This is a genomic window from Enterococcus hulanensis, from assembly GCF_005405485.1.
Taxonomy (GTDB): Bacteria; Bacillota; Bacilli; order Lactobacillales; family Enterococcaceae; genus Enterococcus_A; species Enterococcus_A hulanensis.
This window is the reverse complement of sequence record NZ_BJED01000009.1, coordinates 114,792-172,269: the sequence shown is the minus strand read 5'-3', so window position 1 is coordinate 172,269 and position 57,478 is coordinate 114,792. Positions and strand designations below refer to the sequence as shown.

The 57,478-nt window shown below is 39.6% G+C and carries 60 protein-coding genes, 4 tRNA genes and 1 other annotated feature (2 of these 65 only partly in view); of the genes, 55 read left to right on the top strand and 9 right to left on the bottom strand.

Annotation, left to right across the window (positions count from 1 at the left end; genetic code table 11):
* The 4 genes from FFR60_RS11930 to FFR60_RS11915 form a co-directional block, all read left to right on the top strand.
* A protein-coding gene (locus FFR60_RS11930) for a PTS sugar transporter subunit IIA (RefSeq protein ID WP_137664315.1) crosses the window boundary here: on the top strand, positions 1-53 show its 3' portion. The gene continues 349 nt to the left of window position 1, outside the view; only the last 53 of its 402 coding nucleotides appear in the window; the start codon falls outside the window, past its left edge; it ends in the stop codon at positions 51-53.
* A 127-nt stretch (positions 54-180) separates the two neighbouring features.
* A complete protein-coding gene (locus FFR60_RS11925) occupies positions 181-774 on the top strand; it encodes a helix-turn-helix domain-containing protein (protein WP_137664314.1) in 594 nt (197 codons plus the stop codon).
* Positions 775-882: 108 nt separating this feature from the next.
* Positions 883-1,533, top strand: a complete 651-nt coding sequence (locus FFR60_RS11920) for a phosphatase PAP2 family protein (RefSeq protein ID WP_137664313.1) — start codon at positions 883-885, stop codon at positions 1,531-1,533.
* 863 nt (positions 1,534-2,396) lie between these two features.
* Positions 2,397-3,122, top strand: coding sequence for a helix-turn-helix domain-containing protein (locus FFR60_RS11915; protein WP_137664312.1), 726 nt, complete (start codon positions 2,397-2,399; stop codon positions 3,120-3,122).
* A 405-nt stretch (positions 3,123-3,527) separates the two neighbouring features.
* On the opposite strand, the gene FFR60_RS11910 is transcribed toward FFR60_RS11915, so the two are convergent.
* Together FFR60_RS11910 and FFR60_RS11905 are read right to left on the bottom strand one after the other, a co-directional pair.
* Positions 3,528-3,600, bottom strand: a tRNA-Thr gene (locus FFR60_RS11910).
* Positions 3,601-3,715: 115 nt separating this feature from the next.
* Positions 3,716-4,876, bottom strand: a complete 1,161-nt coding sequence (locus FFR60_RS11905; RefSeq protein WP_137664311.1) for a serine hydrolase domain-containing protein — start codon at positions 4,874-4,876, stop codon at positions 3,716-3,718.
* A 110-nt stretch (positions 4,877-4,986) separates the two neighbouring features.
* Here FFR60_RS11905 and FFR60_RS11900 point away from each other — a divergent pair.
* The 6 genes from FFR60_RS11900 to FFR60_RS11875 all read left to right on the top strand — a co-directional run bounded on the left by FFR60_RS11900 (position 4,987) and on the right by FFR60_RS11875 (position 10,156).
* Positions 4,987-5,060, top strand: a tRNA-Asn gene (locus tag FFR60_RS11900).
* 181 nt (positions 5,061-5,241) lie between these two features.
* Positions 5,242-6,213 carry an acyltransferase family protein gene (locus tag FFR60_RS11895; protein WP_137664310.1) on the top strand — a complete coding sequence of 324 codons (972 nt, stop codon included), beginning with the start codon at positions 5,242-5,244 and terminating at the stop codon, positions 6,211-6,213.
* 57 nt (positions 6,214-6,270) lie between these two features.
* Positions 6,271-7,599 (top strand): C1 family peptidase, encoded by a 1,329-nt coding sequence (locus FFR60_RS11890; protein WP_137664309.1) that lies wholly within the window; start codon positions 6,271-6,273, stop codon positions 7,597-7,599.
* A gap of 187 nt (positions 7,600-7,786) precedes the next feature.
* A complete protein-coding gene (locus tag FFR60_RS11885) occupies positions 7,787-8,572 on the top strand; it encodes a tyrosine-protein phosphatase (protein WP_137664308.1) in 786 nt (261 codons plus the stop codon).
* 12 nt (positions 8,573-8,584) lie between these two features.
* Positions 8,585-9,418: a fructosamine kinase family protein gene (locus FFR60_RS11880; RefSeq protein WP_137664307.1), complete on the top strand. Its 834-nt coding sequence runs from the start codon at positions 8,585-8,587 to the stop codon at positions 9,416-9,418.
* Positions 9,419-10,156 (top strand): acyl-[acyl-carrier-protein] thioesterase, encoded by a 738-nt coding sequence (locus FFR60_RS11875; protein ID WP_137664306.1) that lies wholly within the window; start codon positions 9,419-9,421, stop codon positions 10,154-10,156.
* Positions 10,157-10,200: 44 nt separating this feature from the next.
* Here FFR60_RS11875 and FFR60_RS11870 read toward each other — a convergent pair whose 3' ends face one another.
* Positions 10,201-11,175 carry an asparaginase gene (locus FFR60_RS11870; protein WP_088931739.1) on the bottom strand — a complete coding sequence of 325 codons (975 nt, stop codon included), beginning with the start codon at positions 11,173-11,175 and terminating at the stop codon, positions 10,201-10,203.
* Between the two features lie 89 nt (positions 11,176-11,264).
* Between FFR60_RS11870 and FFR60_RS11865 the strand changes: the two genes are divergently transcribed.
* The 3 genes from FFR60_RS11865 to FFR60_RS11855 all read left to right on the top strand — a co-directional run bounded on the left by FFR60_RS11865 (position 11,265) and on the right by FFR60_RS11855 (position 13,553).
* A complete protein-coding gene (locus tag FFR60_RS11865) occupies positions 11,265-12,095 on the top strand; it encodes a DUF72 domain-containing protein (RefSeq protein WP_137664305.1) in 831 nt (276 codons plus the stop codon).
* A gap of 13 nt (positions 12,096-12,108) precedes the next feature.
* Positions 12,109-12,945, top strand: coding sequence for a Cof-type HAD-IIB family hydrolase (locus FFR60_RS11860; protein ID WP_137664304.1), 837 nt, complete (start codon positions 12,109-12,111; stop codon positions 12,943-12,945).
* A gap of 98 nt (positions 12,946-13,043) precedes the next feature.
* Positions 13,044-13,553 (top strand): pyrophosphohydrolase domain-containing protein, encoded by a 510-nt coding sequence (locus FFR60_RS11855; protein WP_088931742.1) that lies wholly within the window; start codon positions 13,044-13,046, stop codon positions 13,551-13,553.
* Between the two features lie 49 nt (positions 13,554-13,602).
* On the opposite strand, the gene FFR60_RS11850 is transcribed toward FFR60_RS11855, so the two are convergent.
* Positions 13,603-14,955, bottom strand: coding sequence for an aspartate kinase (locus FFR60_RS11850; RefSeq protein ID WP_137664303.1), 1,353 nt, complete (start codon positions 14,953-14,955; stop codon positions 13,603-13,605).
* 316 nt (positions 14,956-15,271) lie between these two features.
* Here FFR60_RS11850 and FFR60_RS11845 point away from each other — a divergent pair, with 316 nt between their 5' ends.
* From FFR60_RS11845 to FFR60_RS11805, 9 genes are all read left to right on the top strand, one after another.
* The gene (locus FFR60_RS11845; protein ID WP_137664302.1) at positions 15,272-16,993 is read left to right on the top strand and encodes a septation ring formation regulator EzrA; all 1,722 of its coding nucleotides are present in this window, start codon (positions 15,272-15,274) and stop codon (positions 16,991-16,993) included.
* A gap of 178 nt (positions 16,994-17,171) precedes the next feature.
* Positions 17,172-18,314 (top strand): cysteine desulfurase family protein, encoded by a 1,143-nt coding sequence (locus FFR60_RS11840; protein ID WP_137664301.1) that lies wholly within the window; start codon positions 17,172-17,174, stop codon positions 18,312-18,314.
* Positions 18,315-18,353: 39 nt separating this feature from the next.
* Positions 18,354-19,562 (top strand): tRNA uracil 4-sulfurtransferase ThiI, encoded by a 1,209-nt coding sequence (gene thiI, locus FFR60_RS11835; RefSeq protein ID WP_137664300.1) that lies wholly within the window; start codon positions 18,354-18,356, stop codon positions 19,560-19,562.
* A gap of 188 nt (positions 19,563-19,750) precedes the next feature.
* Entirely contained in the window at positions 19,751-20,386 is a 636-nt protein-coding gene (locus FFR60_RS11830; RefSeq protein ID WP_088931747.1) for a redox-sensing transcriptional repressor Rex, read from the top strand.
* A gap of 33 nt (positions 20,387-20,419) precedes the next feature.
* Positions 20,420-20,632 (top strand) — a binding site (T-box leader).
* 92 nt (positions 20,633-20,724) lie between these two features.
* A complete protein-coding gene (locus tag FFR60_RS11825; RefSeq protein ID WP_137664299.1) occupies positions 20,725-23,364 on the top strand; it encodes a valine--tRNA ligase in 2,640 nt (879 codons plus the stop codon).
* Positions 23,365-23,532: 168 nt separating this feature from the next.
* Positions 23,533-24,861: a bifunctional folylpolyglutamate synthase/dihydrofolate synthase gene (locus FFR60_RS11820; RefSeq protein ID WP_171004922.1), complete on the top strand. Its 1,329-nt coding sequence runs from the start codon at positions 23,533-23,535 to the stop codon at positions 24,859-24,861.
* Positions 24,848-25,507: an HAD family hydrolase gene (locus tag FFR60_RS11815; protein ID WP_137664297.1), complete on the top strand. Its 660-nt coding sequence runs from the start codon at positions 24,848-24,850 to the stop codon at positions 25,505-25,507. Before FFR60_RS11820 ends, FFR60_RS11815 begins: the two co-directional genes overlap by 14 nt.
* Positions 25,508-25,555: 48 nt before the next feature.
* On the top strand, positions 25,556-26,245 hold the full coding sequence (gene radC / locus FFR60_RS11810; RefSeq protein ID WP_088931751.1) for a RadC family protein: 690 nt from the start codon (positions 25,556-25,558) through the stop codon (positions 26,243-26,245).
* Between the two features lie 151 nt (positions 26,246-26,396).
* A complete protein-coding gene (locus tag FFR60_RS11805) occupies positions 26,397-26,597 on the top strand; it encodes a cold-shock protein (protein ID WP_010781607.1) in 201 nt (66 codons plus the stop codon).
* Between the two features lie 90 nt (positions 26,598-26,687).
* Here the strand turns inward: FFR60_RS11805 and FFR60_RS11800 are convergent, their stop codons facing one another.
* From FFR60_RS11800 to FFR60_RS11790, 3 genes are all read right to left on the bottom strand, one after another.
* A complete protein-coding gene (locus FFR60_RS11800; RefSeq protein WP_088931752.1) occupies positions 26,688-27,191 on the bottom strand; it encodes a TetR/AcrR family transcriptional regulator in 504 nt (167 codons plus the stop codon).
* Between the two features lie 427 nt (positions 27,192-27,618).
* Positions 27,619-29,295, bottom strand: coding sequence for a ribonuclease J1 (gene rnjA, locus FFR60_RS11795; RefSeq protein WP_088931753.1), 1,677 nt, complete (start codon positions 29,293-29,295; stop codon positions 27,619-27,621).
* A 1-nt stretch (position 29,296) separates the two neighbouring features.
* A complete protein-coding gene (locus FFR60_RS11790; protein ID WP_088931754.1) occupies positions 29,297-29,509 on the bottom strand; it encodes a DNA-directed RNA polymerase subunit epsilon in 213 nt (70 codons plus the stop codon).
* Positions 29,510-29,869: 360 nt separating this feature from the next.
* Here FFR60_RS11790 and FFR60_RS11785 point away from each other — a divergent pair, with 360 nt between their 5' ends.
* From FFR60_RS11785 to FFR60_RS11635, 31 genes are all read left to right on the top strand, one after another.
* Positions 29,870-31,600, top strand: a complete 1,731-nt coding sequence (locus FFR60_RS11785) for an ABC transporter ATP-binding protein (RefSeq protein WP_137664296.1) — start codon at positions 29,870-29,872, stop codon at positions 31,598-31,600.
* Positions 31,597-33,357, top strand: coding sequence for an ABC transporter ATP-binding protein (locus FFR60_RS11780; protein ID WP_088931756.1), 1,761 nt, complete (start codon positions 31,597-31,599; stop codon positions 33,355-33,357). Before FFR60_RS11785 ends, FFR60_RS11780 begins: the two co-directional genes overlap by 4 nt.
* 156 nt (positions 33,358-33,513) lie before the next feature.
* Entirely contained in the window at positions 33,514-34,026 is a 513-nt protein-coding gene (locus FFR60_RS11775; protein ID WP_137664295.1) for a gamma carbonic anhydrase family protein, read from the top strand.
* A complete protein-coding gene (locus tag FFR60_RS11770; protein WP_137664294.1) occupies positions 34,013-34,351 on the top strand; it encodes a hypothetical protein in 339 nt (112 codons plus the stop codon). The genes FFR60_RS11775 and FFR60_RS11770 overlap by 14 nt, the downstream gene beginning before the upstream one ends.
* Positions 34,352-34,416: 65 nt before the next feature.
* Positions 34,417-34,683 (top strand): (4Fe-4S)-binding protein, encoded by a 267-nt coding sequence (locus tag FFR60_RS11765; protein WP_088931758.1) that lies wholly within the window; start codon positions 34,417-34,419, stop codon positions 34,681-34,683.
* Between the two features lie 25 nt (positions 34,684-34,708).
* On the top strand, positions 34,709-34,984 hold the full coding sequence (locus FFR60_RS11760) for a GNAT family N-acetyltransferase (protein WP_010746759.1): 276 nt from the start codon (positions 34,709-34,711) through the stop codon (positions 34,982-34,984).
* 79 nt (positions 34,985-35,063) lie between these two features.
* The gene (secG, locus tag FFR60_RS11755) at positions 35,064-35,300 is read left to right on the top strand and encodes a preprotein translocase subunit SecG (RefSeq protein WP_010746758.1); all 237 of its coding nucleotides are present in this window, start codon (positions 35,064-35,066) and stop codon (positions 35,298-35,300) included.
* A 223-nt stretch (positions 35,301-35,523) separates the two neighbouring features.
* The gene (locus FFR60_RS11750) at positions 35,524-36,288 is read left to right on the top strand and encodes an alpha/beta hydrolase (RefSeq protein ID WP_137664293.1); all 765 of its coding nucleotides are present in this window, start codon (positions 35,524-35,526) and stop codon (positions 36,286-36,288) included.
* Entirely contained in the window at positions 36,269-38,638 is a 2,370-nt protein-coding gene (rnr, locus tag FFR60_RS11745) for a ribonuclease R (RefSeq protein ID WP_137664292.1), read from the top strand. Before FFR60_RS11750 ends, rnr begins: the two co-directional genes overlap by 20 nt.
* Before the next feature lies 1 nt (position 38,639).
* Complete coding sequence (gene smpB / locus FFR60_RS11740) at positions 38,640-39,104, top strand: SsrA-binding protein SmpB (protein WP_088931761.1); 465 nt, start codon at positions 38,640-38,642, stop codon at positions 39,102-39,104.
* A 288-nt stretch (positions 39,105-39,392) separates the two neighbouring features.
* Positions 39,393-40,106 carry a F0F1 ATP synthase subunit A gene (gene atpB, locus FFR60_RS11735; protein ID WP_137664291.1) on the top strand — a complete coding sequence of 238 codons (714 nt, stop codon included), beginning with the start codon at positions 39,393-39,395 and terminating at the stop codon, positions 40,104-40,106.
* Positions 40,107-40,139: 33 nt separating this feature from the next.
* Positions 40,140-40,352, top strand: a complete 213-nt coding sequence (gene atpE / locus FFR60_RS11730; RefSeq protein WP_010743272.1) for an ATP synthase F0 subunit C — start codon at positions 40,140-40,142, stop codon at positions 40,350-40,352.
* Positions 40,353-40,448: 96 nt separating this feature from the next.
* Complete coding sequence (gene atpF, locus FFR60_RS11725; RefSeq protein ID WP_088931763.1) at positions 40,449-40,970, top strand: F0F1 ATP synthase subunit B; 522 nt, start codon at positions 40,449-40,451, stop codon at positions 40,968-40,970.
* Positions 40,960-41,505: an ATP synthase F1 subunit delta gene (gene atpH, locus FFR60_RS11720; RefSeq protein WP_088931764.1), complete on the top strand. Its 546-nt coding sequence runs from the start codon at positions 40,960-40,962 to the stop codon at positions 41,503-41,505. Before atpF ends, atpH begins: the two co-directional genes overlap by 11 nt.
* Before the next feature lie 19 nt (positions 41,506-41,524).
* Entirely contained in the window at positions 41,525-43,051 is a 1,527-nt protein-coding gene (gene atpA, locus FFR60_RS11715; RefSeq protein WP_088931765.1) for a F0F1 ATP synthase subunit alpha, read from the top strand.
* Positions 43,052-43,066: 15 nt separating this feature from the next.
* Positions 43,067-43,972 (top strand): F0F1 ATP synthase subunit gamma, encoded by a 906-nt coding sequence (locus tag FFR60_RS11710; RefSeq protein ID WP_088931766.1) that lies wholly within the window; start codon positions 43,067-43,069, stop codon positions 43,970-43,972.
* 22 nt (positions 43,973-43,994) lie between these two features.
* On the top strand, positions 43,995-45,395 hold the full coding sequence (atpD, locus tag FFR60_RS11705) for a F0F1 ATP synthase subunit beta (protein ID WP_088931767.1): 1,401 nt from the start codon (positions 43,995-43,997) through the stop codon (positions 45,393-45,395).
* Between the two features lie 13 nt (positions 45,396-45,408).
* Positions 45,409-45,843, top strand: coding sequence for a F0F1 ATP synthase subunit epsilon (locus tag FFR60_RS11700; protein WP_088931768.1), 435 nt, complete (start codon positions 45,409-45,411; stop codon positions 45,841-45,843).
* A 351-nt stretch (positions 45,844-46,194) separates the two neighbouring features.
* Positions 46,195-46,428: a DUF1146 family protein gene (locus FFR60_RS11695; protein ID WP_088931769.1), complete on the top strand. Its 234-nt coding sequence runs from the start codon at positions 46,195-46,197 to the stop codon at positions 46,426-46,428.
* A 44-nt stretch (positions 46,429-46,472) separates the two neighbouring features.
* A complete protein-coding gene (murA, locus tag FFR60_RS11690) occupies positions 46,473-47,771 on the top strand; it encodes a UDP-N-acetylglucosamine 1-carboxyvinyltransferase (protein WP_137664290.1) in 1,299 nt (432 codons plus the stop codon).
* Between the two features lie 11 nt (positions 47,772-47,782).
* Positions 47,783-47,959, top strand: a complete 177-nt coding sequence (locus tag FFR60_RS11685; RefSeq protein WP_010746744.1) for a DNA-directed RNA polymerase subunit beta — start codon at positions 47,783-47,785, stop codon at positions 47,957-47,959.
* 267 nt (positions 47,960-48,226) lie between these two features.
* Positions 48,227-48,505, top strand: a complete 279-nt coding sequence (yidD, locus tag FFR60_RS11680; protein WP_137664329.1) for a membrane protein insertion efficiency factor YidD — start codon at positions 48,227-48,229, stop codon at positions 48,503-48,505.
* Positions 48,506-49,002: 497 nt separating this feature from the next.
* Positions 49,003-50,166, top strand: coding sequence for an ABC transporter substrate-binding protein (locus tag FFR60_RS11675; RefSeq protein ID WP_088931771.1), 1,164 nt, complete (start codon positions 49,003-49,005; stop codon positions 50,164-50,166).
* Positions 50,167-50,282: 116 nt separating this feature from the next.
* Complete coding sequence (locus tag FFR60_RS11670; protein WP_088931772.1) at positions 50,283-51,161, top strand: branched-chain amino acid ABC transporter permease; 879 nt, start codon at positions 50,283-50,285, stop codon at positions 51,159-51,161.
* A 9-nt stretch (positions 51,162-51,170) separates the two neighbouring features.
* Complete coding sequence (locus FFR60_RS11665) at positions 51,171-52,145, top strand: branched-chain amino acid ABC transporter permease (RefSeq protein WP_137664289.1); 975 nt, start codon at positions 51,171-51,173, stop codon at positions 52,143-52,145.
* Entirely contained in the window at positions 52,126-52,902 is a 777-nt protein-coding gene (locus tag FFR60_RS11660) for an ABC transporter ATP-binding protein (protein WP_088931773.1), read from the top strand. The genes FFR60_RS11665 and FFR60_RS11660 overlap by 20 nt, the downstream gene beginning before the upstream one ends.
* Complete coding sequence (locus FFR60_RS11655) at positions 52,902-53,603, top strand: ABC transporter ATP-binding protein (RefSeq protein ID WP_088931774.1); 702 nt, start codon at positions 52,902-52,904, stop codon at positions 53,601-53,603. The genes FFR60_RS11660 and FFR60_RS11655 overlap by 1 nt, the downstream gene beginning before the upstream one ends.
* A gap of 3 nt (positions 53,604-53,606) precedes the next feature.
* Positions 53,607-54,251 (top strand): CBS and ACT domain-containing protein, encoded by a 645-nt coding sequence (locus FFR60_RS11650; RefSeq protein WP_137664288.1) that lies wholly within the window; start codon positions 53,607-53,609, stop codon positions 54,249-54,251.
* Between the two features lie 75 nt (positions 54,252-54,326).
* Positions 54,327-54,557 carry a DUF2969 family protein gene (locus tag FFR60_RS11645; RefSeq protein ID WP_088931776.1) on the top strand — a complete coding sequence of 77 codons (231 nt, stop codon included), beginning with the start codon at positions 54,327-54,329 and terminating at the stop codon, positions 54,555-54,557.
* An 82-nt stretch (positions 54,558-54,639) separates the two neighbouring features.
* Positions 54,640-54,723, top strand: a tRNA-Tyr gene (locus FFR60_RS11640).
* 1 nt (position 54,724) lies between these two features.
* Positions 54,725-54,796, top strand: a tRNA-Gln gene (locus FFR60_RS11635).
* A gap of 98 nt (positions 54,797-54,894) precedes the next feature.
* Here FFR60_RS11635 and FFR60_RS11630 read toward each other — a convergent pair.
* Positions 54,895-55,770 (bottom strand): helix-turn-helix domain-containing protein, encoded by an 876-nt coding sequence (locus FFR60_RS11630; RefSeq protein WP_137664287.1) that lies wholly within the window; start codon positions 55,768-55,770, stop codon positions 54,895-54,897.
* Positions 55,771-56,098: 328 nt separating this feature from the next.
* On the opposite strand from FFR60_RS11630, the gene FFR60_RS11625 reads away from it, so the two are divergent.
* Positions 56,099-56,269: a hypothetical protein gene (locus FFR60_RS11625; protein WP_171004921.1), complete on the top strand. Its 171-nt coding sequence runs from the start codon at positions 56,099-56,101 to the stop codon at positions 56,267-56,269.
* 40 nt (positions 56,270-56,309) lie between these two features.
* Here FFR60_RS11625 and FFR60_RS11620 read toward each other — a convergent pair whose 3' ends face one another.
* Positions 56,310-56,918 (bottom strand): TetR/AcrR family transcriptional regulator, encoded by a 609-nt coding sequence (locus tag FFR60_RS11620; protein WP_088931778.1) that lies wholly within the window; start codon positions 56,916-56,918, stop codon positions 56,310-56,312.
* A 177-nt stretch (positions 56,919-57,095) separates the two neighbouring features.
* On the opposite strand from FFR60_RS11620, the gene FFR60_RS11615 reads away from it, so the two are divergent.
* On the top strand, positions 57,096-57,478 hold the 5' end (the start) of the coding sequence (locus FFR60_RS11615) for a 2-hydroxyacyl-CoA dehydratase (RefSeq protein WP_137664286.1). It continues 3,859 nt past the right edge of the window; the window shows 383 of its 4,242 coding nt (coding positions 1-383); it begins with the start codon at positions 57,096-57,098; the stop codon falls past the right edge of the window.

The following is a 57,478-nucleotide window of genomic DNA, read 5'->3' as shown; positions in this document are numbered from 1 at the left end:
ATATTTGCCATGTCAACGAACGAATCAATAGTGATGATGACGAAGATGAATAAACCAAGAAATTGATGCTTTTGAATGAGCCGGGGAGAAATTCTCTCGGGCTTTTTCTGATTATAAAAGCTGCTTTTTAATATGGTATGATTTGTATAAAGCAAAAAATATTAGATGGGGAGAACGGAAGTGGATTTTAACGAAAAACTGAAGCAATTGCGTCACAATAAAGAATGGACCCAAGAAGAGTTAGCTGAAAAGCTGTTCATCTCAAGAACCGCCATCTCCAAATGGGAATCAGGAAGGGGCTTTCCCAGCATCGAGTCTTTAAAAGCCGTTTCTCAAGTTTTCGATGTATCGATCGATGAGCTACTTTCTAATAGCGAACTGATCTCCATCGCGGAAAACGATAAGAAAAAGCAGCAGCAAAAATTTCAACATCTACTGTTAGGAATTTTGGATTGTATGGCAGGTTTATTACTCTTTTTACCTATTTTCGGTCAAACTCAAGGAAAGGATATTGCCTTTGTTTCGATGTGGCAACTGTCTTCTGAAACGGCTGCTTTGAAATCTGTTTCCTTGGTGTTCGTTATTTTAATTGTACTGTATGGCATTTTTGAAATTATTTTTGCACATAAAGAACAGATAGCAGTGATAAGAATTTCCCTGATTTTGACATTGTTGGGCGTACTGCTTTTCATCATGACCAGACACCCATATCCTTCGACGTATCTCTTAATTATTCTGGCAATCAAAGGATTATTCCTATTAGAAAGGCATTGATACGCATCGTCACAGGTCAGTGACGATGCGATTCTTTTTTTACATAGACAATTTTGATACTTTTTGTTTGGGCAGCTTCCAAATAAAAAAGATTAGGAGAAAAAGTCTATGAATACGAAACAAAAGCAATTAAAAACAGGATTGGGATTATTTTTACTTTTTATTTTATATACGATCAGTTTGAAAGTAATCGATGTACAAAAAGTAGGACCGCAACATTCTGAGGTGGGCTATGCAACAATCAATGAGTATTTTTTTGATAAAATCGGAACCAGTCATTTTTGGTATCAAGTAACGGAGATCATAGGAGTTTTTCCATTATTGATCATGGGATATTTCGCAGCTTGCGGATTATATCAGCTATGTGCTCGCAAGAAACTTTCGCTGGTGGATAAAGAGATCCTCAATCTGGGCTTTCTTTATTTTGGGATAGTGGTTGTTTATGTTCTTTTTGAAAAAGTGATCATCAATTATCGGCCGATTTTGGTAGATGGACATTTAGAAGCTTCGTATCCTTCGAGTCATACATTTCTTGCAGTTGCCGTTTTGCTTTCCGCTTTTTATCTATTTAAGAAAAAAAAGGGAATCAAAAAAATCATGTCTTTTCTTTGCTTACTCGTGATGAGCATTATTGTGATCGGCAGAATTTTATCAGGCGTTCACTGGATTACGGATATTTTGGGCGGGATTCTTTTAGGGTTATCGTTCGTTTCATTTTATATTGCAATGACAAATAAATCTGAAGGGACACAAAGTTAAGAAGTCATTTATACCAACGATTTATCCTACTGTTTTTTTTCATAAAATCCAAAATTGCTATTTCAAATATAAGCGAGATTGGAACCAATAGAATTACGAGAATACCGCTACAAATCGAATAATGTAAAAGAAAAGTTGGATACCTATTTTCGACTGTGTGTGAAACAAGATGCGAGTGATGATTGATTATTTAAGAGGTCATTCTTTGATGTTACCTCTGAAGAAATCAGTATTTGTGTTTTGGGCATGGAAGAGGAAACTTTAAAACAAGACTCATAGTATAATTAAGAGAGTTTATTTGTAAAATGGGAGGATTATCCTAAAAGACAAGCTATTTCAGCTGCTTGAAAAAAGAGACGGCAAGAAGCAAGGGCTGAAGGGATCGCTGCTGCAACCGTTCCACGTTTAGTTGATTGTTGAATGTAAATTCGAGACTGGCTAATTACATGGAAGCTCTATTATATTGATGAAGGGAAATAGATGATGCCCCCCACTTATGATAGATCTATAGATTCTATTGCTAATAGTTCAGAATTAAAGAATCGCTGGGGAAAATATCAAGGAGATAATATTTTTGCGAAGGATATTCTACATTTTATGTACTCAAAAACGGTTTAGTCTGGCTTGGAGAAAGTTGAAATAGAGGATGAACTTACTACAATACGATTTTCTTTATTGTTAAACTAGAGGGAAAAGAGCTAAATTTTAAGTGTTTATTTTTACTTCCTGCTTTCAAGAATCCATGTATGCTGCATTTTTATAGGGTCTAAAAGTGTGTAAATTTGTTGATTTGGCGGGATGCTACAATATGTAGCTAGGCTTTTTTCGCCTTTTTTATTAGGCTTAGATTAAAGGAGGACATTATGGACATCGGTTCAAAATTAAAAAAGCATCGAATACAACATCAGCTGACTCAAGAAGCGGTGGCTGAAAAATTACATGTTTCTCGTGGGACGATTTCCAGTTGGGAAACTGGACGAACGTTTCCAGATATTGAGAAATTGATTTATCTTAGCGAACTTTATGAGCTTTCTTTGGATCAGCTACTGAAGGAGGACCCTATAATTATGGAAACAATCGTTACAGAACGGAAAAAATTGAAGCGATATAAAGGACTTAAGATCATTGGTACTTGTTTGCTTGGATTATTCTTGGTATACAATCTTTACTGGTTTACGATGGTTTATCCCCGCAATGCAAAATTGAAAGATTGGACACAGACAGATAGTAATAACTATTTAGAAAAAAACGGCTACACCTTCCAAGCTCACGATCTCAAGTATCCAATGTTTTTACCAAATGGTAATATTTCGGTGGCTAATTATAAATGTGGTCTTTTTTGGATCAGTATTGACGGAGACAAAGTTTTTGTATCGGTTAATACAAGTGATCCTGCGCTTAAAGGAGCAAAGGATAAAGAGGACTTTGGGATGATTCGAATGAAGAGAAATGATTTGAATAGCTCTGAGTATGAATCATTGGGAGACGGAAATGGAGAGTTAACAAGGCAATTGGTGATAAAACATTCTACTGAGTTCAACAAAACATACGAAGCGATTGAGCGCGTATGGAAAGAGATCAATGGATAAAGAGTGGATTTGAACTATTATCATAAGAAGTTTAAATCCATTTATGAAGACTGAAGAATCCTGAATATCAGAATAAAGTGCAACACTCAGCAACTGATACGCTACTCCTAACTAGGATAACGAAAATTAAAGATATTGACACTGATAGAATTTCATAACCGATAATACGAGGCGGGCTAATCACTTGCGCTCTTTGAAAACAAAAAACTACTCTCTAAATATGAAAGAATAGTTCTAAAAATCATTCATTTAAATACATCGAGATTCGGCAGAACGTTTTTCTAATTTTTTTGATGCTAGTTAATTTATGAAAAGTCGTCACTGTTTCGTCACTGCGAAGAGGTTGAATCAGCTCATTAGTCTTGAAAGCAAAAAAAGAACGTTGATATATCAACGTTCCGAAGAAGCCACCTGTCGGACTTGAACCGACGACCCCCACCTTACCATGGTGGTGCTCTACCAGCTGAGCTAAGGCGGCATAGTTATTTAACACAAGATATAGAATAGCGAAGTAAAGGCTGTTTGTCAACTGCTTGGATAGAAAAATTCTGATGGAAAAAGACTTGAGATATTTATTTATAAGAAAGTCGCTGCTATGATTTAGCGGCGACTTTCTTATATAGTTGGCTAGCAAGGTCATTGTAGCCTTTTGGCTGATTCCAAACATTTGAGAGTAAGATGATACCGCTTTGTCCATCCTTAGAAAAATCAACAACACTTTCAAAGCGGGCTTTTACACCGCGGGTATGGTAACTATTCGTCATATTATAGATTCCGCTGGCATATTTTTCGCCTGGATAAGATTGCCAGAGTTCCGTCCGTTCTTGGTTTGTCAAAAAGTCTTCATTAAAGAGCGTCTGGAAATAGGTATATAAATCCTTTGCGGACATAAAAACATTTCCTGTACCTAGTTCATCAGCATATGAAGAAGCAGTTGTTGGAGCATATTCTGGGCCAGCAGCGCCTTGAGAGTAGGAGAGCGCCTGTTCTTTATTTGTTTCTGAATAAAAACTGGTTTCGTTTAGTTTCATCGGTTCCTTCAATTCTTTATCAAACAAAGAATTGTAATCGGTTTGGTAAAGCTTTTCTAAAATGCCCGCCAATAGAACATAATTAACCGGCTGGTAAGAATATCCAGCATTTTGTGCTGCGGTGGTTTGGCGAAGCGTTTCAGCAAGTATTTCATTTGAATCAGTCGTATTTAAGGCGCTGATCTTCTTTTCATCGATTCGCAAGCCCGAACTCATATTCAACATATCTTTAATAGAAATATTTTTACTGTTGGGTACTTGCGGAAAGAAGGTGCTGAGTTTTTGATCTAGGGACAATTTTCCTGATTTGACTGCTTGCATGATCAGGTAAGCCGTTTGTCCTTTTTGGACAGAGCCGATACAGTATTGTGTATCGATTGTATTATGGATTCTTTTTGCTTGATCCTTCCACCCATAGGCTTTGTTCAAAATTATTTGACCCTGTCGAAAGACTAGGGCAGTTCCGCTGAAATTTCTCGCTACTAATGCCTGTTCGATGCTGGCTGATACAGTGTTTTTTGGTTCTATTGTTTGTAAGGTAGTTGAATCAGCAGATGTTTTTGGCAAACTGGATTCCGCGATTTTTTCTTTTTCTGCTGCAATATGTTGACTGCGAGCATGTCCAATATAAAGGCCGCTTAGCGTTAGAATAATGATTAGTAGAAGGGATAATCTGATTGTTAATCTATGTTTTTTTCTTTTCCGTTGAAGTCGTCTTGGCATAAAAATTCCTCTAGTTCGTTTTAAAATAAATTGATCATGCCGGTCATGATATTTTTGAAAATTTATGATTGCATGATGAAATAAAAATTGATATTATATTAGAGTATTCTTCCGGCATAGCTCAGTTGGTAGTAGCGCATGACTGTTAATCATGATGTCGTAGGTTCGAGTCCTACTGCCGGAGTTGTTAGAGGCGATCATTGGATCGTCTCTATTTTTTTACACCCAAAAAGTGAATTTTTTATGAAAAAAGGACATTAAATATGAGGGAAATATTGAGAAAACCATGACCTTTTTTTAAAACTAGTAGAATTGCTTTGAACCTGTTATCCTACCTCGTTATACTAGAGATAAGGAGGTGCGGAATGGAAAAACGCGATGCCTATTTTGACAACGCAAAACTTTTCTTGATGATCTTAGTCGTGTTCGGTCATTTTTTACAACCGTTCGCCAATGACCATCCTTTATATAATGATCTGTACTATTTCATTTTTACATTTCATATGCCAGCCTTCATTCTGATTTCAGGGTATTTCGCTAAAAGCGGCCCTAAACCGATCCTGAGTCTAATAAAAAAATTAGTCTTGCCCTACATATTTTTTCAAGTCCTTTATTCAGGCTATTACACACTGATTGGCTTGCAGGACTCCTTTAGTTTAAATCTGGGAATCCCTCAATGGTCGCTTTGGTTTTTATTGAGCTTATTCGGTTGGAATGTTTTGCTGCATTTAACTAAATACTTTACTGTGAAGCAAGTGTTGATCGCAAGTGTGCTCGTGGCGCTGTTAGTCGGTTATTTTCCGATTTTTGACCGTTATTTGGCTATTCAACGGACGTTGACTTTTTTTCCTTATTTTATGGTGGGATATGTGATTCCAAAAAGCTGGGTCGAAAAACTGAAAACTTATCCTAAGAAATGGATCGCGCTTCTTTTATTTAGTGGCTTGTTTCTATTTATTCAAGGAAATGATTTGATCAATAAATATTGGGTCTTTGGATCTAAACCTTACGAGGACTATTTGACGCAACCGCTGCTTGGCGGACCGCAACGTTTAGTATTCTTTGCGGCAGGTTTGGTTGGGATCATCGCTTTTTTATTGTTGGTTCCAAAAGAACGTCATTTTTTCTCTAATTGGGGAAAAAATACATTGACGGTTTATTTGCTCCATGGTTTTTTAGTCAAAGGACTGCGCGCACTGGAGCTTGATTTTGAAATCAGTTCACTAGAGCTGTTCTTATTATTTATCGGCAGCATGCTGTTGACTGCCACTTTATCCAGTAAACGAGTCGGTCAATGGATAGAAAAAGGGAAACAAGTTTTACAGCCGAGTTTGTAAATTAATTGTCTCTTTGCCTCATTAAGCGTAAAATGAGGGGCAAGGAGGCGTTTTTTTATGTCAAAAATTACTAATGAACGAACCCAAGCTTTTCGTGAAGCTTTTGCAAAAAATTCAAAACAAGTTGCACTTCAACGAGGCGTAGTGAAAAATGGTATCCGAGCTTCAGCAGAGAACATGCAGGCGCATGTTGAGAATACGCCGGTTTTTTCAATTGATCTTGCAACGGGAAAAGTTGCGAATCAAAAACAATCTGGGCGTTGCTGGATGTTTGCAGCCCTGAATACATTTCGTCATAGACTATTGACGACATTTCAGCTGAAGGATTTTGAACTTTCACAAAACTATACCTTCTTTTGGGATAAATATGAAAAAGCGAATTATTTCTATGAAAATATTTTAAATACAGCAGAACAGTCCGTGACGAGTCGTGAAGTAGCCTTTCTATTGCAAACGCCACAGCAAGACGGCGGACAATGGGATATGATCGTCTCACTTTTTCAAAAATATGGTGTTGTACCAAAAAGCGTAATGCCAGAAAGCAGCAATAGTTCAAATTCACGTGATTTAAATAATTATTTAAACAAACTATTACGCAAACACGCAGTATTATTACGACAAATGGTGGCAGAGGATGCAACTGCAGAAGAAATTCAAGCTAATCGTGAAGCGATGCTGCAGGAAGTCTATAACCTTTTGGCAATTTCGTTAGGTACACCGCCAGATGTTTTTGATTTTGAATATCGAGACGACGAAAAAAACTATCATTTAGATCAAGGCTTAACACCGCAAAGTTTCTATGAAAAATATGTGGGTATAGATCTAGATGAGTATGTCAGCATCATTAATGCTCCTACTGATGATAAACCTTTTATGAAGTCATATACTGTTGACATGCTGGGTAACGTAGTTGACGGCAAGCAAGTGAAGTATTTGAATCTCGAAATGGATGAATTCAAAACACTAGCAATCAAGCAGTTAGAGCAAGGTGAGTCTGTGTGGTTTGGCTGTGATGTTGGTCAATCTTCTACTCGCGACAGCGGTATTATGGCATTAGATGCTTATGATGTAGAAGACTTGTTTGATGTCGATTTGACGATGACTAAAGCAGAGCGTTTAGACTACGGCGAAAGCATGATGACTCATGCTATGGTTTTAACAGGCGTTGACCTGATTGATAATCAAGCCAAAAAATGGAAAGTTGAAAATAGCTGGGGCGAAAAAGTCGGTGAAAAAGGCTTCTTTGTAATGAGTGACGAATGGATGGATGAATATACGTACCAAATCGTGGTTCGTAAAGAATTTTTGACACCCGAACAGTTAGCGGCTTTTGAAGCAGAACCGACCGTTTTAGCACCATGGGACCCAATGGGTGCATTAGCTTAATTAAGTGAAGACTTGAAGCAAATTTATTTGTTTCAGGTCTTTTTTTTGGTGATAAAAAGAAAAGATATTTTATTGGGAAATTTCGCGAGCTGCGGAGGAAGCCTTTTTTGACAGAAGTTTGTTTCTATCAAGAAAAGCGTTTTCTTTTGCAATGTGCTATACTTTTAGCAAAAAGGAGGTTGGTTGGATGTCTAAACACTTAGCTGTTCGACATGCTGAAAATATACGAGAATTGGGTGGCTATGAAACAAAGGACGGAAGAAAAGTTGCTCATCGCAAATTGATCCGTTCTGCAAACATCAATCACTTAGATACAAAAGATAAACAATACTTAAGTGATTACGGTATAAAAAAAGTTGTCGATTTCCGTTCACTTGAGGAGCGGACCGCCCAACCTGATCAGGAGATTCCGGAAGCGGCGAACATCTTTTTGCCGATTTTCCCACTTAAAGAAACCGAAACTGCGTCGGCTTCGCCCAAAAAAATGATGCAGCGAATGCAGGATGGAGAAAATGCGCTGCAACAAATGGTTGAAGTGTATAAGCACTTTGTAACCGATCAGCATGTTCGCGGCCAATATCGGAAATTTTTTGATTTAGTATTGGATAATCATGAAGCAGACGAAAGCTTGCTATTTCATTGTACAGCTGGGAAGGACCGGACAGGCTTTGCAGCAATCCTGTTATTAGATTGCTTAGGAGTAGACAGTGAAACAATCGTGGAAGATTATATGGCTACGAACCGGTATTTGAAAAAAGTCGTCCAAGAGATGTATAAAAAGGCCGAACTTGCGGGTGTACCAGCAGAGGCATTGCATGGAATCGAAGACATGATGTCTGCAAAAGAAATCTATTTACAAACTAGCTATGAACAAATCAAAGAGAATTATGGAACAGTAGAACAGTTTATTCATGAGGGGATTGGCATATCAACCCACGAAATCAAAGATCTGCAAAAAATCTATTTGTTATAAGGAGTTGGCGAAATGGATGAATTGCTGAATTATCTTAATCTGCAAACAAAAGCAATACCAATCAGCGGCGGTGATATCAATCAGGCTTATCGGGTTACTGATGGAAAAAAAGATTATTTTTTGAAATACCATCCCAAAATGTCGGCGGATTTTTTTCAAGCGGAGGTTGATGGATTAGCTGAATTAGGAAATGCAGTGCGAGTGCCTGAAGTTTATCAACATGGAAGTTATATGGATGCGGCATATCTTTTGATGGAGTGGATCGAACCTGGAGAAGGGGATCAAAAAGATTTGGCCCGTGAACTTGGCAAGCTTCATGAAATCAAGGCAATCAAGTTTGGCTATAAAAGAAATAATTTTATGGGGCTGTTGCCTCAGATCAACACACATTCAGATAACTGGTGGGATTTTTACTTTACCAATCGCTTAGAGATCCAAATCGAAATTGCTAACGGTCGAAATCACTGGACGGCACGGCGAGAAAAAAATTATCAGTTATTTAAAGAGTGGGTTTACCAAAAATGGGGTACAATGTCTTTTGAACCAACTTTATTGCATGGTGATTTTTGGAGCGGCAATACTTTTTTTGATATGCAGGGCCGACCTGTCTTTGTGGACCCGGCGGTTTCTTACGGACATCGAGAAATGGATCTTGCAATGTCACAACTTTTTGGCGGCTTTCGCCAAGAATTTATCGACAGCTACCAAGAAAATATGCCGATGCGAGAAGGCTGGCAAGATCGACTGGCAATCTACCAATTCTATTATCTGCTCGTTCACCTGAATATTTTTGGGGAGACTTACGGCGATGCGGTAGATCGTGTCTTAGCTTTAGGAGGAAAGTAATTGGGAAAAAGATACACCATTAATCATGAAGTCGCCTATTATGAGTGCGACATCAATCAAAATATGACGTTTCCTGCTTTATTGAGTGTCGCTATCAAGGCGTCATCTGACCAAAGTGATGAACTGGAGCGGGGAACGGATTATATTAATACGTTAGGGATTACTTGGGTAATCACACAAACAGAAATAACGATCAAACGATTGCCGCAGGTTGGTGAAAAGATTACGATCGTGACCGAGCCGACAGAATTCAATCGCTATTTCTGTTATCGAAGCTACTGGGTTTATGATGCGGATGGAACCGAGCTGCTGAAAATCGATATGTCCTTTGTATTGATGGATATCGAAAATCGCAAGATGAGCAGTGTTGATGCACAACTTATGGCGCCATATGAGTCGCCGCAGGTCAAGAAGATTCGTCGCTGGCCCAAGATCGAAAAAGTCGAAGGAGATCAAAAGCAGTTGTATCATGTGCGTTATTACGACCTTGATAGTAACCATCATGTAAATAATGCGATGTACTTTAACTGGTTAATCGATGTGTTGGGTTATGACTTTATGACACGGCATGAGCCATCATATGTGAATGTTAAATTTGATAAAGAAGTTTTATATGGCAATGACATTGAGAGTTTTTATGAAATTATTGAAGCTGAAGAAGTGAAAACTCGTCACGAGATCCGACTTGGAGATCAGCTTGCTTGTGAAGCGAATATATTATGGCAAAAAAGAAGTTAAATCGAATTACTCGATTTAACTTCTTTTTTGGTCTTTTTTAAGATTTACTCTTCCATAAATTGTTTTAATTCTTCTTTTGATAAATGAGCATTTAACGCGATCAATAATTTCAAGCGAGCTTTTTGACTATTGATACCGTTGCAGAAGATCACACCATGCTGTGCTAATTCCACACCGCCGCCATGATAATCATAAACGGGTTCAGCAATTCCGTTGAAGCAGCGTGAAACTAGAACGATTGGCAGCCCTTTTTCTAATAAATGATAGAAAGGCGGCAAAGTTTGCGGCGGTAAATTTCCAGCACCTAAGGCTTCGACTACGAGACCATCGACTGTAATTGCTTGATCCAAAATCTTAAAGAAGTCTCCTTCCATCCCGGCAAAAACTTTAACAATCGGGATCATAGCATCGAAACTGTCGATATCATAGCGGGTCGTCTTAGGTAATTCCTGTTTAAAAAGAATTTTTGATTTAGTAACTAGGCCGATTGGTCCTAAAGTCGGTGTTCTAAAAGTTGCCACATTTGTTGTATGTGTTTTCGTTACATAACGGGCGCTGTGAACTTCATCGTTCATGACAACGAGCACCCCTTTGCCGACAGCATTGTCAGAGGCAGCTACGCGAATCGCACATTCAAAATTATAAAGACCATCACTGCCTAATTCATTGATAGAACGCATCGCACCCGTCAAAATAATCGGCATCAAATCCCCGATGGTTATTTCTAGAAAATAAGCAGTTTCCTCCAGAGTATCAGTCCCGTGAGTGATAACGACACTGTCGAGCCCTTCTTGTTTTGCGGCTTTAATTCTTTCTTTTAAATCAAACATTGTTTCAACAGTGATGTGGGGAGAAGGCAGGTTAGAAAAATCTTCCACGATCAATTCAATATCAGCCGGCAGGCGTAATTCTTGTCCAGCCGCTAGTAAAGGATTTTTTTTATCTGGACGTACAGCACCATCGGCATCTTGACTCATTGAGATCGTTCCGCCTGTATGTAAAATTAAAATCCGTTTCATCTTCATTACTCCATTCGTTATTAGCGCGTTGTTGCTAATTTTTTGCTATGTTTATTGTATACTATGAAACAAAGGGAGGCTAGGATACTATGATTCGAATTGGATTAACTTCTTTTAATGAACACAGCAGTTTGACTGGTAAGAAGACCTCTTCTTTGTATGAGTATGCCGGTTACCTGCCATTAGTAGAGTTAGATACGAACTATTACGGGATCACCAAAAAAAGTTCGGTTGAGAATTGGTTGACGCAAGTTCCGGAAGATTTCCGCTTTGTAGTCAAACTATATGCAGGATTCACGGGACAGGCAAAGTGGCAAGATAATTATTCTTCCATGTCCGAAATGCAGGAGCATTTTCTAGAAACCATGAAGCCGATGATCGAAAGCGGAAAGTTATTTTGCTTTTTAGCGCAATTTCCGGCACAATTTAAGTGTACCAAAGAAAACGTTGCTTATTTAGAAATACTGCGAGGGTTATTTCCTAAACTCCCTGTAGCGGTGGAACTGCGAGATTATAGTTGGTACGCAAAAGAGTTTGTAGAAAAAACCAGACAGCTGATGAGAACATTGGATTTTAGTTTGGTAATGGTCGATGAACCGCAACTACCAGATACCGTTCCATTAGATCCTACGGTAACAAATAAAAATTTCAGCCTATTTCGTTTTCACGGCAGGAATCAGGCCTATTGGAATGATCGAACTGGTGATTGGCGCAAGAAGCGCACATTGTATCGTTACAATGAAACTGAGCTGAAGGAGTTAGGAAATAAAGTTCGGCAAGCGGCCGAAGAATCCGCTGAAGTTGGTGTCATTTTTAATAATAATTCCGGCGGCGATGCTGCCGATAATGCTATGCAACTGAAAAAAATTCTTCAATTGGATTATGAAGGATTGAATCCAAGTCAAATCGATTTATTTTAAACGAGGGAGTGCCATGATAAAAGCCATTTTTTTTGATATTGACGGAACCTTGATTACCAGTGATTCAAAGGTGTTAGACAGCACCCGCGAAGCAATCAGGTTAGCTCAAAAGCAGGGAATCTTTTGCGGAATCGCAACTGGTCGAGGTCCCGTAAAAATCGAGGATCGGATTGAACAGCTGCCGTTAGATGTATATGTGATGTACAATGGACAGTTGGTTTATACAAAAGAAAAAGATATTTACCAGCGGCCATTTTCTGCTGAAACATTACAACGGATCGTGAATTTTGCTGATGAGGAGCATCGTCAAATTATTTTCGGCGGACGTTATCGTTTAGATGGCAGTCATCTGATGAAATGGTCGCAAAACTCGCTGCTTAAAAAAATTGCCGGCTGGATGCCTAAGTGGTTTCCAGTAAGATCGACACGAAGATTATTGCAGTCTTTCAGTCCGAATCGAGAAAAGGGCAGATACAAAAAGTTATCGATTTTAAAAGAGCCGATCTATCAATGTGTACTCTTCAGTGCAGAAACGGAAGCACAACGTTTGCAAGAGCTGTTGCCGGATTGTTCCTTCCAGCGTTCAAATCCTTATTCGGTGGATATCGTTCCAAAGAACGGCTCGAAGTATCATGGGATTTTGGAATTTACCAAAGCAGCAGGAATCGAGTTGGAAGAAGTAATGGCTTTTGGTGATCACTATAATGACATCGAAATGATCCAAAAAGTTGGTATCGGGGTGGCGATGGGAAACGGGTTGTCTGAGGTCAAAGAACAAGCCGATTATGTTACTGCGACGAATGAAAAAGATGGGATTTACCAGGCGCTAAAACATTTTGAAGTTATTTAATAGTCACAGTAATTTAAGCTTAGCACGCAAATCAGGTATCTAAATTCACTTAATAATAACAATCACTACACTTAGTTGAGAGCAGGGAGTATCAATAAATGAACGAACCGTATCAAATGGCGCGCGAGTTTCACGAGACCTTCGCACCGACACCACCGAATAAACCTAAAGCCTTCACCAAAGAACGAGGGAGTTTTCGTGCGGGATTTAAAGCCGAAGAAATCGTTGAATTTTTATATGGTGTAGCAGAAGGCGATGAAGCTGAGTTTGCTGAATTAGTTAAAGAGCTTCATGAAAGTGTCGATCAAGCCAAAGAAAAAGTTTTGACAAAAGCCGAAGCAGTTGATGATCCGCTAATTGCGGAAGTCGATGCTTTGACGGACTTGCTCTACTTTACTTATGGCTCGTTTGCCTTGATTGGCGTTGATCCAAAACCGATTTTTGAAATCGTTCATCGTGCGAATATGGGGAAACTTTTTCCTGATGGCAAACCTCGCTATCATCCGGTAACAAATAAAGTGATGAAGCCGGATGATTGGCAAGAAAAATATGCACCAGAACCGTTGATCAAAAAAGAGCTGGACAGACAAAAAGGAAAAGCCGAATAACAAAGGCTTTTCCTTTTTTTGTGTTTTTGCTGTTAAGCATATAAAGTTCTTAATCAAAAAATGTGTAGTAAAGCGATCGGATAGCTAATCGTTCTTGTTCACTGCGGATTGCGAAGATGATACTGCGTTCATCAGCTCCCTGAGAAATCATTCGCAGGTTAACATTTTTACGTGCCAATGCAGCAGTGCTGTCAGAGGTAGTGCCAGGTCGTTCGCGCATCCCTTCGCCAACAAGTGCGACAACCGAAAGACCATGTTCGATTGATAATTGATCAGGCTGAATCTTTTCTTCAATCTGCTTCATTAGTTCAGCTTCAATATCGCGAGTTAATTGACGTTCGCGTAAAATGATTGAAATATCATCAATTCCAGATGGCATATGTTCAAAACAAATGTTTAAATCCTCTAAAATTTGTAAAACTCTTCGTACAATCCCGACTTCTCGGTTTAACAAATATTTTCCGATCGTGATTCCGCAGAACCCGCCATCGCTGGCAACACCTACGACTTCATTGCGATTCTCATTTTCGAAGGTCTTTTTGATCAAGGTTCCTTGGCAATCCGGATTATTCGTATTTTTAATCACCACGGGAATCTGTGCTTTAAAGGCCGGCATCAAGGCTTCATCATGAAAGACTGTGAAGCCTGCATAAGTCAATTCGCGAATTTCGCGATAAGTTGCGTATTCAATTAATTCTGGATCATGGATGTATTTTGGACTGGCAGCAAAAATACCATCTACATCAGTAAAATTCTCATACATATCCACCTTTAAACCAGCTGCAACGATGGAGCCAGTGATGTCGGAGCCGCCTCGCGAAAATGTACAGAGGTGTCCATCTTTGGTGTAACCAAAGAATCCTGGGATAATCAATATTTCCTCTGAATCTCGCCACTGATAAATTTTATCGTAGGATTCATCTAAGATTCGGGCATTTTGTGGTTCATTAGAAACCGTGATCCCTAACTCTTTTGGATTGATGTAGCGTGCGTTGACACCGTTCTTTTGGAAACAGGCAGCAACTAACTGGGCATTTAAGTTTTCCCCACTAGCTAAAAAGCTGTCTAGGGCATAAGCGTTTGTTTCGTCATAGTTCTCTTGAAGTTGACGTAATTCAGCGCTGAATTTTTTTTCAATATCATCATCGACGTGGAACGCGGCAGCAATTTCTGTATAGCGAGCGACGATCTCACGAATCAATTCTTCAGTATCATGTTTGTATACAACAGCATTATAAAATTGAATCAATAAGTCGGTGACTTTTTTGTCTTTGTTGGTTCGCTTTCCTGGAGCAGAAACCACGACGAAACGACGGCTAGGGTCGTCTGTAACGATCGCTAAGACTTTTTTTAGTTGTTCAGCTGAAGCTACGGAGCTTCCGCCAAATTTGATCACTTTCACTTTAATCACCTCTTATTTTAATGTGGATTTAATATTATCTGAAAAGTGGCATAATTTCAAGGGGCTTTGGCGCTTTAACAAATAGAAATTTTTATAAAATTACACTTTTCTTAAATTTATAACAATTGAAGCGGATTCTAAAAAATGCTAATATGAAGAGTGACTGTGCGATAAACATTTCAAAACGAATTCTAAACTAGCTAGTGAAGAGAAAAGTCTTTTGTGTTATAATCTACGTTAGATGTTTTCGCCAAAAAACAGAAAAATATGAACCATTAAATAAACTGAATCTTGTTAGTTGAAAGGAAAATCATACATGGGAAGTAATGTAATCATAGGGATCGTTATCGGCTTAGTCATTTTGGCTGCCGCTTTATACTTGATTGGTTATCTGATGAAGAAAAAGAATCAAGATCGCTTGAAAGAACTTGATAAAAGGAAAGAAGCGTTATTCGATCTTCCTGTCGTAGAAGAGGTCGATGAAGTGAAAAAAATGCACCTTGTCGGTCAAAGTCAGAATACTTTCCGTGAGTGGAATCAAAAATGGACAGATGTTTCGACAAAATCTTTTGCTGAATTAGAAAGTCAGATTTTTGAAGTTGAGAGTCAAAATGAAACATTCCGTTTCATGAAGGGCAAATCAGCGATTGAAAGTGCAGAACGTACAATGACAGAGATGGAAGAAGAAGTCGAAGGCATTCGTACAGGATTAAAAGAATTAAGAGAAACTGAAGAGCGCAACTCCTTGGCTGTACAACAGGCCTTGGATGTTTTTGAAGAATTGAAGAAGGATTTGAAAGAAAAGAAAGACAGCTTTGGTCCTGCTTTGCCGGAAATTCAAAAGCAAGTGAAAAATGTTGAAATCGAGTTTACTCAATTCGTAACCTTGAATACTTCAGGCGATCCGATTGAAGCTCGGGAAGTCTTAGATGATGCTGAAAAACATACTTATGAAGTTCAAGCAACCATGCAAAAAGTTCCAACCATCTATGAAGATTTAGAAAAAACATTCCCAAGTCAAATTGATGAGTTAGAAAAAACATATAAGAAGATGATGGCAGACAATTTTGTCTTGCCAGAAGATGATTTCGAAGCTCGTTTAGAAAAAGTGAAGAAACACGTAGAACGTTCATTAGAAGATTTAGAAAAAATCGAATTGAGCACTGTTGAAACAGCTAATAAAGAGACAGCAGAATTGATCGATGACCTTTACGATGTATTGGAAAAAGAATTTGAAGCGAAAAAATATGTTATGACCAATCGCAAAACGATCGGTGAATATATCGCGCATGCTTCTCGCAACAATCATCAGTTAATGGTAGAATTAGATCATACTTCTCAAAGCTATGCTTTGAATAATAATGAATTGGGCCGTGCCCGCGGATTCCAAACAGAGATCGAAGAATTGGAACGTCGCAATCGCAATATGGATCCGCAGATCGATAAGCATGAACTGCCATATTCGGAAGTCCAAGTATTTTATAAAGATGCATTTAAAGTCTTAGACGATATCGAAACAAAACAAGTTGAGATCGACGACGACCTGCATGATTTACGCAAAGGCGAAAAAGAAGCTTCTGCTAAAATCGAGAAATATGAATTCCGCTTGCGCAATTTGAAACGTTATGTAGAACAGCAACGTTTGCCTGGATTGCCAGGTGATTACTTAGAATTCTTCTTTGTAGCAACTGATCGCGTAGAAGAATTGAGTAAATCATTGAACAAGATTCGGATTAACATGCAAGACATCAATAAATTAGTCAGTCTTTGCGATGAAGACATGGAAATGTTGGATCAAAAGACTTACGACTTAGTTGATGCCGCAGCATTGACGGAGCAAATGATGCAATATGCAAATCGCTATCGTCACACGCACCCTGAAATCAAAAGTGCAATTGAAAATAGTTTAGAACTATTTAACAAAGAATACCGTTATCAAGATGCCTTAGATGAAATCGGTACAGCACTTGAACGTGTTGAACCAGGGGCATTCAAACGAATTGAAGACTTTTATTTTAACAACCGAGATTTAGTATAAGCTGAGCGATATGCTCGGCTTTTTTTGTGCAAATTAATTCTTGTTCGTTTAAATAAATTCGTTGTATCAAAAGTTATGTTAGGATAGTTTAGGAAACTCTTCTTATTTATAAGGAATACTTGAAGACTTGTGGCATTCTCGCTATAATAGGAAAGAATTTTTGAAGGAAGGTCAGAGAATGATTTATTTTGATAATAGTGCAACGACTGCAATTTATCCGTTAGCACTTGATACATATGTAAAAACGAGTCAACGCATTATGGGAAATCCATCCAGCTTGCATGATTTAGGAACACAGGCGAATCGCTTGCTGCAACAAGCGCGGAAGCAGATCGCAGAGCTTTTGGATGTTCAAGCAGGTGAAATATTTTTTACTAGTGGAGGCACTGAGGGTGATAACTGGGTATTGAAGGGGACTGCGATCGCTAAGCGAGGATACGGAAACCACATTATTATTTCTAGCGTAGAGCATCCGGCGGTTGGCCGTACTGCCGAACAATTGAAAGAACTTGGGTATGATGTGAGTGTCGCTCCTGTTGATCAAAATGGTTTTGTCCAAGTAGAAAAATTGGCAGAATTAATTCGGCCTGAAACGATTTTGGTTTCAGTAATGGGTGTTAATAATGAGATGGGCGCGATCCAGCCAATTGAAGCTATCAGTGATATTTTGGAAAATTATCCAACGATCCATTTTCATGTGGATGCCGTACAGGCTATCGGAAAAGTTGATCAAGCTAAATGGCTAACACCGCGGGTTGATTTTGCGACTTTCTCTGCTCACAAATTCCACGGACCACGTGGTGTCGGCTTTATTTATTGGAAAGCTGGGAAAAAGTTAGCTCCTTTACTTAATGGCGGCGGTCAGGAAAATGGGCAACGGGCAACGACGGAAAATCTTCCAGCTATCGTAGCTATGAGCCGTGCGTTGCGAATGCATCTTGAAAAAAGAGCCGAACGCCCTAATCATACAGCTGTAATTCGTCAGTATTTGAAAGAGGCGTTAGCCAGCTATGACAAAGTAAGGATTTTTTCAGGGGATGAAAACTTTGCTCCTCACATTTTGACCTTCGGAATTAAAGGAATTCGTGGTGAGGTTTTAGTTCATGCCTTAGAAGAAAAACAAATCTTCGTCTCGACCACGAGTGCTTGCTCTAGTCGTAAAAAAGTGGATAGTTCAACTCTCCATGCGATGAATGTTCCCCATGATATTGCCACAACGGCCGTACGTGTTAGTTTGGATGAGGCCAGTACGATGGCAGAGGCAGAACAATTTATGGTGGTGTTCAACCATCTATACGATAAATTTTCAAAGATCAATTAAAGAAAAGCGATATTTAAATAGTAAATAAGGAGAATGATCGTGCAATATACTGAAATTATGGTGCGTTATGGCGAGTTGTCGACCAAGGGAAAGAATCGTCGAAGCTTCATCATGCGACTAGCACAAAATGTACGGGGAGCATTGGCTGAATTTCCTGATTTGAAGATTCACGCGGATCGTGATCGGATGCATATTTTATTAAATGGCGAAGATAGCCGCCTCGTTTTACCTAAGTTAGAAAAAGTCTTTGGAATTCAAAATTTTTCCCCTAGTATTCGCGTTGAAAAAAGTTTGGATGCGTTAAAGCAAATGGCACAACAGATTATGAAAGAAGTCTACACTGGAAGGGAAACCTTTAAAATCACAGCTAAACGCAGTGATCATCATTTTGAATTAGATAGTCAAGAACTGCAGCAGTTTTTAGGAGATGCTGTGATGGATGTTTGTCCGGATATTAAGGCGCAGATGAAGCGGCCGGATATCAATCTGCGGGTGGAGATTCGTCGTGATGGCGCGTATCTTTCATATGAAACGATCAAAGGAGCTGGCGGCTTGCCAGTGGGGACTAGCGGTCGGGGTATGTTGATGTTGTCTGGCGGGATCGATTCACCTGTTGCCGGTTACTTAGCAATGAAGCGCGGCGTTGAGATCGAAGCAGTTCATTTCGCAAGTCCGCCGTATACGAGTGAGCAAGCATTGCAAAAGGCGAAAGACCTAACGGAAAAATTAACTCCATATGTCGGCAATATTCAGTTTATTGAAGTGCCCTTCACTGAGATTCAAGAAGAAATCAAGCAGCATAGTCCGCAAGGCTATTGGATGACATTAACCAGACGAATGATGCTGCGTTTAACTGATGCGATTCGTGAAATGCGCCATGGCTTAGTGATCATTAATGGGGAATCTTTGGGACAGGTTGCCTCACAAACGTTACACAGCATGGTAGCTATCAATGAAGTTACGACTACACCGATTATTCGTCCAGTCGTGACGATGGACAAAACAGAGATTATCGAGCTGGCAGAAAAAATCGATACCTTTGAACTGGCGATCCAACCGTTTGAGGACTGTTGTACGATTTTTGCACCGCCACAGCCGAAAACGCGGCCAAAATTGGACAAGGTTCTAGAATTAGAAGAACGCTTCGATATTGAAGGGTTGATGGCTCGTTGTTTAGCGGGACTGAAGTTTGAAGAAATCGCTCCTGCTCAGGCAGAAAAAAACGAAGAGTTTGCAGAGTTCTTATAATTATTTTGAGCAAGAAAGGATACTTTCTTGCTCTTTTTTTGGCAAACGATTGTTATTGCTTTTTCTACATGTTAAAATCATTTATGTGAAGTGTTTAACAAACAAATTTTTTTCTATCTTAAACGGTAGATTTGCAGATGACATGAAAAGCAAAAAATAATTCATTAAGATAAACAAGGAGAACGACCATGGAGCGGATCATTCAAAAACCACAACTATCAAAAGCGACAACGAAAAGGCTGTCTTTGTACCTGCGTTGCTTAAAAGGCTTGGAAAAAAATGGTATTACCCGCGTTAAATCTTCTGAGCTGAGTAAAATGACTCAAGTCGGTTCTGCAACGATTCGTCGAGACTTTTCTCATTTTGGCGAGTTAGGCAGAAGCGGTTATGGCTATGATGTCAGCGACTTGATCAAAGTTTTCAGCGATATGCTGGAAACCAAGGAAGAAAAGCGAATTGCACTGATTGGCTGTGGAAATCTAGGCCAAGCGCTTTTAAATAATAATTTTCGGCGCAATGAGAATTTAAATATCGTTTGCGCATTTGATAATGATCCTGAAAAAGTTGGTAAAGAAATTTGCGGCTATTATATCCATTCAATTGATGAAATGGATGATGTATTGGCAAAAGAAAAAATTACCGTTGCGATCTCAACGGTTCCCAGCCAAAATGCCCAAAGAGCGATCAATCAAGTGGTTGCTAACGGTGTCACAGCGATCTTGAATTTTGCTCCAGATCCGTTGAAAGTACCGGATAATGTTCATGTGCACTATATTGATTTAACCTCTGAGCTGCAGACGTTGATTTATTTTGATGGTCAGTAGGACTTTACAAGTTTCTGACTTCATTGTAGAATGATTCAGACGATGAACAAGAGGAGTACGTGAGAAGCGAAGTTTAAGAGAGAAGATGCATGGCTGAGACATCTTTACTTTGGCTCATGGAAGGTAGCTTGGGAGTTTGCGATCTGAAGCAAGTAAGAGCGCACGGCACATGACCGTTAGAGCATGTTTGAGCGGCAGAAGTTTTTTCTGCAATTTAGGTGGTACCGCGTAATTTACGTCCTAGAACACATTTGTGTTCTAGGACTTTTTTATTCGTTCAGAATTTCTGAACTAGGAAACATAAATTACCCACAAAACAATCATTAGGAGGAACTTATATGACTGAAAATTTACCAACAAAATTCAATCCGCAAGAAATTGAAGCGGGTCGCTACCAAAAATGGTTAGATCAGGATTTATTCAAACCATCAGAAGATAAACAAGCAAACCCCTATTCAATCGTAATCCCACCGCCAAATGTAACTGGAAAGCTGCACTTAGGACACGCTTGGGACACGACTTTACAAGACATGATCATTCGTCAAAAACGGATGCAGGGTTTTGATACGTTATGGCTGCCGGGAATGGACCATGCAGGTATCGCTACTCAAGCAAAGGTTGAAGAAAAATTAAGAGAACAAGGGATTTCTCGTTATGATCTTGGCCGCGAAAAGTTCGTCGATCAAGTTTGGGAATGGAAAGATGAATATGCCGGACATATTCGGGAACAATGGGCAAAACTAGGCTTATCACTTGATTATGGACGTGAACGTTTCACCTTGGATGACGGACTGTCTGATGCAGTTCGTAAAGTCTTTGTTTCTTTATATGAAAAGGATTTGATTTACCGCGGCGAGTACATTATCAATTGGGATCCGCAAGCTAAGACGGCTTTATCTGATATTGAAGTTATTCATAAGGATCTAGAGGGTGCTTTCTATCATGTATCTTATCCGCTTGCTGACGGCAGCGGTGTATTGGAAATCGCGACAACTCGGCCTGAAACAATGTTGGGAGATACGGCGATCGCGGTTCACCCTGAAGATGAGCGCTATCAAGACTTGATCGGTAAGAAAGCCATTTTACCGTTAGTTAATAAGGAAATTCCGATTATTGCAGATAGTTACGTGGAACGTGAATTTGGAACTGGGGCTGTGAAGATTACCCCGGCTCATGATCCTAATGACTTTGAAGTTGGTAACCGCCATGATTTGCCGCGTGTTAATGTAATGAATGCAGACGGCAGCATGAACAACCTAGCTGGTAAATATGCCGGTATGGATCGTTTCGAAGCTCGCAAAGCGATTGTTGCTGATCTTAAAGAAATCGGTCGTTTAATTAAAGTTGAAAAAATGGTTCATAGCGTGGGACATTCAGAAAGAACCGGTGTGGTTGTTGAGCCGCGGTTATCTACCCAATGGTTTGTTAAGATGGGACCGTTGGCAGATCAAGCAGTGAAAAATCAAAGCACCGACAATGCAGTAGAATTCTTCCCGCCTCGTTTTAATAATACCTTTATGACCTGGATGGAAAATGTTCATGATTGGGTAATTTCTCGTCAGTTATGGTGGGGCCACCGTATTCCGGCTTGGTATCACAAAGAAACTGGAGAAATGTATGTTGGCATGGAAGCACCAGCAGATAGTGAAAACTGGGAACAAGATCCGGACGTATTGGATACTTGGTTCAGTTCAGCATTATGGCCGTTTTCTACGATGGGCTGGCCTGATGAGGAAAGCGAAGACTACAAACGCTACTTCCCAACCAGCACATTAGTGACTGGCTACGATATCATTTTCTTCTGGGTTAGCCGGATGATCTTCCAAAGTTTAGAGTTCACTGATGAACGTCCATTTAAAAATGTTCTGATCCATGGATTAATTCGTGATGAGCAAGGACGCAAGATGAGCAAGTCGCTAGGCAACGGGATCGATCCAATGGACGTCATTGAAAAATATGGTGCCGATGCACTGCGCTGGTTCCTATCAACTGGTTCAGCACCGGGTCAAGATGTTCGTTTCAGCTATGAGAAAATGGATGCAGCTTGGAACTTCATTAATAAAATCTGGAACGCCTCTCGTTTTGTAATCATGAATGTTGAAGGCTTTACTGCAGAAGATATTGACTTTTCTGGAGAAAAAACCGTTGCGGATCGTTGGATATTGACGCGTTTGAACGAAACGATTGAAAAAGTAACGAATTTATTTGATCAATTTGAATTTGGTGAAGCGGGTCGTCAATTATACAATTTCATGTGGGATGATTTCTGTGACTGGTACATTGAAATGAGTAAAGAGATTCTTTACGGTGAAGATGAAGCAGCCAAGCAAACGACGAAGAGTATTTTAGTGTATGTCTTAGACCAAACATTACGTCTATTGCACCCAATCATGCCGTTTGTAACAGAAGAAATTTGGGCGAAGATTCCTCATACCGGCGAATCCTTAGTTGTAGCTGACTATCCAGTCGTTCATCCAGAAAACAACGATGAATCAGCGGCTAAAGGAATGGAAGTTTTGAAGGAGCTGATTCGTTCTGTTCGGAATATTCGTGCTGAAGTGAATACGCCGCTGTCAAAACCAATCACCTTGCTGATTAAAACAAGTGATCCAAAGGTGGATGAATTCTTGATCGAAAACACCAGCTACATCGAACGCTTCTGTAATCCAGAAGAATTAGTGATTGCCAGTGATATTACGGCGCCTGATTTAGCGATGTCTGCGGTATTGACTGGTGCGGAAATTTATCTTCCATTAGCCGGCTTGATCAACATCGAAGAAGAAATCAAACGTTTGGAAAAAGAATTAGCAAAATGGACTGGTGAAGTGAAACGTGTTCAAGGAAAATTAGCCAACGAACGCTTTGTAGCAAATGCACCGGAAAATGTCGTTGCTGAAGAACGTGAGAAAGAAAAAGATTATTTAGAAAAACAAGCCGCTGTTCAAGAGCGTATCGAAAGCTTGCGGACGATTTCTTAAAAAGAATAATTGATTAAATGGGTGCAGCTTTGTTAAGGCTGCACTTATTTTTTTGTTAAATGGAATGAATTATTAAAAATTTCTCTTCTTTTAAAAGAATTCATCTGCGCAGCGCAATCTTTCTTTGATAATCTTTGCTATACTAGAGGCATGCAAAAATTGATGTAAATGAGGCGAATAATTTTGACGATAGAAGAAGCGATTGCTTGGATTCATAGTCGGAAAAAATTTGGGTCGCGCCCAGGTTTAGATCGTATCCAAGCTTTATTGAATAAAGTAGAAAATCCTGAAAAAAAAGTACCTGTGATCCATATCGCCGGTACGAATGGTAAAGGGTCAACGGTTGCCTATTTACGCAGCATTTTGATGGAAGCAGGAGTAACAGTAGGCAGCTTCACATCACCTTATATTGAAGAGTTCAATGAACGGATCGCGATTGATGCGAAACCAATCCCTGACGCTGTACTGATTCAATATGTTGAGAAGTACCAACCAATCGTGGCTGAGTTGGATCAAGATCCGGCGATCAACGGTATCACGGAATTTGAAATTTTAACCGCGATCATGCTGGATTATTTTGCCGCTGAAAAGATCGATGTTGCCATCGTCGAGGTTGGCTTAGGCGGATTGCTTGATTCAACGAATGTAGTGGAACCGATTTTGACTGCGATCACTACGATTGGTTATGATCATATGGAGGTTTTAGGAGACACGTTAAATGAGATCGCACAGCAAAAGGCAGGGATCATCAAGAAAAATACACCAGTAGTCACAGGAAAAATCACGACAGGTCCCTTAATTGAGATCGTTGAAAAAGCTGTGACTGAAACGGCAAAGGTCTATCGCTATGGTGAAGAATATCAGGTAGATTATTTACGACCAGATGCTGCATGGGGGGAACTGTTCAGTTTTACTGATCGCGCAGGGAAACTTTCTTCTCTTAAAGTTCCATTATTAGGACGGCATCAAGTCGAAAACGCTGGAGTTGCCATTGAGCTCTTTCATTTATATTGCGACCAGCAAGGTCTGCCATTTGAGGAAAAGACGATCCAAAAAGGTTTGGCAAAGGCGCAATGGCCCGCACGGATGGAAAAGATCAGTGAAGAGCCCTTGATCGTCATGGATGGGGCTCACAATGGTCATGCTATCAAACGTTTAGTAGAGAATGTAAAACGTGAATTTCGCGATTACAACATTAAAATTCTTTTTTCAGCATTAGAAACAAAAGACATCGATCAAATGCTGACGCTGCTTTTAGAAATTCCCAACGCCCGTATTTATTTAACGACATTTGAATATCCTAAAGCGTTGAATCTTAGCCGATTTGATAAATTGGACAGCCGCTTCGAAGTTGTTTCACTGTGGCAGTTTGGCTTAGGTGAGTTGTTAGAAGATATGGGGGACGATGATTTACTATTAATTACAGGATCACTGTACTTCGTTTCTGAAGTACGTCAATTATTATTAACCTTAGGAGGTACGAATGAAAAAAGTTAAGGGAATTATTTTCGACATGGATGGTCTGTTGTTTGATACAGAGTCGATTTATTGTGAAGCGAACTTAGTCGTGGCGGATAAATACGACATTCCTTTCACGAAGGATACCTATGCTCGTTTTATCGGTATTTCGGATGAAGAAGTATGGGCAGAATTGCACAAAATGTATGCGGACCATGGTGAAGAGACCGTGCAAAAATTTATCGATGAGAGCTGGGGAATGGCACATGACCGTTTCAAAACAGGTGAGGTTGATTTGAAGCCCGGTGTTCATGAGCTGCTGGCTTATTTAGAAGAAAAAGAAATCCCGCGGGTGTTGGCTTCAAGTAATGTCCGACCTGTCATTGAAATTTTATTGGAGCATGCAGGCATCCGAGATAAATTTTCAGATATTATTTCTGCAGAAGACGTGAAATTTGCCAAACCAGATCCAGAAATTTTTGTGATCGCTGCCGAACGCTTGGGCATGAGCGGCGCAGATTGCTTAGTGCTGGAGGATTCAAAAAATGGTATTTTAGCGGCAGAGGGTGCGGGTGTTCCGGTTGTGATGGTACCGGATATTGTACCTCCGACGGCTGAACTAAGAGAAAAGACAGAAGCAGTTTTTACATCGCTGCATGATGTGATTGAATTTTTAGAAGATTAATCAAAACTCCTTTGCGTACTTTATTGAAAGTAGGTAAAGGAGTTTTTTATGGAGAAGAGTTTATTATTACAAGAGCTGCCAGAAAGTTCTTGGCCGCGAGAACGTTTGCTGCGAGAAGGGGAAAAGCATTTATCGGATCAAGAATTATTGGCGATCATTTTGCGGAATGGTTCGCGTCAGCAAAATGTCATGGAGTTGGCGGGGAGCATTTTGCGAAAATATCCAGCGCTATACGATTTGAAACATGCCACGCTGCAGGAACTCCAACAATTTAAAGGAATTGGTGAGACTCGGGCAATCGAGCTCAAGGCGATGATGGAATTCGGTTATCGGATCAATCGAGCGTTGCAGCCTAAGATGGGGAAGGTTCAGTCCAGCTTTTCATTAGGGCAGCTTCTGATCTCTGAGTTGAAAGACTGTCAGCAGGAACATTTGGTGGCCTTCTTTTTAAATACTAAAAATGAGATCATTTTACAAAAGACGATCTTCATCGGATCACTCAATCAAAGCATTGCTCACCCAAGAGAGATATTTCGTGAAGCTGTCCGAATCAGTGCGGCACGGGTCGCTTTAGGGCATAACCATCCTTCAGGAAATCCCACCCCCTCGCAGAATGATTTGGATTTCACGGAACGAGTCAAGGAGTGTGGAGCGATGATGGGAATCGAGCTATTAGACCACATTATTGTCGGAGAAACCAAATATTTCAGTTTACGTGAAGAAAATTACTTAAAGTAGCGATTGAAAACCCTTGCGCCTAGGCTAAAACCAGTGTTAAACTATTATTGTAATTTTGTTTGAGTTGCGAGTTGGTACACATATGTTTCCCTTTTCGTAAGCCAGCAATGTTACAATCAATAAGTGCTTAGGCACGAGGAGGATTTTATTCATGGAAAACGGAACAGTAAAATGGTTTAACGCAGAAAAAGGTTTTGGCTTCATCACTCGTGAAGATGGCAGCGATGTATTCGTACATTTCTCAGCTATCCAAGGCGACGGCTTCAAAACATTAGAAGAAGGACAAGCAGTAACTTTCGATGTTGAAGAAAGCGATCGCGGACCTCAAGCAGCTAACGTTAACAAGCAATAAAACCACAAAGCCTTAGAGAAATTTCTCTAAGGCTTTTTTTCTGCTAAAAAAGGTTTATGGAAATCCTACAACTCTGATTCACTAAAGAGTTTAGCTTTCAAAAGAGAATTGAAAGAGCCGATCTTCTTCTAAATCATCAGTATGATTGGCATCATTGATGGCCAACGCGGCCTTACCAATACAATACTGCCAGAAAAAATCAAAAAAGACGGGATTACACTTTTCAGGCTGAATTGTACTAAAAACATCACTTGTTACTTGTTTGACTAGTTGGATCGTTTCAGAATCCTGTAAGAAAAAGCGGTGAAACTCATCTGGATAATCTGTTGCGTAATTTGTGATAGCTGTTGATAGGGCTTGCAATGATTTTGGTTCTTGATCTTCTATGAAATCTTGGTATTTAACTATGATGCGATTGGTTAAAACCGATTTCAACTCAGCTAAATTGGCAAATTCACGATAGATCGGTTGAGTCGAGCAGGCAATATGTTTTGCGATATTGCGAGCATGAAATTTTTTAAACCCTTCATTGATGATTAATTGGTAGGCGCCATCAATGATATGGCTCCGTTGCACGCGTTGTGTTCTTACCATAGTTTATCTTCCTTTATTCTAAATTCAAGAAACTTTAAAATAACTAGTGTTAGTTATTTATTCTTTCTAGCTAACTTTCATTGTGCAAATAATCCAATTGTTTGTCAATTGATTTTGTTGTATTTTCATGAAAATAATATTCTTTTTTGCATAAAAAGGGCTGTTTAAAGAAATGAAGAAGTAGTTGTTCATTTTGATAATAAAATAAAAAAATATCTATCTGATTTATCAGATAGATGCTTTTGTTAACATTAAAGGAAGTATAAATTTTTCACATGAATAAATCGCTTTGTAGCGGGTATATCCATGTCTGGCTTCACGAACTAGCTTTATCGGCAATAAGCAAAAATATTTCGAAATTTGAGAAGCAATTTAGAAATATTTTGGTCTTATTGCTCAAAAGCTGAGCGAGTTCGCGAAGCCTTTCTTAGTTATCAGGTGTCATGATCATCGGTAAGATCATCGGATGACGTTCTGTTTGATCAAATAGGAATGGCTGCAAAGCTGCGACCATTGCATTTTTTAGTTTTGTTTCGGTACATCCCGCTTCATTCAAAGCTTCGCGTAATGCATGGAATAAAATTCGTTGGCCTTCATTGATCATTTCACCAGATTCTCTCATGTAAACAAATCCACGAGATAAAATATCTGGACCAGCTAGAATTTCTTTCTTTTCGATATCTACGGTAGCAACCGCTAAAACTAATCCTTCTTCAGAAAGAATTCGGCGATCACGTAACACGACATTACCAATATCGCCGATACCGCTGCCGTCAACGTACACATCACTGGCATTGAAGTGACCTGCGCGGCGAGCGCTGTCTGCTGTTAATGCTAGCATGTCGCCGTTTTCCATAATGAAACAATTTTCTTCTGGAACACCAGTGTCCTGAGCTAAGCCCGTATGGATTTTCAACATGCGGAATTCACCATGGATCGGAACAAAATACTTTGGTTTCATTAAACGCAACATCAATTTTTGTTCTTGCTGACTGCCGTGACCGGAAGTATGAATGTTGTTCACTTTACCATGAATAACTTCAGCACCAGCTTCGGAAAGCAAGTTGATCAAATGATTGACACTCGTCGTATTGCCAGGAATCGGTGAACTTGAAAAAATCACGGTATCATCTGGTTGAATTTGTATCTGACGGTGTGTCCCATTAGCGATTCGAGAAAGAGCCGCCATTGGTTCACCTTGAGACCCCGTACATAGGATCATTAATTCATTGGCAGGTAAATGATTGATTTCATGGGCGTCAACGAATGTGCCATCGGGAACGGTAATGTAACCCAATTTTTGCCCATTAACAATCGCATTTTCCATACTACGTCCGAAGACCGCTATTTTACGTCCAGTTGCGACAGCGGCATTAGCAGCTTGTTGCAGACGTGAAATATTGGAAGCGAAGGTAGCGAAGATGATCCGGCCTTCGATTTTTTCCATGATCCGTAAGATCGATTGCCCAATTGTCTGTTCGGATTTAGTAAAAGTAGGGACTTCTGCATTGGTACTATCAGAAAGCAGACACAAGACGCCTTCTTCGCCAAGCTTAGCCATACGATGTAGGTTGGCCGGCTGACCTACCGGAGTAAAGTCAAATTTGAAGTCGCCGGTTTCCACAATGTTGCCAGAAGGCGTTTTAACTACGACACCTAATGGATCGGGAATACTGTGAGTGGTACGGAAAAAACTGACTGACGTTTTTCGGAAACGAATCACGGAATCTTCTTCGATTTCATGTAATTCGGCGTCACGTAATAATCCGTGCTCATCTAATTTATTTTTGATCAAAGCCAAAGCTAATGCGCCCGCATAGATTGGAATATTAGCCTGCTTCAATAGATAAGGCACACCACCGATATGGTCCTCGTGACCATGTGTGATAACGAGTGCTTTTACCTTATTAATATTTTGGACTACATAACTAAAATCGGGAATGACATAATCAATTCCTAATAGGTCATCTTCTGGAAACTTTATTCCAGCATCAATGATGATAATCTCATCTTGGAATTGAACCCCATACATATTTTTTCCGATTTCGCCCAATCCACCAATGGCAAAGACACCAGTCTCATTGTTTTTTAGCGAAAGTTTCATGCTAGAACTCCGTTAACTTGAAGTCGGCATTTTCTTTTTCGTATTCTAAATGATTGCCTTCTAAAAGTTGAATGTATTCCACGTTATATGGGGTGTTCTCGCGTAATAAATTGTGTACTACTTCTTCATTTTCTGCTTCCAAATAGAGTGATTGTGTCTGCTCACGTTTTGGGTTGCGGTCTTTGGTTTCTTGATAATAAACTTTGTAAATCATGAATCTATCTCCTTTATTTGCTTAATAGCAATTTTTTCCACGACAAAATGAGGGGCGATTGCCACCTATTTTTTTATGCTCGACATCTTAGCTCCTGCTAAAACATTGAGAAGAAGCCTCGTCTTTGCTTCTTGCTTGAAAAAACAATTTCACCGTTCATTGGGTTGTTCTTACAACAATTACTTGTAGTTTATCACAGAATAAATAAGAAGTATAGAAACTAGGAAGTGAAATGAGGATTACTTAGAAATTTTCAGAAAGTCCAAAAAACAAAAATAAAAAAGCAAATTACTGAGCAGACAGAAGTCTTTTATTTATGCTATATTGGAGTCATTACGGTATAGAAAGAGGCGAGAAAAAATGAAGTTGATGTTGCGGTATACCTTGCGCTACAAAAAGCTATTATTGTTTGATTTCATCAGTGTTTTCGGATTTATCTTGATTGAGTTGGGGTTGCCGACGATTTTGGCTATGATGATCGATAAGGGAATTGGGAATAACGATTTTAATTATGTACAGAAGATGGGTATCATAATGATTGCGATTACGGTCGTTGGGATAGTCATGAGCATTTCATTACGATACTTCAGTTCTCAGATTACCTCTAGAATGGTTGCAGCTATTCGTGATGATCTTTTTGAAAAAGTTCAAACCTTCTCCCATTCAGAGTATGAGCAAATTGGTGTACCATCTTTAATTACTAGAGCGACAAATGATGCCTATCAGATTATGTTGTTCATGCAAAATATTTTAACTACCGGGTTTATGACTCCAATGATGTTTGGAATGAGTTTGTATTTGATCATGCGGACGAGTCCCGGTTTAGGAATTTATGTGCTGTTATCACTGCCGATTTTATTATTAGCAGTTATCTTAATAGCGAAATATTCTGAACCGTTATCGACCAAGCAGCAAAAGAACTTGGACAATATTAACGGAATCTTACGGGAAAACCTTTCAGGCCTGCGAGTAATCCGTGCTTTCGTCAATGAAAAATTCGAAGAAATGCGTTTCCGGCTAGTTAACGATGCCTATACAAATAGCTCAAAAAGCTTATTTCATTTGATGGCAGTGGCCCAGCCGGGATTTTTCTTCCTATTTAATATAGTAATGGTTCTAATTATTTGGAATGGGACGGTTCAGATTAGTGATGGCTCTTTAGCAGTTGGAACATTGATTGCCTTCATTGAATACATCTTCCATGCATTGTTCTCGTTTATGCTCTTTGCGACGGTCTTCATGATGTATCCGCGAGCGAATGTTTCGGCTCAACGGATTCAAGAAGTTTTTGATATGGACCCGATCATTAAAGACAATCCTGAAAAAGTAATAGAGCCGACTGAAAAAAGTACCCTAGAATTTCGTGATGTAACCTTTGCTTATCCAGGACACTCGGAAAGTCCTGTAATTCGCAATGTTAGCTTTACAGCCAAACCCGGTGAGACAGTCGCTTTTATCGGAAGCACGGGTTCTGGAAAATCAACCTTGATTCAATTGATCCCGCGTTTCTATGATGTGACAGAGGGACAAGTCTTAGTTGACGGGCGAGATGTACGCGAGTATCGTCTGAAAGACCTGCGAGAAAAAATCGGCTATATTCCGCAAAAGGCGCAATTATTTACCGGAACAATTGAAGATAATCTGCGTTACGGGAAAAAAGACGCGACTCAAGAAGAGATGGAGCAGGCAGCAGAAATTGCTCAAGCTGCGGAATTTATTTCGCAAAAACCAGATGGATATCAAGAAGAATTGTCAGAAGGCGGCAGTAACTTTTCGGGTGGACAAAAACAACGACTAGCGATTGCCCGTGCGGTGATCCGTCGACCAGAAATCTATATCTTTGACGACAGCTTCTCCGCGTTGGATTATCAGACGGATGCCAAGCTGCGTGCTCGTCTGAAAAAGGAAACGACCGAATCCGCCGTTTTAATTGTGGCACAACGTGTTGGAACAATTATGCACGCGGATAAAATCGTTGTCCTAAATGAGGGAGACGTCGTTGGCATCGGAACACACCGCGAGTTGCTGGAAAACTGTCCAATTTACTATGACATTGCCGCATCACAGTTATCGAAGGAGGAATTGGCATGAGAAAATACACTTCTTCTTTAAAACGTTTGATGCATTATATCAATCCTTATAAAAAAACTTTTATTTTGGTCTTAATCCTAGCCATCGGAACACTGGTTTTAGGAACATGGATGCCTTACTTAACAGGGTTACCTACGACAGAGGTCAGTAAAAATATTGCTCAAGGCGATTCAATTAACTTTGATTATGTCTTTAAGTGGCTAGTCGTGATCGTGATTGTGGGTATAGCTTATAGCGGTACACAGTTAGGAACAGGCTGGCTGATGGCAAATGTCGTTCAATCAGCGATGCGTGATCTGCGAGAAGACATCGAAGCGAAAATCAATCGCTTGCCAGTCTCTTATTTTGATCGTAATCAACAAGGGAATATTTTATCACGCGTAACAAATGATGTAGATGCAGTTAGTAATGCGATGCAGCAGGCGATTATTAAGTCAATCAATGCTGTTTTGGGTATTTTACTGGCGGTTGCGATGATGTTTTACATCAATCCTATGATGGCGATCATTTCCATGATCATGATTCCATTGTCCATTGTCATCTCTAGAAAGATCGTTCAGATCTCACAAAAAGATTTCCAAGGAATGCAAAATTCACTTGGTGAGCTGAACGGTTTTGTACAAGAAAACATGACCGGCTTCAGTGTTTTAAAATTATACGGACGCGAGCAAGAAACTTTGGCCGGCTTCAGCGAGGTTAATCATAAATTACGTCGTTTTGGTTTTCGAGCGGCATTTGTTTCCAGTTTGATGCAGCCGCTGGTCCAACTGACAGCTTATGCAACCTACATTGCAATGGCGATTCTAGGAAGCTGGAACGTAATTCATGGTGTGATCTTAGTCGGACAATTACAAGCCTTCATCCAATATATTTGGCAAGTCAGCCAACCAATGGGTGAAATCACACAACTGTCTTCGATGATTCAAAGTGCTTCGGCTTCAGCCAAACGGGTTTTTGAAATTCTGGATGAACCAGAAGAAGAACTAAATGAACAGGACTTGTCGCTGTCAGAGCCAGTGCAAGGAAATGTAGTGTTCGATCATGTAAAATTCAGTTATGATCCAAAGAAACCGCTGATTGAAGATTTAAGTTTTGAAGTTAAAGCCGGCGAAACGGTCGCGATCGTTGGGCCGACTGGAGCCGGAAAGACGACCTTAATCAATTTGTTAATGCGTTTTTATGACATTAATAGCGGGAAAATTTTAATTGATGGTGTGAATACACAAGAAATGAATCGTTCTGACGTTCGTTCATTATTTGGAATGGTTTTACAGGATGCATGGTTGTATGAGGGAACGATCGGCGATAACATCCGGTTCGGTCGTTTAGAAGCAACTGATTATGAAGTTGTCGATGCAGCGAAGACCGCGAATGTTGATCATTTCATTCGAACAATGCCAGGCGGCTATGAGATGGAAATCAATTCTGAGGGAAATAACGTTTCTCTCGGACAGAAACAGCTGCTGACGATCGCACGAGCGATCATCTCCGACCCTAAAATCCTAATTTTGGATGAGGCGACCAGTTCCGTGGATACACGTTTAGAAGGATTGATTCAAAAAGCGATGGACCGTGTGATGGAAGGACGGACAAGCTTCGTAATTGCCCACCGACTATCGACCATTCGTGATGCAGACCATATCCTAGTGATGCGGGATGGACAAATTATTGAACATGGTACACATAATGAGTTGCTAGCGCAAGGCGGTTTCTATGAACAGCTTTACAATAGTCAATTTATGGAAGAAGCAGAATAGATTTTTATGGACAGCGTTTGCCAGCGCTGTCCTTTTTCAATTTTAAAGAATTATTACTGTATTATCAGTTAAGGAAGTAACAGGCGATAAATGCTATACTTATTTGGAAAAGAAGTTGAAGAAAAAATAAAAATACGGCTGGTCGGAGGAAAGAAAATGTCAAATTTTATTGCAAATAGTGCGGATGTTTATGGCGATGTAAGACTAGGAGAAGGTACGACAATTTGGTTTCAAAGTGTTTTACGTGGTGACAGCAATAAGATATCCATTGGTAAAATGAGCAATATACAAGATGGAACGATTGTACATGTCGATCACGATGCACCGGCAGTGGTTGAGGATTATGTGACGATCGGACATGCTTGTATTATCCATGGCTGTACGATTCATTCTGGTGCATTGATTGGAATGGGCTCTACTGTTTTAAATCACGCCGAGATTGGTGAAAATAGTTTAATCGGTGCGGGATCATTGGTGACAGAAGGAACAGTGATTCCAAGAAATTCATTAGCCTTCGGTTCTCCAGCACGAGTGATCCGTCAATTAACACTAGAGGAAATAAAAAAGAACCGCGAAAATGCTCAGCACTACTACGAATTGGGGCAAGCTTATTTAAAAAAAGAATTTCCACGAATTCAAACAGAGGGAGCCGCACATGAAGGAGACTAGCTTTTTATTGTTGCAAGCTCAGTTGCGTGCGTTGTTTCCTGACGAAGGGTTGCATCAGCTGGCTATCTATGAAGAGCAGATGGGGAAAATTTTGATATTCTCAAGTCGTGGCCTGCATGTATTAGAAGAAGACGAATTAACGAAGGCTCCGCGAAATGTTTATTATACTGTGGACTGCTTAAAGCCATTTTCAATTAGACAACAGGATGGTGTATTCGAATTGGTAGTCGAAACTGTTGGTGGGCGAATATTTGTGTTGGCTTTTCCCGATCAAGCGGATGCTCATCAGGCGATGCAAGCTCTCATTGAACTTTTAGCTTATTAAGACCCTTTTTAGTGTAATTTATTTATAATTCCTATTATAATCTTACTTAAAGGAAGTGATAAAAAATGAACGGAAGTAAATTTGATCAAGAGCCAGTAAATGAAGCTGAGTTATTAGCCCAAGGTTATCGCAAATATCATGGTGAGGGCATTGATATTTATTACAATAAAGATATTTGCGCACATATTGGAAACTGTGTACGAGGAAATTCCGAAATTTTTGAGGTGGGACGCAGACCATGGATAATTCCCGATAACGGCAGTGTTGAAAACGCCAGTCATGTTGTGGATACCTGTCCAAGCGGTGCCTTGAAATATGTCATCCAAAAGTAAATATTTTAATTTAAGGAGAATCATTATGGAAATAAAAGAAGAAAAGGAACGTTTTGTTTTATTGAACGATGCAAATGAAGAAGCGGGTGAAATGACTTGGTCTAACGCGGGTTCAGAAATTATGATCATTGATCACACATTTGTTGATCCAACTTATCGTGGACAAGGTTTAGCAGAAAAATTAGTTGCAGCCGGTGTAGAAAAAGCTCGAAATGAAGGCAAAAAGATCATTCCTTTATGTCCTTTTGCGAAAAAAGAATTCGAAGAAAAATCAGAATATGCAGATGTTTTAAGAAAATAAGTTTGGACTTCTCTAGTCAAATGACTTCAATTGTGCTAAAGTAAAAATGAGGTAGTTTGGAAATAAGGAGGATCATCTTTTGTATAATTTTATTTTGGGCGTTATCTTAGTTTTGTCAGTGATCATTGTTATCACGATCATGATGCAACCTAGCAAACAAAATAGTGCTGCAAGTGCTTTTACTGGCGGCGCAGATCAATTGTTCGGAAAGCAAAAGGCACGCGGTTTTGAAGCTGTAATGCAACGATCAACCGCCGTTTTAGGTGCGATCTGGATGATTTTGCTCTTCGTATTAATGTTTTTATCAAGCAAATAAAACCGACCTCTCAATTGAGAGGTCTTTTTTATTTTGTATTTGTACTAAATCAAGTACACTTTAAGATAGAACAAAGAAGGTTAGTTCTATTGATCTCACTTTACTTAGTTAAAAATTTGTATGCACCTGGAGTTAATAAAAAGTTATAATCCTTAAAGAGGATTTTACACTGTTTTTAATGCATAGTGGGTTCAGTAGGACGATATACGAGGAGTGAAGAAAAATGAATCAAGCACCTGAGTCGCTATTTTTACCTCATGGAAAACGAGCGGTTTTACTCTTACACGCTTATTCGGGCAGCCCCAATGATGTGCGGATGCTGGCGCGTTTTTTAGAAAAATTAGATTATACAATTTATGCTCCGCTTTTCACAGGACATGGAACATTAGATCCGTTGGATATTTTACAAGAGACTTCTGAGAAATGGTGGCAAGATAGTCAAAAAGCAGTCGCTTTTTTACAAGAACAAGGATATCAAGATATTGCTGTTTTGGGACTTTCAATGGGAGGAACCTATGCGACCCGCTTGATAAGCACAATGCCTGACAGTTTTATGGGCGGCGGATTTTTCTGTTCACCCATCGCACCGGTAAAAACGAATGTAACAGAAAACTTCCTATTATATGCTCAACAAGTGCTTGAACGAAACGGTGCAGAAACGACGAAAGAAAAAGTTGAAAGTTACCGACCGTTAGTAGAGCAGCAATTAGGAACGATCGAGGAACAGGCGCATATTGCTTATGAAGATTTAGCGAAAATTAATCGTCCTTTCTTTATGGCTCAGTCAGGGCAGGATGAAATGATCGATGCTAAAGGAGTATTCAAAACAGCAGAACGTTTGCAGCAGACAACCTTTACCTTGAAATGGTACCCAAGAAGTGGTCATGTGATTACTGTGGGACCAGAAAGAAGACAATTAGAACAAGACGTGGCCGATTTTTTAGCTGGTCTTGGCTGGAGAGAAGATTATGGAGAGAAAAACAATTAAAACAGAAATACTGGCTGGGTTGAAAGCAGCCAATAAAAAAAGTCTTTCAATGGAAGAATTAGCAGAAATTTTAGATATGCGTAAAAGTGAGGATTTTAAAGTATTAGTTAAAACTGTTGCGCAGTTGGAGCGAGAAAAAGCCTTAGAATTTAACAAAAAAGGTCGAATCAAATTACCATTTCAACCAATTGAAGTGGAAGGAATCTTCCGTCGTAATGAACGAGGATTTGGTTTCGTGACGATTGATCCTGAAGAACCAGATATTTTCATTCCAAAGGAAGCGACAAACTTTGCGATGGACGGCGATGTCGTCATGATTGATATTCAAAAAACGGCTGACCTCTTTTCTGATCGTGGAGCAGAAGGGCGAGTCGTTTCTATTAAAGAACGAAAGATTCAACAACTTGTCGGCGAGTTCACTGCTTTTGATGTAGATGAAATCGCAGAATCTGATTTATTTGGTTATGTTACCCCGAAGGATAAAAAAAGTGCGCAGTTTAAAGTTTTCATCGCGGCAGAAGGAATCCAACCAGTGGATGGCAGTGTTGTTATCGTCGAGATCACTCATTACCCAGAAAAAGGGTACACTACGAGTTTAGAAGGTTTGGTTACTAAAGTAATCGGCCATAAGAACGATCCTGGCATGGATATTTTGTCAATCGTGATTGCCCAAGGGATTCCAACACAATTTCCCGATGAGGTTCAAACAGCGTCTGAACAAGTACCTGACAAAATCGTGGAATCTGATTTGCTTGGCCGACGCGATTTGCGCGATCAGCAAATCGTTACAATTGACGGTGCAGATGCTAAAGATTTGGATGATGCGGTAACCGTGCGTAAATTAGAAAATGGGAATTATTTTTTAGGAGTACATATCGCTGATGTGTCTTACTATGTAACTGAGAACAGTGTATTAGATAATGAAGCTTTTGAACGCGGAACAAGTGTCTATTTAACAGATCGTGTAATTCCAATGATCCCCCAAAGGCTATCTAACGGTATTTGTTCTTTGAATCCACATGTGCCACGGTTAACGATGAGTTGTGAGATGGAGATTGATCCTAGTGGTACGATTCTACATCATGATATTTTTCAAAGTGTCATTCAAACAAGTGAGCGCATGACCTATTCTGCCGTAAATGACATTTTGGAGGAAGAGGATCTAGAAACGATTGAACGATATCGTGATTTGGTACCGATGTTTCGCTTGATGAAGGAGCTTCACCAAATACTTGAAGCACGGCGCAATCGCCGTGGAGCCATCAATTTTGAAGATCGTGAAGCAAAAATTCTCGTAGATACCGAGGGTCATCCAACTGGAATTGAATTACGCGAACGCGGCGTTGGTGAACGGTTGATTGAATCCTTTATGTTGGCAGCAAACGAAACGGTTGCTGAGCATTTCAATCGGCTGAAACTGCCGTTTATTTATCGAGTTCACGAGCAACCGAAAGAAGAAAAGATGCAGCGCTTTTTCGATTTTGCAGCAGCGTTGGGTATCTTAGTAAAAGGTACGAAGAATACAATTACCCCGAAAGATCTGCAACAAGTGATACATGATGTAGAAGATAAACCAGAGGCGGCAGTAATTAATACAATGCTGTTACGCAGCATGCAACAAGCACGCTACTCGGAAGATAATTATGGACATTATGGATTAGCAGCAGAATATTACACACACTTTACTTCGCCAATTCGACGTTATCCGGATTTGATTGTCCATCGCTTAATCCGGATCTATAGTCAAGATCAAGGCGATGCAACAAAAGAAAAATGGGCCGAATTATTGCCTGAAATCGCTGATCATAGTTCAAAAATGGAGCGACGATCTGTAGAAGCAGAGCGTGAAGTCGATAGCATGAAAAAAGCCGAATATATGGCCGACAAAATTGGTGAAGAATTCGACGGTATTATTAGCTCTGTTACTAAGTTTGGGATATTCATAGAATTACCAAATACGGTTGAAGGAATGATCCACCTAAACGAGTTGAAGCAGGACTACTTCCACTTTATTGAAAATCAATTGGCTTTGGTGGGCGAACGTACACGTCAGACTTTTAAGATTGGACAGAAAGTTCGAATAAAGGTCACTAAATCTGATCCTGAGACTCGGGAAATTGATTTCGAACTGCTAGAAGCAGAGGAAATTCCTTCTTTGGTAGTACCGAAAAACAATCGTCAGAATCAAAAGCGTAAAACAACTGGCGGACGAAAGAACAATAACGAAAGATCATACGGAAAAAATTCCGACCGACCTAAAAATGGAAAAGATAAGAAAAAGAAAAAAGGAAAAAAACCTTTTTACAAATCAGTAGCTAAAAAGAAAAAGTCCGGAAGAAAGAAGGGATAATATGCCAAAAGGTGAAGGTAAATTAGTCGCACAAAATAAAAAGGCACGCCACGATTATACGATCATTGATACGATCGAGGCTGGAATTGTTTTGCAAGGTACTGAAATCAAATCTATTCGTAATAGTCGTATCAATTTGAAGGACGGATTTGCTCGTGTTAGAAATGGCGAGGCTTTTTTATATAATGTTCACATTAGTCCGTACGAACAAGGAAATATCTTTAATCATGATCCTGTTCGGACACGTAAATTATTGATGCACAAAAAACAGATTGCGCGTTTAGCTGGTGAATTAAAAAATACTGGGATAACACTAGTACCATTGAAAGTATATTTGAAAGATGGGTACGCAAAGGTGTTGATCGGTGTTGCGAAGGGAAAAAATCAATACGATAAGCGAGAAAGTTTGAAGCGTAAAGATGTTGATCGACAAATTAGTCGGACGTTGAAAAACTATTCTCGTTAGCAAAATATTCTTTTTCGCATATTTGGGGATAATTTCTTTACTTCACAATGGTTTTTGATACGATTGGTTACAATCTATACTAGCCGCTTTGCGGGCAAAACCAGCTAATTAAGGCGTATAGGCAGGGATAAAATAACGTTAGAGAAAAAAACTCCGAGTTATTCGAAAATTTTTAGGAAAATTCTTTGAAATTTTCTTTCTCTGGTGGTAACATACGGTAGTATTTTGAGGAGCAGCGCTAAGCAGGCACGAGCTGACGCGAGTCGCTGGGAAGAGAGGTGAACTGAATTGGATGAAAAATCTTGGGTTTTCCATATTGGTCCCATATGGTTTGATGGTACGGTAACGACAATGATTATTTTGACATGTGTGATTGTCTTCTTCCTTGTTTTTACATTTACACGCAACCTATCATTGAAGCCCAAAGGAAAGCAAAACGCAATTGAGTGGGTCATTGATTTCACTACGAATATAGTTGGCGACAACATGCCTCGTAAAGAAGTCAGAAATTTTAGTTTGTTCTCATTTACGTTGTTCTTATTTATTTTTGTAGCAAACCAAATTGGGCTGGTCACAAAAATCGTCACAGGTAATGAGGTGACTTATTGGAAAAGTCCGACTGCTAACCCCTTTGTAACAATGGGATTGGCCTTACTCGTATTGGTATTAGCCAATTATCTAGGCACAGAGAAATTGGGCTTAGGCGGTTACATCAAAAATTCTTTCTTTACACCAGCAGGATTATTTCCTATTAAGTTGATGGAAGAATTTACAAATGTTATTACGTTAGGCTTACGTCTTTACGGTAACATTTTTGCTGGTGAAGTATTGCTTTCGCTTATCGCAAGCATGGTCACAAGCGCGGGATGGTGGACTTTGCCATTCGCGATACCGCTTGAGATGATTTGGATCGCATTCTCACTATTTATCGGTAGTATCCAAGCATTTGTTTTCACAACTCTATCTATGGTTTATATCAGTCATAAAATCGAGGTAGAATAAAAAATTTAACACACTTTTAGGAGGAAATTTATTATGAACTTTATCGGTGCAGGAATCGCAATCATGGGAGCCGCAATTGGGGCTGGTTATGGTAACGGACAAGTAATTTCAAAAGCAATTGAATCAATGGCACGTCAACCAGAAATGTCAGGTCAAATTCGTTCAACAATGTTTATCGGTGTTGGTTTGATCGAAGCTGTGCCAATTCTTGGTGTTGTATTAGGTATGCTAATGGTTTTCCAATAAAAACTAATACTTTTTTGTTGAGACTCACTGATAGGTGAGCAAGGAGGACCGCTTGACGGTTCTTTTAATGAGAAAGAACAGAAAGGAAGACCGAGTATGCTGAATCTAGTAATTGCTGAGGCTGTTAATGTAACGCTCGGTAATCTAATTGTCGTTACGCTATCATTCGTGATACTGATGGCATTATTAAAAAAATTCGCGTGGGGTGCGGTTCAAGACATTCTGCAAAAACGTGAAGATAAGATCGCCAATGATCTAGATTCTGCCGAACAATCTCGGATTAAAGCGGCTGAGTTGGAAAAAGAACGTGAAACTCAGTTAGCAAGTTCTCGTAGTGATGCGGCAGATATCATCAAAAATGCGAAAGAAAGTGGCGAGTTAAGCCGTCAAAACATCATCAAGGATACAAAAGAAGAAGTTACTCGTCTAAAAGATCGCGCACAAGCGGAAATCAAAGATGAACGTGAAAACGCGTTGACTTCTGTTAAAGATGATGTGGCTACACTTTCTCTACAAATCGCAGAAAAGATCTTGAGTAAAGAGCTTTCGCAAGATGCTCATCAAGATTTGATTAATGACTATATGGATAAGTTAGGTAATACAAAACATGAAGCTTGATAAATATACTGTTGGTAAACGTTATGGAAAAGCGTTGTTTGAATTGGCGATCGAAAATAAAGCTGCCGATGATGTTTATCAAGAGTTATTGACAATTCGAGAAATCTGTAAAGAAATTCCTGATTTAGGGAATATTTTGACCGATGTTCGTTTAACAAGTGCTGAAAAGAACGCCATCATGGATGCTTTTATTGGCGGCTTTGACGGTATCGTCAAAAACTTCCTATTAGTTGTTTTTGAATACAATCGTAGCGATGATCTTCCTTTTATGATTGAGGAATTTGAACGTCGTTATGATGAATTAAATAAAATCGCACACGGAACAGTCACCACGGCTGTACCGCTCTCTGAAGAAAAGAAACATGAACTTGAAGCAAAAGTCGCTGATGTTTTTGGCTACCAGAAGGCCACGCTAACCCCGTTAGTTGATAAATCAATTCTCGGCGGTGTCATTGTTGAAGCCGATCATCAAGTGATCGACGGAAGCCTCGCCAGCCAATTAAATGGTCTACGAGCAGCACTTAGTAAAAAGTAGAGAAGAAGAGGTGAAATGAATGGCCATCAAAGCAGAAGAAATCAGTGCTTTAATCAAAGAACAGATTCAAAATTATGATAATAAGCTGTCTGTTGAAGAAATCGGAACAGTCACTTACGTTGGGGACGGGATTGCCCGTGCCCATGGTTTAGAAAATGCAATGAGTGGAGAACTTTTAGAGTTTTCTAACGGCTCTTATGGAATGGCACAAAACTTAGAAAGCAATGATGTCGGTATCATCGTTCTAGGTGAATTTGAGTCCATTCGTGAAGGAGATAAAGTAAAACGTACCGGTAAAATCATGGAAGTGCCAGTTGGCGATAACATGATCGGTCGTGTTGTAAATCCATTAGGACAACCAATTGATGGTATGGGACCAATCGAAACAAGCAAAACGCGTCCAGTAGAAGCGATGGCTCCCGGTGTTATGCAGCGTAAGTCGGTTTCAGAACCAATGCAAACGGGCTTAAAAGCCATTGATGCACTTGTTCCGATCGGTCGAGGCCAACGGGAATTAGTTATCGGTGACCGTAAAACTGGTAAAACTTCGATCGCTATCGATACAATCATTAATCAAAAAGGTCAAGATATGATTTGTATCTATGTTGCTATCGGACAAAAAGAATCTACGGTACGCTCGCAGGTGGAAACACTTCGTAAGTTTGGTGCCATGGATTATACGATCGTCGTAACAGCTGGTGCTTCTCAACCTGCACCGCTTTTATTTATCGCGCCTTACGCTGGAACAGCGATGGGGGAAGAATTCATGTATAACGGTAAGCACGTTTTAGTTGTTTTCGATGACTTGTCAAAACAAGCAGTTGCTTATCGTGAACTTTCATTACTATTGCGTCGTCCGCCAGGCCGTGAAGCATATCCAGGGGATGTCTTTTACTTGCATTCACGTTTATTAGAACGTGCTGCAAAACTTTCAGATGAACTAGGAGGCGGTTCGTTGACCGCTTTACCATTCGTTGAAACACAAGCGGGAGATATTTCTGCGTATATTCCTACTAATGTAATTTCAATCACTGATGGACAAATTTTCTTGGAAAATGATTTGTTCTATGCTGGGATTCGTCCAGCCGTTGATGCTGGTTTATCAGTATCTCGGGTTGGTGGGTCAGCACAAATCAAAGCAATGAAGAAAGTTGCTGGGACCCTTCGTTTGGATCTGGCAAGCTATCGTGAATTAGAAGCCTTCACTCAATTCGGTTCAGATTTAGATGCTGCTACTCAAGCAAAATTGAATCGCGGACGTCGAACCGTTGAAGTGCTAAAACAAAAATTACATGATCCGCTTCCTGTTGAAAAGCAGGTTGTGATCCTTTATGCCTTGACTCATGGTGTACTTGATAGTATTCCAGTCAATAGTATTTTAGATTTTGAAGCACAATTATTTGAGTATTTGGAAACGAATCATTCAGACTTATTTGCGACAATTCGCGATACGAAAGACTTGCCAGATACAGATAAACTAGATGGAGCGATCCAAGAATTCAAAGATATTTTTGACGCTTCTTCAGCTAACCAAGAAAAAGCATAATCGAGGTGAGAATAAATCATGGCATCCTTAAATGAAATCAAAACACGGATTGCATCGACGAAGAAAACCAGTCAAATCACCAACGCTATGCAAATGGTATCGGCATCTAAATTAACGAAATCAGAAGCTTATTCAGCAAAATTTCAACTTTATGCTTCAAAAGTACGTGAAGTATTGACCCACTTAACAGCGAGCGAATTAACTGAGTTGGCTAATTCTGGTCGTGAATTAGGCGGCATTAATTATCACAGTATGTTGTTAAATCGTCCAGTCAAAAAAACTGGTTATATTGTGATTACTTCTGATGGCGGTTTGGTCGGCGGGTACAATAGTTCGATTTTAAAACAAACCATGACGATGCTTGAAGATGATCATGATTCTGCTGATGAATATGTTTTGTTAGCCATTGGTGGAACCGGTGCGGACTTTTTCAAAGCTCGCGGCGTTAAATTAGCTTATGAATTACGCAATTTATCGGATCAGCCAAGCTTTGATGAAGTACGAAAAATCGTTTCGATGACAACCAGTATGTATGAAAATCAAGTCTTCGATGAATTGTACGTATGTTACAACCATCATGTTAATTCATTATCCAGCCAATTTCGGGTAGAAAAAATGCTGCCGATCTCTGACTTGGATCCAAGTGAGGCACAAACGTATCGTGAAGAATATCTATTCGAACCTTCAAAAGAAGCGATTTTAGATCAATTACTTCCGCAATATGCTGAAAGTTTGATCTATGGTGCGATTGTTGATGCTAAATCGGCAGAACACGCGGCCGGAATGACTGCGATGAAGACAGCGACAGATAACGCAGGCGCAATCATTGATGATTTAACGATTTCATATAACCGGGCTCGTCAAGCTGCGATTACCCAAGAGATTACTGAAATTGTCGGCGGGGCTTCCGCATTAGAATAATTTCGAGATTGGAGGAAAAAACATGAGTTCAGGCAAGATTGTTCAAGTTATTGGTCCCGTTGTCGACGTGGAATTTTCTTTAGATCAATCCTTACCAGACATCAACAATGCGTTGATCGTTTATAAAAAAGATAAAACAAAAGTTGTTCTTGAAGCTGCTTTGGAACTTGGAGATGGTGTTGTCCGCACGATCGCCATGGAATCAACTGATGGTTTGCAACGTGGAATGGAAGTTGTCGATACAGGCAAACCAATCTCTGTTCCAGTAGGTAAAGAAACTTTAGGTCGTGTGTTTAATGTATTAGGTGAAACAATCGACAAAGAGGCACCTTTTCCTGAAGATGCAGAAAAGAGCGGCATTCATAAAAAAGCACCAGCTTTTGAAGAACTTAGCACTAGTAACGAAATTTTAGAAACAGGGATCAAGGTTATCGACTTATTAGCTCCTTACTTAAAAGGTGGTAAAGTCGGACTTTTTGGTGGTGCCGGTGTTGGTAAAACCGTCTTGATTCAAGAATTGATTCATAATATCGCACAAGAACACGGTGGTATTTCAGTATTTACCGGTGTTGGTGAACGTACTCGTGAAGGGAACGATCTTTATTATGAAATGAAAGATTCTGGCGTTATTGAAAAAACTGCCATGGTGTTTGGTCAAATGAATGAGCCGCCAGGTGCACGTATGCGTGTTGCCTTGACTGGCTTGACGTTAGCTGAATATTTCCGTGACGAAGAGGGCCAAGATGTGTTGTTGTTTATCGACAACATTTTCCGTTTCACACAAGCTGGATCAGAAGTATCAGCCTTACTTGGTCGTATGCCATCAGCCGTTGGTTACCAACCAACTTTGGCTACTGAAATGGGGCAATTACAAGAACGGATCACTTCAACGAAAAAAGGTTCAATTACTTCAATCCAAGCTATCTATGTACCGGCCGATGACTATACTGACCCAGCGCCAGCAACAGCCTTTGCCCATTTAGATGCAACAACGAACTTGGAACGTAAATTGACCGAACAAGGTATCTACCCTGCGGTTGATCCACTGGCTTCGTCTTCAAGTGCTTTGGCACCTGAGATTGTTGGGGAAGAACATTACCGTGTAGCTACAGAAGTACAACGTGTATTACAACGTTACCGCGAATTGCAAGATATTATCGCGATCCTTGGGATGGACGAATTGTCAGACCAAGAAAAAGTGATCGTATCTCGTGCACGTCGTATTCAATTCTTCTTGTCACAAAACTTTAACGTAGCGGAACAATTTACTGGTCAACCAGGTTCATATGTACCAGTTGAAAAAACTGTTGAAGGCTTTAAAGAAATCCTCGAAGGCAAATACGATGACCTTCCTGAAGATGCTTTCCGCAGCGTAGGTCCGATCGAAGACGTAGTAGAAAAAGCGAAAACTTTAGGCTACTAGAAAGAGGTGCCCGATGGAACAAGAAAAAAACAAAGTTCTGCAAGTGAACGTTGTTACTCCAGATGGTAACGTCTATGATCATAGTGCAACCATCGTTGTTGCTAAAACAGTCGCTGGTGAAATTGGGATTTTACCCAATCATGCGCCGATCATTGCCCCCCTTGCAATCGATGAGGTTCGTGTTCGTCGAACAGATTCTGATACACACGTTGACTGGATTGCAGTCAACGGTGGAATCATGGAAGTTCGAGATAATGTATTGACGATCATCGCTGATACTGCTGAACGCGAACGCGATATTGATGTCTCTCGTGCCGAAAGAGCAAAACAACGTGCGGAAGCACGGATTCAAGAAGCTCGTGAAAAACAAGACACCGACCAATTAAGTCGTGCCGAAGTTGCTTTACACCGTGCGATGAATCGTATCAAAGTATCAAAACATCGTTAATTTTTTGAGAAGGCTGTGTCAATTTTTTGACATAGCTTTTTTCTTGCAAAAAACCAATTTTTTAAAACTATCTTTAGATTAAAGAGCTAAATAACTGAAACCTATTTCTTTAAAATTTCATTATCAAAATTAATTAAAAATTTCTCGAGAAATTGATAAAAAAATCCAAACAAAAATTTTTAAAGGACTTTTTCGGAATAACAGAAATTACTTTGGATGTTTAAAAAACAAAAAATAAATCTTAAGTTTTTTAAAAGTTTCTGTACAGTCCTTTGAGTGTGCAAAGTGTTCTTCTTTATCTGAAACTGTGATATAATCCAACTGTTGATTTTTTTTGAAAGGATACGAATTATGCAAGTATATGGAATTGATGCAATCATTAGAATCGTCTCGCATTTTTCCTTTATCTATTTAGCTTTTTGGTCTTTAAGATCATTGCGCATAGAAAATTTTTTTAAGGCGTTCAAGGAAACACAGGTAAGACTTGTGATTTTGATGATAGCAATTGCTTTAGGTTTTACTTGCAGCACATTCTTCTTGGAAATCATTCTTTTGTGTAAAAATATATTTTTGACATTTAACTAAGGTACATATATGCGGAAATCGATAGCTTTTTTGGAGGGAATACAATGGAAGAGATCATCGTTCGTGGTGGTAAACAATTAAGAGGAACAGTACATATCGAAGGAGCCAAAAATGCTGTGCTGCCAATTTTAGCTGCGACTTTATTGGCGGAAGAAGGAACATCAACTTTAAGTAATGTTCCGATTTTATCTGATGTCTTTACCATGAATCAAGTGATTCGTTATTTGAATACAGACGTTGAGTTTAATGAAGAAACGAAAGAAATTACCGTGGATGCTACACGTCAGTTACTCGTGGAAGCTCCTTATGAATATGTAAGTAAAATGCGTGCATCTATTGTTGTAATGGGACCTCTATTGGCTCGTAACGGTCATGCCAAAGTTGCGATGCCGGGAGGATGTGCGATCGGCAAACGCCCAATTGACTTGCATTTAAAAGGATTTCAAGCATTAGGTGCGAAGATTATCCAAAAAAATGGGTATATCGAGGCAATTGCTGATGAATTGGTTGGAGATACTATTTATTTAGACTTCCCAAGTGTTGGCGCGACTCAAAATATCATGATGGCGGCTGTAAAAGCCAAAGGAACAACGGTAATCGAAAACGTTGCTCGTGAACCTGAAATCGTTGATTTAGCAAACTTCTTGAATAAAATGGGTGCCAGCATTCATGGTGCTGGTACAGAAACAATGCGAATTGAAGGCGTTGATCATCTTCATGCCGTATCACATCCAATCGTTCAAGACCGTATCGAAGCGGGTACATTTATGGTTGCTGCTGCGATGACAGAGGGAAATGTTTTGATTGATGGTGCGATCCCAGAACATAATCGTCCATTAATCTCTAAATTGATCGAAATGGGCGTTAAGATTAGTGAAGAAAACGATGGCCTGCGTGTAATCGGTCCTAAAACGTTGAAAGCGACTGATATCAAAACAATGCCGCATCCAGGCTTCCCAACAGATATGCAGGCACAAATGACGGCGATTCAATTAGTTGCGGATGGTGTCAGTACAACAACAGAAACTGTTTTTGAAAATCGTTTCCAACATTTAGAAGAAATGCGCAGAATGAATGCACAAGTCAAAATTGACAACAATGTTGCATTAATTAAGGGTGCGACAGATTTACAAGGTGCAGAAGTTTATGCCACAGATTTGCGTGCCGCTGCCGCTTTAGTTTTAGCTGGCTTGCGGGCAAATGGTATTACACGTGTGCGTAATTTGAAATATTTAGACCGCGGCTATTATCAATTCCATACAAAATTGCAACGCTTAGGTGCAGACGTGGAACGTGTAGATAATGAAAGCAAAGCAAATGACCTAGCAACTGTCATGGCATAAGGAGTGGATATATGAGTTCAGGCGAACATATCTTACGCAGCTTGATTCGAATCGTAGCGATTTTACTTGCAGGTGTTTTATTATTCATCATCGGCAGTATGATTGGATATGGTGCAATGGGTGGCGGAAATCCATTTAAAGTGCTGTTGCCAGATGTTTGGCGTCACATTTTAGATTTTGTTCATTAATAGTGCGTTGATTATTAATAAAGGGATTGCTCCATTTTTGGTGTAATCTCTTTTTTTGCAGTTTCTTAAAATATTAGCTGTGGTGAATGCAGCTGTATTTATTGTGGGAATGATTGTTTTGTTTTGCAGATTATTAAAAATGGTCTAAAATAGCAGAAATTAGAACTATCAATTAAGAGGGTTAGTATAATCGTAATTGTGGTGGAATCTTAGATAGTTTTAAAAATAGTTTACATAGGAACGTTCGAGGTGAAAGAATTGAGTTTCATTGGAAAAGGGATTATTTTTTTAGTACGAGGGTATCAACGGTTCATTTCGCCGTTAACACAGCCTTCTTGTCGGTATTATCCCTCGTGTTCAAGCTATATGATTAAGGCGGTACAGGTTCATGGAGGTTTCAAAGGATTTTTGATGGGGATATCACGGATTTTACGTTGTCATCCATTTGCGAAACCGGGTTTAGATTATGTACCAATAGAATTTTCATTACGGAAGAATGTAATTGATAAAGAAGAACCAAATTATCAAGAATTGAAAAAGAACTAGCAGACTCAAAATGTCCCACTCATTATTGCTAATTACGTCCAAAGGGAAAATTTTAAATCTTTATCGATTGGAAAATTTTTGGTGTATTTGACTTTCAAAAATTCCGTTTACTTTGTTTTGCTCAGAATACTAAAGAAGTTATTGTAAGAACGATATAGAACCAATCGGATTTTAAATAGCGGCATAAGCAAATCGAATTTGAAGCAAGCAAAACTTCCAATAAGGCTTTGTTATCGTGTATTCAGAGTAAATGATTGTGCAGGGACAATAATTTAGAAACTAAGTTATTTTATATAAATCTCTTTGACTTTTTATCAGTCAGAGAGATTTTTTTATGTTATTTGATAAGGGCTAGAAGCTATTGTAAGCGCTATAAATTGTTTGAGTATTGCCGAATTATTAAAATATTCAGAAAATTTAATTGACAGTGAGAGTTTTTTCCTATATATTCTTTATTATCTTAACGAATTATCATTATTTTATTAGGGGGAAACAGGATGAAGAAAAGAACAGTAGCTGCTCTAGCAGCAGGGTTGTTTTTATTTGGCGCATGCGGTTCGCCTAAAGCTAACGATAGCAGCGGCGGGGAAGATGCGAAGACGATCAAAATCGGCGGAAACTTTGAATTATCTGGTGCGGTAGCTGCATACGGTGAAGCAGAAAATGAAGGTGTCAAATTAGCTGTTGAAGAAATCAATAAAGATGGCGGGATTGACGGAAAGAAAATTGAGTACATTTCAAAAGACAACAAATCAGATAATAATGAAGCTGCATCTGTGGCTGCAAACTTAACAACAAAAGATGGAGTTGTTGCGATCGTGGGACCAGCTACGTCTGGTGCGACAAAGGCGACGTTACCGAATCTATCTAAATCTAAGGTTCCGGCAGTAACACCATCAGGAACTGATGATGCGATTACTGTTCAAAAAGGAAAAGTTCAAGATTATATTTATCGTTCTTGTTTCCAAGACAGCTTCCAAGGGATTGTCCTAGCAAAATATGCGGATGATAACTTAAAAGCCGATAAAGCAGTAATTTTGGGCGATAACTCAAGCGATTACGCGAACGGCTTGAAGAAAGCATTTAAGGATACGTACAAAGGAAAAATCGTCGCAGAGGAAAACTTTACTGCAGGCGACAAAGATTTCCAAGCGATGTTAACGAAAATCAAAGATAAAGATTTCAATGTCATCTATATTCCAGGGTACTACACAGAAGCTGGCTTGATTATCAAGCAAGCACGTGAAATGGGTATTGAACAGCCAATTATTGGTGCTGACGGCTTTGGTGATGAAAAATTAGTTGAAACAGCAGGCGCAAGCAATGTTAAAAATGTTTACTATACAGGGCACTTCTCAACAAAAGCTCCAGCAACAGATAAAGTTGAACCTTTTGTAAAAGCTTTTGAGAAGAAATATAGCAAACAGCCATCTTCATTCAACGCGTTAGCTTACGATTCTGTTTATATGATTAAACAAGCAATCGAGGATGAAGGAAAAGCAACACCAGAAGCAATTGATAAAGGTCTTGCGAACTTGAAGGACTTTGAAGGTGTTACTGGTAAGATTTCAATGGACAAGGAACACAATCCTGTAAAATCAGCGGTTGTTCTTGGTCTAACTGATGGGAAAGAAACTTCTGCTGAAACCGTTAATCCGTAGTTAGTCGGAAAAAGCAGGCAAGGGAGTGTGCCAATGAACGTTGGTACACTCCCTTTTAAGAATCAAAGTTGTTATTAATCGACTACTCTATTTTTTTGAAAAGTGATGTGATAAAGATGGAAATATTTATTCAGCAAATCGTCAATGGGCTTTTCCTTGGGAGTGTCTATGCGCTGATGGCGTTGGGCTATACCATGGTTTATGGAATTATTAAATTGATTAACTTTGCTCACGGCGAAATTTATATGATTGGTTCATTCATAGGCTATTTTTTGATCAACCAGTTTAATATGGGCTTCTTTCCGGCATTAGTTTTGTCGATGGCGGGCAGTGCCATTTTAGGTGTTGTGATCGAATTTTTAGCTTATCGACCACTAAGAAACTCAACGCGAATCGCGGCGTTAATCACGGCGATCGGTGTTTCATACCTTTTACAAAATACAATGATCTACTTTTTCAGTTCGACCACACGACCATTCCCACAAGCGATTAAGCTGCAAGTATACAAAATCGGCTTTTTAAGTATTTCAAATATTCAGCTGCTGATTTTAGGCTTATCATTGTTCTTGATGATCGCACTAAACTTGATCGTTCAAAAAACCAAAATGGGAAAAGCGATGCGTGCGGTAAGTGTTGATACGGATGCTGCCCAATTGATGGGGATCGATGTAAATCGTACGATTTCTTTTACTTTTGCGTTAGGTTCTGCACTAGCTGCTGCTGGCGGAATGATGATCGGTTTGTATTATAACTCGATTGATCCAATGATGGGGTATATCCCTGGTTTGAAATCGTTCATCGCTGCGGTATTGGGCGGAATCGGAATTATTCCCGGGGCTGCGATCGGCGGGTTTGTCATCGGTTTGATTGAGACATTGACTACGGCGTTAGGTTTTTCTGATTTTAAGGATGCTGTAGTATATGCTGTCTTGATTTTGATTTTATTAATTCGTCCGGCCGGTATTCTTGGCAAGCATGTAAAAGAGAAAGTGTAGGTGGATCAAATGAAAAAGAATTTGAAATACAATTTGATTTGGCTAGCTTTGATCGTAATTGGTTATGTAGTTTTATACGTAGCCTACTCTGCTGGAATGGTCAACTTGTTCTTAGATAATATTTTAGTTCAAATCGGTATTAACGTGATTTTAGCAGTTGGGCTAAACTTGATCATTGGTTTTTCTGGTCAGTTTTCTTTGGGTCACGCGGGTTTCATGGCGATCGGAGCTTATGCAGCGGCGTTGATTTCAATGAGTATGCCAACCTTTGGCGGATTTTTCTTAGGTATGGCAGTCGGCGTTATTTTAGCCGGAATCGTTGCTGTGGCCGTTGGAATTCCGACTTTGCGTTTAAGCGGGGATTATCTGGCAATCGCAACACTAGGTGTAGCCGAAATTATCCGTATCTTACTGATCAATTTTAAAGAGATTACAAACGGCCCTTCCGGTCTATTTGGAATTGAGCCTTTTGTTGACTGGCAAATGGTTTATGGTTTTATGGCGATCACAACGCTATTTATTGTTAACTACATTCGTTCAGGTGCTGGACGTGCAACGATGGCGATCCGCGAAGATGAGATCGCAGCTGAAGCCATGGGGGTCAATACCACTAAATACAAGGTAATGGCCTTTACATTTGGCGCGATGACAGCAAGTATTGCTGGTTCGTTATACGCAGGATATTTGCAGTCGATTGCACCGAAAGATTTTGCATTCACGAAATCTGTTGATATTCTGATCTTAGTTGTGTTAGGCGGTATCGGCAGTGTGACGGGAACATTTATTGCAGCGATTCTTTTAGGAATCATCAATATGTACTTGCAAGACTTCGGAACGTTGCGAATGATCATTTACGCATTGGCATTGATCATCTTGATGATCTTCAAGCCAGGTGGCTTATTGGGTACGAAGGAATTGTCGGCGAAGAAAATTTTAGACAAGTTTAAAAAAGGAGATGACCAAAATGCCTCTGTTGGAAATTAAAGATTTAACGAAAAACTTTGGCGGTTTGGCGGCGGTCTCCAATGTCAACATCGCATTAGAAGAAAATCAATTAGTTGGTTTGATCGGACCGAATGGTGCAGGGAAAACGACTCTGTTTAATCTGATTACGGGTGTTTATGAACCGAGTGAGGGTGATGTTTTACTGGAAGCAGATGGTAAAACGCATCGTTTAAATGGTCAAAAACCATACGCCATCGCTGACCTTGGCTTGAGTCGAACCTTCCAAAATATTCGTCTATTTAAAGATTTAACTGTTTTGGATAATGTACTGATTGCCATGAATAGTAAAAACAAAGAAGGCTTTTTCTCAAGTGTGCTGCGTTTACCGGCCTTTTACGATAAAGAAGAAAAATTAAAAGAAGAAGCACTGAAATTATTAACCATTTTTGATTTGCAGGATAAAGCAGAAAATCTAGCGCGTAACCTGCCATATGGTGAACAACGACGGTTAGAAATTGTTCGAGCGTTGGCAACCAAGCCTAAGATTCTTTTCTTGGATGAGCCAGCTGCAGGGATGAATCCGCAGGAAACGGCGGCTTTGACTTTGTTGATTCGAAAAATCCAAGAAGAATTCCAAATCACGATTCTGTTGATTGAACATGATATGAGTTTAGTCATGGATGTGTGTGAACGAATCTATGTTTTGGAGTATGGCCGCATTTTAGCAGAAGGTGTTCCAGAAGAAATCAAGAATAATCCAGAAGTTATCAAAGCCTATCTCGGAGGTGAGCTATAATGCTGAAAATTGAAAATCTTTCGGTTCATTACGGCATGATCCAAGCCGTGCGGGATGTCAGCTTTGAAGTAAATCAAGGTGAGATCGTTTCATTGATCGGGGCGAATGGCGCAGGAAAAACGACGATTCTCCGGACGATCTCCGGGTTAAATCAACCGTCTAAAGGGACGATCACTTTTGAAGGCTCGCCGATCCAAAAGAAAGCACCGAGAAGAATTGTGGCTCAAGGAATTTCTCAAGTTCCAGAAGGACGGCACGTTTTTCCTGGTCTAACGGTTTTGGAAAACTTAGAGATGGGTGCTTATTTACGCAAAGATAGTGATATACAAGAGGACTATGAGCATATTTATGAAAAATTCCCAATCTTGAAAGAACGCTTGAATCAGGACGCATCAACATTATCCGGTGGAGAGCAACAGATGTTGGCAATGGGGCGGGCATTAATGTCTAAACCGCGCCTATTACTGTTAGATGAGCCATCAATGGGGTTAGCACCGATTTTCATTCAAGAAATTTTCAACATCATTCAAGAGATTCAAAAACAAGGAACAACCGTTTTATTGATCGAACAAAATGCGAAGATGGCTTTATCGATCGCTGACCGCGGCTACGTGTTGGAAACAGGTAAGGTGGTCTTGTCAGGGACTGGTCAAGAATTGCTAGAGAGTGAAGAAGTGAAGAAAGCTTATCTAGGAGGGTAAAACATGAGTGTAAAAGATTTTATGACAGAAAATTTAGTGACGGTTGCACCAAATACCAAAATATTTGATGCCGTTGATTTGATGAAAAAATATGATATCCATCGCTTGCCAGTTATTGATAATGAAAAATTGGTCGGATTGATTACCGAAGGAACGATTCAAGAAGCATTGCCTTCAAAAGCAACCAGCTTGAGTGTTCATGAAGTAAATTATTTATTGAACAAGACGGTCGTATCAGACGTGATGATTAAAGATGTTAAAACGATTGCTCCTGATAAGGAATTAGAAGATGGTATTTATTTAATGCGGCAAAACAAAATCAATGTGCTGCCTGTATTAGATGAAGAGAAATTAGTAGGCATCATCACTAATAATGATATTTTCGATGCCTTCTTAAAGCTGACAGGCTATTATGAAGGCGGCACGCGCGTTCAATTGAAGATCTTAGAAGATAAAAAAGGGGTGCTGGCTAGAGTAGCCAAAATTTTAGCAGATCATGATTTTAGCATCTTAACGGTTATCGTAGATCATCAAACAAATGCGACGATCGTAGAGATTCAGTTAGCCAGCAAGGAAACTGAAGAAATCAAGCAATTGTTGACCGATAACGGCTACGAAGTTTTACGCGCAGCAATTACAGAGCCTTAAGACTAAGGATGACTGAGTGATCAGTTGTCCTTTTCTTTTGTTGTATGATAAAATGTTCAGGACGGAGGGAAATGTATGTCTAAAAAGAACAAAGATATCCAAGTTCAGGTTACAGAAGAAGAACGCGAAATTAATGGGGAAAAGCAAACAGTTACCCAATTAGTGATCGGCAAAAAAATCATTGGCGAAATCATTCCCGAAAATAAAAATTTTCAAGCCTATAATGATGGCCATGTACTAGGTAGTTTCAAGTCTTTAGACGATGGAATTGAAGCGCTGATTCGTAACTGGAATTTACATGAATAATTTTTGAAAAAGTACTTGCATTTTTTTTGAAGATTAGGTATTATAACTGAGTCGGGTTTTTAAATAATAAAAAAACCTAATTGGAGGAGTAGCGAAGTGGCTAAACGCGACGGACTGTAAATCCGTTCCTTAGGGTTCAGTGGTTCGAATCCACTCTCCTCCACCATTGGGGTATAGCCAAGCGGTAAGGCAAGGGACTTTGACTCCCTCATGCGTTGGTTCGAATCCAGCTACCCCAGTTGTTAAGTGAGTTGCAGAAAGCAGCTCACTTTTTTTGTTTTTTTATATAACAAATAAATTAAAAAATCCGCTGAGAAAATCAGCGGATTTTTGATCGTTATTGGGTGATAGCGCGCTGTCGTATTTTTAAGACGCCCCACAGACAGACAACGCACAATAAAAAGGCAATGAAAAGAATGAACGACAATACTGCATAGGGAAATATCGGAGCATTAGTGACTGATAAAAATGGCTCAATAACTATTTTCCGTATGTGTTGTGGGACTTCCTGTTGCAAATTAGTTAGTGCGTGCGATATTTCCGGTAGATTACTGTGCTGTGGCAGAATACGGGTATACGCTCCAAAGGCCTTATTGCCGATAGCGAGATATCCAAAGGCAAAATTACCTAAGCCTAGTCCTCCAATGACTAAATTGCCAAAAGCGAATAAACCGATTCCCAGATTACCAAAGGCCATTGCCCCCAAAGCTAGGTTGCCCGCAGTAAAAAGTCCTAATGCTAAAAAGCCTCCTGAAACTATTCCTAGAGATAAAAAACCAATTGAGAGAAAGCCCTTCGTAAAAATCCCTAATGAAAAAATACCTGATGAGAAAAATCCAATACTAAAAATACCACGTGCTGCTGGGATCAATTGCTGTTTATGTCTTAGCGAGCTGATGGCAAACCTGCGATTGTGCCATAGCATTTCCGAAAGATTGGGAATAATGATGTGGAGCAAAGGCAGATTAAATAGAAGTGTGCTTGAGCGATATTCAAAATACAATTCTGGCTCCCGTTCATTCAGCAGGTTATCCAATGAAATATCCAACAACTGTGCAATGTGTTTCAACGTATCGATATCAGGGTACCCAGCCCCGCGCTCCCACTTAGAAACTGTTCGATCGGATACATATAAAATATTAGCCAGTTGTTTTTGTGTAAGTTCGTTTCGCTGACGATAATTTCTTAATTGCGTCCCTAAAAAATTTTCCATTTGATTTCCTCTTTCTTATTGAGATAAGTTAAGCATAGCGAATTATTAGCAAAATGGATAGGAAATCCAGTGAAAAATCGATTCTACTTTGCGTAGAGTCTTGCTAGATTAGGCTTTATTGGAAATTTTGATTAGGAAAAGCTTTCTCACTTGAAGCCTTTTTAAATATACGCTACATTTAAGAGGAAGAAATAAAACAGACCAAATTGAAGCTGCTATAACATTTGAAATCATTTATATTGGAACAAAAAATGATTTCATAAACAAAGTCAGCGATGCTTTTAGTCCGTTTCGATATTTATATTTTTACTTTGAAGGGAGAATAGCTATGAATAAAGTTGAGGAAGTCAAAGAACTGTTAACCGATACAGTGGCAAGAATTTACAGCACAATTAAAGACAACTCATTAGAAGTAACGAAAGAAAAAGGAAAAGTACCTCAAGTCCGTTCTGTACGTCCGACTCGTCACACAATCAAATGGAAAGCAAAAAACCATTAACACAAAAGCAGCGCTCAGAAAAAATCTGGGCGCTGCTTTTTTAATGGTCGATCTCAATGCCTAAAATGGTTAAATGCCCGTTGCCGACTAATTTGATGACAAGCTTAGAGAGACTGTCAGCACTCATGGTCGTGTCGCTAGTAATCCACCAGTGCAAAGTACCGACAAATATCGAAGTCATGTATTCAATGATAAAATCCAAAGGAACTTCGATGTCGTTCTCAGTAATTTTCAATCGGTTAAAAACATGGGAATATTTCTCATCTAAAATTTCCGCAACTTTTTTTCGCAGAATTTCGTTTCCTGAAGCATCCATGATGGTTAAGAAGAATTTCCGATTTGCCTGAATTTGTTCGTAAATGTTTTTCAGCACCATTTCAATTTTACGAACTTTCAATCGGTTGCCTTGGACGATTTGATCAGGATCAAGGACGGCCGCAAAGGCATCGATGGCTTGTTTAAAAATTTGATCATAGAGATCCTGTTTGTCTTTGTAATGAGCATAAAATGTTGCCCGATTAATCATTGCTTCGTCAGCGATCTCTTGGATAGTGATATTGTCGTACCCTTTAACTTCTACTAAATGGATAAAAGCTTCCATAATCATTTTGTTGGTACGCTTAACTCGCAGGTCAATTTTTTTTGGCATGGTAAAATCCTTTCACTTTTGCAACAAATCACGCTGGATTGTTGCTTATCACACGAATGAAATGGTTTTGAGTATTGCATAACGTTCGAAATGTTTTTAGAATATACGTGAGTAGTATAACAAACACTTTGTAAGTTAATCAACATGTGTTGTTAAAAATGGAAGGTAGGAATAATTATGACATTACGAGCGGGGATTGATGTTGGCTCTACAACCGTCAAGTTGGTCATTTTGAATGAACAAAACGAAAGTTTATTTGCCAAGTATGAACGTCACTTTTCAGATGTGAAAACTGCCACAGAACGTGTGTTGCGAGAAGCTGAAGCGGTGATCGGCAATCAAGAAATGACGATGAGCATTACTGGCTCTGGCGGGATGGGTTTAGCGGATGTTTTAGAGATTCCTTTTGTTCAAGAGGTAATCGCGTGTACACGCACAGTTGAGGAAATTATTCCTGAAACAGATGTAGCCATTGAATTAGGCGGAGAAGATGCCAAAATCACATTTTTTGAAGGTGCATTGGAACAACGCATGAACGGAAGCTGTGCTGGCGGTACGGG

Bases quoted from the DNA above. Each gene is read 5' to 3' on its own strand.
- FFR60_RS11920 (WP_137664313.1), top strand. From the start codon at position 883: ATGAATACGAAACAAAAGCAATTAAAAACAGGATTGGGATTATTTTTA.
- FFR60_RS11915 (WP_137664312.1), top strand. From the start codon at position 2,397: ATGGACATCGGTTCAAAATTAAAAAAGCATCGAATACAACATCAGCTG.
- FFR60_RS11905 (WP_137664311.1), bottom strand. From the start codon at position 4,876: ATGCCAAGACGACTTCAACGGAAAAGAAAAAAACATAGATTAACAATC.
- FFR60_RS11895 (WP_137664310.1), top strand. From the start codon at position 5,242: ATGGAAAAACGCGATGCCTATTTTGACAACGCAAAACTTTTCTTGATG.
- FFR60_RS11890 (WP_137664309.1), top strand. From the start codon at position 6,271: ATGTCAAAAATTACTAATGAACGAACCCAAGCTTTTCGTGAAGCTTTT.
- FFR60_RS11885 (WP_137664308.1), top strand. From the start codon at position 7,787: ATGTCTAAACACTTAGCTGTTCGACATGCTGAAAATATACGAGAATTG.
- FFR60_RS11880 (WP_137664307.1), top strand. From the start codon at position 8,585: ATGGATGAATTGCTGAATTATCTTAATCTGCAAACAAAAGCAATACCA.
- FFR60_RS11870 (WP_088931739.1), bottom strand. From the start codon at position 11,175: ATGAAACGGATTTTAATTTTACATACAGGCGGAACGATCTCAATGAGT.
- FFR60_RS11865 (WP_137664305.1), top strand. From the start codon at position 11,265: ATGATTCGAATTGGATTAACTTCTTTTAATGAACACAGCAGTTTGACT.
- FFR60_RS11860 (WP_137664304.1), top strand. From the start codon at position 12,109: ATGATAAAAGCCATTTTTTTTGATATTGACGGAACCTTGATTACCAGT.
- FFR60_RS11855 (WP_088931742.1), top strand. From the start codon at position 13,044: ATGAACGAACCGTATCAAATGGCGCGCGAGTTTCACGAGACCTTCGCA.
- FFR60_RS11845 (WP_137664302.1), top strand. From the start codon at position 15,272: ATGGGAAGTAATGTAATCATAGGGATCGTTATCGGCTTAGTCATTTTG.
- FFR60_RS11840 (WP_137664301.1), top strand. From the start codon at position 17,172: ATGATTTATTTTGATAATAGTGCAACGACTGCAATTTATCCGTTAGCA.
- FFR60_RS11830 (WP_088931747.1), top strand. From the start codon at position 19,751: ATGGAGCGGATCATTCAAAAACCACAACTATCAAAAGCGACAACGAAA.
- FFR60_RS11825 (WP_137664299.1), top strand. From the start codon at position 20,725: ATGACTGAAAATTTACCAACAAAATTCAATCCGCAAGAAATTGAAGCG.
- FFR60_RS11820 (WP_171004922.1), top strand. From the start codon at position 23,533: ATGAGGCGAATAATTTTGACGATAGAAGAAGCGATTGCTTGGATTCAT.
- FFR60_RS11815 (WP_137664297.1), top strand. From the start codon at position 24,848: ATGAAAAAAGTTAAGGGAATTATTTTCGACATGGATGGTCTGTTGTTT.
- radC (WP_088931751.1), top strand. From the start codon at position 25,556: ATGGAGAAGAGTTTATTATTACAAGAGCTGCCAGAAAGTTCTTGGCCG.
- FFR60_RS11805 (WP_010781607.1), top strand. From the start codon at position 26,397: ATGGAAAACGGAACAGTAAAATGGTTTAACGCAGAAAAAGGTTTTGGC.
- FFR60_RS11800 (WP_088931752.1), bottom strand. From the start codon at position 27,191: ATGGTAAGAACACAACGCGTGCAACGGAGCCATATCATTGATGGCGCC.
- rnjA (WP_088931753.1), bottom strand. From the start codon at position 29,295: ATGAAACTTTCGCTAAAAAACAATGAGACTGGTGTCTTTGCCATTGGT.
- FFR60_RS11790 (WP_088931754.1), bottom strand. From the start codon at position 29,509: ATGATTTACAAAGTTTATTATCAAGAAACCAAAGACCGCAACCCAAAA.
- FFR60_RS11785 (WP_137664296.1), top strand. From the start codon at position 29,870: ATGAAGTTGATGTTGCGGTATACCTTGCGCTACAAAAAGCTATTATTG.
- FFR60_RS11780 (WP_088931756.1), top strand. From the start codon at position 31,597: ATGAGAAAATACACTTCTTCTTTAAAACGTTTGATGCATTATATCAAT.
- FFR60_RS11775 (WP_137664295.1), top strand. From the start codon at position 33,514: ATGTCAAATTTTATTGCAAATAGTGCGGATGTTTATGGCGATGTAAGA.
- FFR60_RS11770 (WP_137664294.1), top strand. From the start codon at position 34,013: ATGAAGGAGACTAGCTTTTTATTGTTGCAAGCTCAGTTGCGTGCGTTG.
- FFR60_RS11765 (WP_088931758.1), top strand. From the start codon at position 34,417: ATGAACGGAAGTAAATTTGATCAAGAGCCAGTAAATGAAGCTGAGTTA.
- FFR60_RS11760 (WP_010746759.1), top strand. From the start codon at position 34,709: ATGGAAATAAAAGAAGAAAAGGAACGTTTTGTTTTATTGAACGATGCA.
- FFR60_RS11750 (WP_137664293.1), top strand. From the start codon at position 35,524: ATGAATCAAGCACCTGAGTCGCTATTTTTACCTCATGGAAAACGAGCG.
- rnr (WP_137664292.1), top strand. From the start codon at position 36,269: ATGGAGAGAAAAACAATTAAAACAGAAATACTGGCTGGGTTGAAAGCA.
- smpB (WP_088931761.1), top strand. From the start codon at position 38,640: ATGCCAAAAGGTGAAGGTAAATTAGTCGCACAAAATAAAAAGGCACGC.
- atpE (WP_010743272.1), top strand. From the start codon at position 40,140: ATGAACTTTATCGGTGCAGGAATCGCAATCATGGGAGCCGCAATTGGG.
- atpF (WP_088931763.1), top strand. From the start codon at position 40,449: ATGCTGAATCTAGTAATTGCTGAGGCTGTTAATGTAACGCTCGGTAAT.
- atpH (WP_088931764.1), top strand. From the start codon at position 40,960: ATGAAGCTTGATAAATATACTGTTGGTAAACGTTATGGAAAAGCGTTG.
- atpA (WP_088931765.1), top strand. From the start codon at position 41,525: ATGGCCATCAAAGCAGAAGAAATCAGTGCTTTAATCAAAGAACAGATT.
- atpD (WP_088931767.1), top strand. From the start codon at position 43,995: ATGAGTTCAGGCAAGATTGTTCAAGTTATTGGTCCCGTTGTCGACGTG.
- FFR60_RS11700 (WP_088931768.1), top strand. From the start codon at position 45,409: ATGGAACAAGAAAAAAACAAAGTTCTGCAAGTGAACGTTGTTACTCCA.
- FFR60_RS11695 (WP_088931769.1), top strand. From the start codon at position 46,195: ATGCAAGTATATGGAATTGATGCAATCATTAGAATCGTCTCGCATTTT.
- murA (WP_137664290.1), top strand. From the start codon at position 46,473: ATGGAAGAGATCATCGTTCGTGGTGGTAAACAATTAAGAGGAACAGTA.
- FFR60_RS11685 (WP_010746744.1), top strand. From the start codon at position 47,783: ATGAGTTCAGGCGAACATATCTTACGCAGCTTGATTCGAATCGTAGCG.
- FFR60_RS11675 (WP_088931771.1), top strand. From the start codon at position 49,003: ATGAAGAAAAGAACAGTAGCTGCTCTAGCAGCAGGGTTGTTTTTATTT.
- FFR60_RS11670 (WP_088931772.1), top strand. From the start codon at position 50,283: ATGGAAATATTTATTCAGCAAATCGTCAATGGGCTTTTCCTTGGGAGT.
- FFR60_RS11665 (WP_137664289.1), top strand. From the start codon at position 51,171: ATGAAAAAGAATTTGAAATACAATTTGATTTGGCTAGCTTTGATCGTA.
- FFR60_RS11660 (WP_088931773.1), top strand. From the start codon at position 52,126: ATGCCTCTGTTGGAAATTAAAGATTTAACGAAAAACTTTGGCGGTTTG.
- FFR60_RS11655 (WP_088931774.1), top strand. From the start codon at position 52,902: ATGCTGAAAATTGAAAATCTTTCGGTTCATTACGGCATGATCCAAGCC.
- FFR60_RS11650 (WP_137664288.1), top strand. From the start codon at position 53,607: ATGAGTGTAAAAGATTTTATGACAGAAAATTTAGTGACGGTTGCACCA.
- FFR60_RS11645 (WP_088931776.1), top strand. From the start codon at position 54,327: ATGTCTAAAAAGAACAAAGATATCCAAGTTCAGGTTACAGAAGAAGAA.
- FFR60_RS11630 (WP_137664287.1), bottom strand. From the start codon at position 55,770: ATGGAAAATTTTTTAGGGACGCAATTAAGAAATTATCGTCAGCGAAAC.
- FFR60_RS11625 (WP_171004921.1), top strand. From the start codon at position 56,099: ATGAATAAAGTTGAGGAAGTCAAAGAACTGTTAACCGATACAGTGGCA.
- FFR60_RS11620 (WP_088931778.1), bottom strand. From the start codon at position 56,918: ATGCCAAAAAAAATTGACCTGCGAGTTAAGCGTACCAACAAAATGATT.